This window comes from Streptomyces himalayensis subsp. himalayensis, from assembly GCF_013778455.1.
GTDB lineage: Bacteria > Actinomycetota > Actinomycetes > Streptomycetales > Streptomycetaceae > Streptomyces > Streptomyces himalayensis.
This window is the reverse complement of sequence record NZ_JACEHE010000032.1, coordinates 1-57,671: the sequence shown is the minus strand read 5'-3', so window position 1 is coordinate 57,671 and position 57,671 is coordinate 1. Positions and strand designations below refer to the sequence as shown.

General features: G+C 69.4%; 46 protein-coding genes and 1 riboswitch (1 of these 47 running past the window's edge). Of the genes, 33 read left to right on the top strand and 13 right to left on the bottom strand.

Translation table 11 applies throughout. The annotated features are described in order from the left end of the window. On the top strand, positions 1–1,820 hold the 3' portion of the coding sequence (locus H1D24_RS34500) for an ATP-dependent DNA helicase (protein WP_181661676.1). Its footprint begins 190 nt before the window's first position; the window shows 1,820 of its 2,010 coding nt (coding positions 191–2,010); its start codon lies off the left edge, out of view; it ends in the stop codon at positions 1,818–1,820. Positions 1,821–2,128: 308 nt separating this feature from the next. On the opposite strand, the gene lexA is transcribed toward H1D24_RS34500, so the two are convergent. Next, positions 2,129–2,914, bottom strand: a complete 786-nt coding sequence (gene lexA / locus H1D24_RS34495) for a transcriptional repressor LexA (protein WP_181661675.1) — start codon at positions 2,912–2,914, stop codon at positions 2,129–2,131. 513 nt (positions 2,915–3,427) lie between these two features. Here lexA and nrdR point away from each other — a divergent pair. After that, positions 3,428–3,982, top strand: coding sequence for a transcriptional regulator NrdR (gene nrdR, locus H1D24_RS34490; RefSeq protein ID WP_181661674.1), 555 nt, complete (start codon positions 3,428–3,430; stop codon positions 3,980–3,982). A 160-nt stretch (positions 3,983–4,142) separates the two neighbouring features. Continuing rightward, positions 4,143–7,040 (top strand): vitamin B12-dependent ribonucleotide reductase, encoded by a 2,898-nt coding sequence (locus tag H1D24_RS34485; RefSeq protein ID WP_181661673.1) that lies wholly within the window; start codon positions 4,143–4,145, stop codon positions 7,038–7,040. Between the two features lie 67 nt (positions 7,041–7,107). Here the strand turns inward: H1D24_RS34485 and H1D24_RS34480 are convergent, their stop codons facing one another. Then, the gene (locus H1D24_RS34480) at positions 7,108–7,635 is read right to left on the bottom strand and encodes a TerD family protein (RefSeq protein WP_181661672.1); all 528 of its coding nucleotides are present in this window, start codon (positions 7,633–7,635) and stop codon (positions 7,108–7,110) included. A gap of 180 nt (positions 7,636–7,815) precedes the next feature. On the opposite strand from H1D24_RS34480, the gene H1D24_RS34475 reads away from it, so the two are divergent. The 4 genes from H1D24_RS34475 to H1D24_RS34460 all read left to right on the top strand — a co-directional run bounded on the left by H1D24_RS34475 (position 7,816) and on the right by H1D24_RS34460 (position 12,078). After that, complete coding sequence (locus H1D24_RS34475) at positions 7,816–8,421, top strand: YdbC family protein (protein WP_181661671.1); 606 nt, start codon at positions 7,816–7,818, stop codon at positions 8,419–8,421. A 122-nt stretch (positions 8,422–8,543) separates the two neighbouring features. After that, positions 8,544–9,203 (top strand): histidine phosphatase family protein, encoded by a 660-nt coding sequence (locus tag H1D24_RS34470; RefSeq protein ID WP_181661670.1) that lies wholly within the window; start codon positions 8,544–8,546, stop codon positions 9,201–9,203. Between the two features lie 12 nt (positions 9,204–9,215). Beyond that, complete coding sequence (locus H1D24_RS34465) at positions 9,216–10,124, top strand: ADP-ribosylglycohydrolase family protein (RefSeq protein WP_181661669.1); 909 nt, start codon at positions 9,216–9,218, stop codon at positions 10,122–10,124. A gap of 157 nt (positions 10,125–10,281) precedes the next feature. After that, positions 10,282–12,078 carry a DUF4153 domain-containing protein gene (locus tag H1D24_RS34460; protein WP_181661668.1) on the top strand — a complete coding sequence of 599 codons (1,797 nt, stop codon included), beginning with the start codon at positions 10,282–10,284 and terminating at the stop codon, positions 12,076–12,078. 219 nt (positions 12,079–12,297) lie between these two features. Here H1D24_RS34460 and H1D24_RS34455 read toward each other — a convergent pair whose 3' ends face one another. After that, the gene (locus tag H1D24_RS34455; protein WP_181661667.1) at positions 12,298–13,854 is read right to left on the bottom strand and encodes an MFS transporter; all 1,557 of its coding nucleotides are present in this window, start codon (positions 13,852–13,854) and stop codon (positions 12,298–12,300) included. Between the two features lie 150 nt (positions 13,855–14,004). Between H1D24_RS34455 and H1D24_RS34450 the strand changes: the two genes are divergently transcribed. The 3 genes from H1D24_RS34450 to H1D24_RS34440 all read left to right on the top strand — a co-directional run bounded on the left by H1D24_RS34450 (position 14,005) and on the right by H1D24_RS34440 (position 16,346). After that, positions 14,005–14,640 (top strand): TetR/AcrR family transcriptional regulator, encoded by a 636-nt coding sequence (locus tag H1D24_RS34450; RefSeq protein ID WP_181661666.1) that lies wholly within the window; start codon positions 14,005–14,007, stop codon positions 14,638–14,640. A 276-nt stretch (positions 14,641–14,916) separates the two neighbouring features. Further along, positions 14,917–15,618, top strand: coding sequence for a ribonuclease HII (gene rnhB, locus H1D24_RS34445; RefSeq protein WP_181661665.1), 702 nt, complete (start codon positions 14,917–14,919; stop codon positions 15,616–15,618). A 68-nt stretch (positions 15,619–15,686) separates the two neighbouring features. Next, the gene (locus H1D24_RS34440) at positions 15,687–16,346 is read left to right on the top strand and encodes a hypothetical protein (protein WP_181661664.1); all 660 of its coding nucleotides are present in this window, start codon (positions 15,687–15,689) and stop codon (positions 16,344–16,346) included. A gap of 539 nt (positions 16,347–16,885) precedes the next feature. Here H1D24_RS34440 and H1D24_RS34435 read toward each other — a convergent pair. Then, positions 16,886–17,506 carry a hypothetical protein gene (locus tag H1D24_RS34435; protein ID WP_181661663.1) on the bottom strand — a complete coding sequence of 207 codons (621 nt, stop codon included), beginning with the start codon at positions 17,504–17,506 and terminating at the stop codon, positions 16,886–16,888. 220 nt (positions 17,507–17,726) lie between these two features. Continuing rightward, positions 17,727–19,889, bottom strand: coding sequence for a RecQ family ATP-dependent DNA helicase (locus H1D24_RS34430; RefSeq protein WP_181661662.1), 2,163 nt, complete (start codon positions 19,887–19,889; stop codon positions 17,727–17,729). Positions 19,890–20,021: 132 nt separating this feature from the next. Here H1D24_RS34430 and H1D24_RS34425 point away from each other — a divergent pair, with 132 nt between their 5' ends. From H1D24_RS34425 to H1D24_RS34400, 6 genes are all read left to right on the top strand, one after another. After that, positions 20,022–21,506, top strand: coding sequence for a DUF4192 domain-containing protein (locus tag H1D24_RS34425; protein WP_181661661.1), 1,485 nt, complete (start codon positions 20,022–20,024; stop codon positions 21,504–21,506). Between the two features lie 331 nt (positions 21,507–21,837). Next, on the top strand, positions 21,838–22,596 hold the full coding sequence (locus H1D24_RS34420; RefSeq protein WP_181661660.1) for an NUDIX hydrolase: 759 nt from the start codon (positions 21,838–21,840) through the stop codon (positions 22,594–22,596). A gap of 336 nt (positions 22,597–22,932) precedes the next feature. Beyond that, positions 22,933–24,867, top strand: a complete 1,935-nt coding sequence (locus tag H1D24_RS34415) for an ABC transporter ATP-binding protein (protein WP_181661659.1) — start codon at positions 22,933–22,935, stop codon at positions 24,865–24,867. Between the two features lie 161 nt (positions 24,868–25,028). After that, positions 25,029–25,916 carry a FadR/GntR family transcriptional regulator gene (locus H1D24_RS34410; RefSeq protein WP_181661658.1) on the top strand — a complete coding sequence of 296 codons (888 nt, stop codon included), beginning with the start codon at positions 25,029–25,031 and terminating at the stop codon, positions 25,914–25,916. 390 nt (positions 25,917–26,306) lie between these two features. Next, the gene (locus tag H1D24_RS34405; RefSeq protein ID WP_220137574.1) at positions 26,307–27,848 is read left to right on the top strand and encodes an RNA polymerase sigma factor; all 1,542 of its coding nucleotides are present in this window, start codon (positions 26,307–26,309) and stop codon (positions 27,846–27,848) included. A gap of 151 nt (positions 27,849–27,999) precedes the next feature. Then, complete coding sequence (locus tag H1D24_RS34400; RefSeq protein ID WP_181661656.1) at positions 28,000–28,830, top strand: S1 family peptidase; 831 nt, start codon at positions 28,000–28,002, stop codon at positions 28,828–28,830. Positions 28,831–28,933: 103 nt separating this feature from the next. On the opposite strand, the gene H1D24_RS34395 is transcribed toward H1D24_RS34400, so the two are convergent. Continuing rightward, positions 28,934–29,164: a DUF7455 domain-containing protein gene (locus H1D24_RS34395; RefSeq protein WP_067274679.1), complete on the bottom strand. Its 231-nt coding sequence runs from the start codon at positions 29,162–29,164 to the stop codon at positions 28,934–28,936. 438 nt (positions 29,165–29,602) lie between these two features. Here H1D24_RS34395 and H1D24_RS34390 point away from each other — a divergent pair, with 438 nt between their 5' ends. The 3 genes from H1D24_RS34390 (at position 29,603) to H1D24_RS34380 (ending at position 34,008) form a co-directional block, all read left to right on the top strand. After that, entirely contained in the window at positions 29,603–31,726 is a 2,124-nt protein-coding gene (locus H1D24_RS34390) for a DNA gyrase/topoisomerase IV subunit B (protein WP_181661655.1), read from the top strand. A gap of 210 nt (positions 31,727–31,936) precedes the next feature. Then, on the top strand, positions 31,937–32,419 hold the full coding sequence (locus tag H1D24_RS34385) for a DUF485 domain-containing protein (RefSeq protein WP_309484551.1): 483 nt from the start codon (positions 31,937–31,939) through the stop codon (positions 32,417–32,419). Next, complete coding sequence (locus tag H1D24_RS34380; protein ID WP_181661654.1) at positions 32,416–34,008, top strand: monocarboxylic acid transporter; 1,593 nt, start codon at positions 32,416–32,418, stop codon at positions 34,006–34,008. Before H1D24_RS34385 ends, H1D24_RS34380 begins: the two co-directional genes overlap by 4 nt. A gap of 67 nt (positions 34,009–34,075) precedes the next feature. On the opposite strand, the gene H1D24_RS34375 is transcribed toward H1D24_RS34380, so the two are convergent. The 5 genes from H1D24_RS34375 to H1D24_RS34355 form a co-directional block, all read right to left on the bottom strand. After that, positions 34,076–34,753: a response regulator gene (locus tag H1D24_RS34375; RefSeq protein WP_181661653.1), complete on the bottom strand. Its 678-nt coding sequence runs from the start codon at positions 34,751–34,753 to the stop codon at positions 34,076–34,078. Beyond that, positions 34,750–36,390 (bottom strand): ATP-binding protein, encoded by a 1,641-nt coding sequence (locus tag H1D24_RS34370; protein WP_181661652.1) that lies wholly within the window; start codon positions 36,388–36,390, stop codon positions 34,750–34,752. Before H1D24_RS34370 ends, H1D24_RS34375 begins: the two co-directional genes overlap by 4 nt. Before the next feature lie 133 nt (positions 36,391–36,523). Then, positions 36,524–37,474 carry a ferredoxin family protein gene (locus H1D24_RS34365; protein ID WP_181661651.1) on the bottom strand — a complete coding sequence of 317 codons (951 nt, stop codon included), beginning with the start codon at positions 37,472–37,474 and terminating at the stop codon, positions 36,524–36,526. A 112-nt stretch (positions 37,475–37,586) separates the two neighbouring features. Next, positions 37,587–37,823 carry a hypothetical protein gene (locus H1D24_RS34360; RefSeq protein WP_181661650.1) on the bottom strand — a complete coding sequence of 79 codons (237 nt, stop codon included), beginning with the start codon at positions 37,821–37,823 and terminating at the stop codon, positions 37,587–37,589. Between the two features lie 115 nt (positions 37,824–37,938). Next, positions 37,939–38,433 (bottom strand): DUF6082 family protein, encoded by a 495-nt coding sequence (locus H1D24_RS34355; RefSeq protein WP_181661649.1) that lies wholly within the window; start codon positions 38,431–38,433, stop codon positions 37,939–37,941. 313 nt (positions 38,434–38,746) lie between these two features. Between H1D24_RS34355 and H1D24_RS34350 the strand changes: the two genes are divergently transcribed. Next, entirely contained in the window at positions 38,747–39,829 is a 1,083-nt protein-coding gene (locus H1D24_RS34350) for a CobW family GTP-binding protein (protein ID WP_181661648.1), read from the top strand. 51 nt (positions 39,830–39,880) lie between these two features. Here the strand turns inward: H1D24_RS34350 and H1D24_RS34345 are convergent, their stop codons facing one another. Continuing rightward, positions 39,881–42,334 carry a DNA gyrase/topoisomerase IV subunit A gene (locus tag H1D24_RS34345; RefSeq protein ID WP_181661647.1) on the bottom strand — a complete coding sequence of 818 codons (2,454 nt, stop codon included), beginning with the start codon at positions 42,332–42,334 and terminating at the stop codon, positions 39,881–39,883. A 438-nt stretch (positions 42,335–42,772) separates the two neighbouring features. On the opposite strand from H1D24_RS34345, the gene H1D24_RS34340 reads away from it, so the two are divergent. The 4 genes from H1D24_RS34340 to H1D24_RS34325 all read left to right on the top strand — a co-directional run bounded on the left by H1D24_RS34340 (position 42,773) and on the right by H1D24_RS34325 (position 47,671). Next, positions 42,773–44,146, top strand: a complete 1,374-nt coding sequence (locus H1D24_RS34340; RefSeq protein ID WP_181661646.1) for a M16 family metallopeptidase — start codon at positions 42,773–42,775, stop codon at positions 44,144–44,146. Next, a complete protein-coding gene (locus H1D24_RS34335; protein ID WP_181661645.1) occupies positions 44,143–45,528 on the top strand; it encodes a M16 family metallopeptidase in 1,386 nt (461 codons plus the stop codon). Before H1D24_RS34340 ends, H1D24_RS34335 begins: the two co-directional genes overlap by 4 nt. A 240-nt stretch (positions 45,529–45,768) precedes the next feature. Continuing rightward, a riboswitch (cyclic di-AMP (ydaO/yuaA leader) is annotated at positions 45,769–45,932 on the top strand. A gap of 12 nt (positions 45,933–45,944) precedes the next feature. Further along, the gene (locus H1D24_RS34330; protein ID WP_181661644.1) at positions 45,945–46,721 is read left to right on the top strand and encodes a M23 family metallopeptidase; all 777 of its coding nucleotides are present in this window, start codon (positions 45,945–45,947) and stop codon (positions 46,719–46,721) included. A 263-nt stretch (positions 46,722–46,984) separates the two neighbouring features. Next, positions 46,985–47,671, top strand: coding sequence for a GntR family transcriptional regulator (locus H1D24_RS34325; RefSeq protein WP_181661643.1), 687 nt, complete (start codon positions 46,985–46,987; stop codon positions 47,669–47,671). A 196-nt stretch (positions 47,672–47,867) separates the two neighbouring features. On the opposite strand, the gene H1D24_RS34320 is transcribed toward H1D24_RS34325, so the two are convergent. Then, positions 47,868–48,149: an HPr family phosphocarrier protein gene (locus H1D24_RS34320; RefSeq protein WP_181661642.1), complete on the bottom strand. Its 282-nt coding sequence runs from the start codon at positions 48,147–48,149 to the stop codon at positions 47,868–47,870. Between the two features lie 228 nt (positions 48,150–48,377). Here H1D24_RS34320 and H1D24_RS34315 point away from each other — a divergent pair, with 228 nt between their 5' ends. The 9 genes from H1D24_RS34315 to H1D24_RS34275 all read left to right on the top strand — a co-directional run. Further along, a complete protein-coding gene (locus tag H1D24_RS34315) occupies positions 48,378–51,350 on the top strand; it encodes a bifunctional acetate--CoA ligase family protein/GNAT family N-acetyltransferase (RefSeq protein WP_181661641.1) in 2,973 nt (990 codons plus the stop codon). A 48-nt stretch (positions 51,351–51,398) separates the two neighbouring features. Then, positions 51,399–51,986, top strand: a complete 588-nt coding sequence (locus H1D24_RS34310) for a DUF5998 family protein (RefSeq protein ID WP_181661640.1) — start codon at positions 51,399–51,401, stop codon at positions 51,984–51,986. Next, entirely contained in the window at positions 51,986–53,221 is a 1,236-nt protein-coding gene (locus H1D24_RS34305) for an alkaline phosphatase family protein (protein WP_181661639.1), read from the top strand. Before H1D24_RS34310 ends, H1D24_RS34305 begins: the two co-directional genes overlap by 1 nt. Positions 53,222–53,287: 66 nt before the next feature. After that, positions 53,288–53,926, top strand: a complete 639-nt coding sequence (locus H1D24_RS34300) for a thymidine kinase (protein ID WP_181661638.1) — start codon at positions 53,288–53,290, stop codon at positions 53,924–53,926. Between the two features lie 68 nt (positions 53,927–53,994). Beyond that, on the top strand, positions 53,995–54,150 hold the full coding sequence (locus H1D24_RS34295; protein ID WP_181661637.1) for a hypothetical protein: 156 nt from the start codon (positions 53,995–53,997) through the stop codon (positions 54,148–54,150). A 239-nt stretch (positions 54,151–54,389) separates the two neighbouring features. Continuing rightward, positions 54,390–55,367 (top strand): PstS family phosphate ABC transporter substrate-binding protein, encoded by a 978-nt coding sequence (locus H1D24_RS34290; protein ID WP_309484550.1) that lies wholly within the window; start codon positions 54,390–54,392, stop codon positions 55,365–55,367. After that, positions 55,364–56,314: a phosphate ABC transporter permease subunit PstC gene (gene pstC, locus H1D24_RS34285; protein ID WP_181661636.1), complete on the top strand. Its 951-nt coding sequence runs from the start codon at positions 55,364–55,366 to the stop codon at positions 56,312–56,314. The genes H1D24_RS34290 and pstC overlap by 4 nt, the downstream gene beginning before the upstream one ends. Continuing rightward, positions 56,314–57,225, top strand: a complete 912-nt coding sequence (gene pstA / locus H1D24_RS34280) for a phosphate ABC transporter permease PstA (protein ID WP_181661635.1) — start codon at positions 56,314–56,316, stop codon at positions 57,223–57,225. Before pstC ends, pstA begins: the two co-directional genes overlap by 1 nt. A gap of 80 nt (positions 57,226–57,305) precedes the next feature. After that, positions 57,306–57,671, top strand: a 366-nt coding sequence (locus H1D24_RS34275) for an ATP-binding cassette domain-containing protein (protein WP_181661634.1), incomplete at its 3' end; no start/stop codon positions are given.

The window sequence follows — 57,671 nt, the reverse complement described above, 5'->3', positions numbered from 1 at the left end:
GGGACCGGGTCGTCGTGGCGACGGCCACCCTGGCGCTGCAGCGCCAACTCGTGGAGCGCGACCTTCCGCGTACGGTCGAGGCGCTGCATCCGCTGCTGCGGCGCCGCCCCGAGTTCGCCATGCTCAAGGGCCGCTCGAACTATCTCTGCCTGCACCGCCTCCACGAGGGCATGCCGCAGGATGAGGAGGAGGGCCCCTTCGACCAGTTCGAGGCGGCCGCACCCACCAGCAAGCTCGGCCAGGACCTGCTGAGAATGCGGGACTGGGCGGACGAGACGGAGACCGGCGACCGCGACGACCTCACCCCGGGCGTCTCCGACCGGGCCTGGTCGCAGGTGTCCGTGTCGTCCCGGGAGTGCCTGGGCGCCTCGAAGTGCGCGTATGGCGCCGAGTGCTTCGCCGAGATGGCGCGCGAGCGCGCGAAGCTCGCCGAGGTCGTCGTCACCAATCACGCGCTTCTCGCCATCGACGCGATCGAGGGCGCGCCGGTCCTCCCGCAGCACGAGGTGCTCATCGTCGACGAGGCCCACGAACTGGTCTCCCGGGTGACGGGCGTCGCCACCGGCGAGCTCACTCCCGGCCAGGTCAACCGTGCGGTGCGCCGCGCCGCCAAGCTGGTGAACGAGAAGGCGGCCGATCAGCTGCAGACCGCCGCCGAGGGCTTCGAGCGGCTGATGGAGCTGGCCCTTCCGGGCCGGCTGGAGGAGATCCCCGAGGATCTGGGCTATGCGCTGCTGGCGCTGCGCGATGCCGCCCGCACTGTGATCTCGGCTCTCGGGACCACCCGTGACAAGTCCGTCCAGGACGAGGACGCGGTGCGCAAGCAGGCCCTGGCATCCGTCGAGACAGTGCACGACGTGGCGGAGCGGATCACGAACGGCTCCGAGTGGGACGTCGTCTGGTACGAACGCCATGACCGCTTCGGTGCCTCGCTGCGGGTGGCCCCCATGTCCGTGTCCGGCCTGCTCCGCGAGAAGCTCTTCGCCGACCGCTCAGTGACCCTGACCTCGGCGACGCTGAAGCTGGGCGGCGATTTCAACGGTGTGGGGGCCTCGCTGGGCCTGGCCCCCGAAGGCATCGCAGGAACACCGGGCAATGAGGACGAGGATCTGCCCGTATGGAAGGGCATCGACGTCGGATCGCCGTTCGACTACCGCAAACAGGGCATCCTCTACGTCGCCAAGCATCTGGCCCGTCCCGCGCGGGACGGCGAGCGCGGTGACATGCTCGACGAGCTCACCGAGCTGATCCAGGCGGCGGGCGGCCGCACGCTGGGCCTGTTCTCCTCCATGCGCGGCGCCCAGTCCGCGGCCGAGGCGCTGCGGGCCCGCATCCCCGAGTTCCCGATACTGCTGCAGGGAGAGGAGACCCTCGGCGAGCTGATCAAGAACTTCGCGGCCGATCCGAAGGCCTGCCTGTTCGGCACGCTGTCGCTCTGGCAGGGTGTCGACGTCCCGGGTCCCAGCTGTCAGCTGGTGGTCATGGACAAGATCCCCTTCCCGCGCCCCGACGATCCGCTGATGAGCGCCCGGCAGAAGGCCGTCGAGGACAACGGCGGCAATGGCTTCATGGCCGTCGCGGCAACCCATGCGGCGCTGTTGATGGCCCAGGGGGCCGGGCGTCTCGTACGGGCGTCGGGGGACCGCGGAGTGGTCGCCGTACTGGATTCGAGACTGGCCACGGCCCGGTACGGCAGCTATCTGAAAGCGTCCCTGCCCGATTTCTGGTACACGACGGACCGCAACCAGATCCGCCGCTCACTGGCAGCGATCGATGCGGTCGCCAAGGCCGATGCGGCCGCCGAGGCGGAGGCCCAGTAGGCCCTGGCCCGTTCCGGCGGCGGCCGCGGCTGCACAGGCGGAGGCCCAGTGGGCCCATGGCCGCACAGGCGGTGCGCCACACCGGCCATCACTCAGCCGGTGCACCACCACGCCGCGAGGGCACCGGCCAGGCATTCATCCGCCCACCTACCGCAATCATCAATTGAGGAACCCCAACGGCGAGCAACCAGCTCCGCGAGTGGGGGTCCCCCCGGACGGAGTCTGGGGGAGGCAGAGGTTTAGCCGCAAAAAGGGCAGGGCCCCGGGACCGGCGCAGTTGGTCCCGGGGCCCGGTCAGGGGCGGAGTGTCACACCCGCCGCAGCACCGCCACCACCTTGCCGAGGATCGTCGCCTCGTCACCGGGGATCGGCTGGTACGCGGAGTTGTGCGGGAGCAGCCACACATGGCCGTCCTCGCGCTTGAAGCGCTTGACCGTCGCCTCGCCGTCGAGCATCGCCGCGACGATGTCGCCGTTCTCGGCGACCGGCTGGCGGCGGACCGTCACCCAGTCCCCATCACAGATGGCGGCCTCGATCATGGAGTCACCGACGACCTTCAGGACGAAGAGCTCGCCGTCGCCCACGAGCTGGCGGGGCAGCGGGAACACGTCCTCGACCGACTCCTCGGCGAGGATCGGGCCACCGGCCGCGATACGGCCGACCAGCGGTACGTACGACGCGGCCGGCTTGCCCGCCGTGTCGGTGGGCTGGACCGTCGGCTGGTCGGCGCCTCGGACCTCGTACGCGCGTGGGCGGTGCGGGTCGCGGCGGAGGAAGCCCTTGCGCTCCAGAGCCATCAGCTGGTGAGCCACCGAAGAGGTGCTGGAGAGGCCGACCGCCTGCCCGATCTCGCGCATCGACGGCGGGTAACCCCGCCGCTGCACGGAGTCCCTGATGACCTCGATGACCCGCCGCTGCCGGTCGGTGAGCCCCGAGCTGTCCGCCCGGATGCCTGGAGGTCGGCCCGGCAGGGAGCGGGCGGGCTTTTGCCCCTCCTGGTTTGTGATTGCGTCATTCATGGCATGCACCGGCTCGAGTCGGCCCTGGGAGCGGTCCTGGGCAGTGATGGTGGCACTGTCTGCGGTGGTGGTCACGTCGGTCGGCCCCTCTCGAGATGTTCTCCCTGGCTGGACAACGGTAGTTGCTTTCGAAAGGTTGCGCCAAACACACGTTCGAGTGAAATATCGCGTATTGCCGCACTTGATCATGGGTCCGGGTGTATGGCTGTCGCCCGGCGTGTCAGGCATTTGGGTTCAATCCGCTACGATTCACCGCCGGGATCGAGCGCCCCTTGTGGGGCCTCCAGTCTGCCATCCGGGCTCCGGCCGCCCGGGCATCGACCCGGATTCCGTGCGGCGCGGACGCGACATGCGACCCGACGTGCAGCGATACCTGCGCGAACCTCCTGTCACTTCGCGATGCGACACGCGATAGAGCCGAAAGTGCGCCCAAACCCCAGATCTAGTGGTTGGATTGCAGTCGTAGCCCAGAGGTTGTGGTCCCTGGTCTTTCGGGGCCTCCGGCATCGCCTATGCTTGGGGCTGCTTCGAGGGGCGTGTGACGCCTTTTGGGGCTATTGAGTCTGCTGTGAAGGAGGGTTGGAAGTCATGCACTGCCCCTTCTGCAGGCACCCCGACAGCCGAGTCGTCGACAGTCGTACCACCGACGACGGCACGTCGATCCGCAGGCGCCGCCAGTGCCCCGACTGCTCCCGGCGGTTCACGACCGTGGAGACCTGCTCGCTGATGGTGATCAAGCGCAGCGGGGTGACGGAGCCCTTCAGCCGCACCAAGGTCATCAACGGCGTGCGCAAGGCGTGCCAGGGACGGCCTGTCACCGAGGACGCCCTCGCCCAACTCGGCCAGCGGGTCGAGGAGGCCGTGCGCGCCACCGGCAGTGCCGAGCTGACCACCCATGACGTGGGGCTGGCCATTCTCGGCCCGCTGCAGGAACTCGACCTTGTCGCCTATCTGCGCTTCGCGTCCGTGTACCGGGCGTTCGACTCGCTCGAGGACTTCGAGGCCGCCATCACGGAGCTGAGGGAGAACCCGGCACAGCAGCCCGCCGCGAACGCGCAGTGCGCGGGCGCAGGACGCGAAGCAACCGACCGCGGGTCCGGAGGGACTGCCGAAGTCCCCGTGCCCGCCGCTGCCGCCGACTGACCGGCAGGCCCGGCCGGGCGGACCGGCGGGCCCCCGAGATCGGCGGCGATCAAAGACCTGTTGTGGGCGGCAAGAGCGGCGCCCGCAATACAAGACAGACACCGTGCCACGGGAAGAACGAGGCACTTCAGGGCGTTTTAGCCCGATACAGGGAGGCGGCATGACAGAGACGGCGAGTGGCCCGGCACGAGGTTCCCGAGCGAAGGGTGCCAAGGTGATCAAGGGGCTGCGCATCGAGCGCATCCACACCACCCCCGGCGTGCATCCGTACGACGAGGTGGTCTGGGAGCGCCGTGACGTCGTCATGACCAACTGGCGCGACGGCTCGGTCAACTTCGAGCAGCGTGGCGTCGAGTTCCCCGACTTCTGGTCGGTGAACGCGGTCAACATCGTCACCAGCAAGTACTTCCGCGGTGCCGTCGGCACCCCGCAGCGCGAGGTGAGCCTCAAGCAGCTCATCGACCGCATCGTGAAGACCTACCGGAAGGCCGGTGAGGACTACAAGTACTTCGCCTCGCCCGCCGACGCCGAGATCTTCGAGCACGAGCTGGCGTACGCCCTCCTGCACCAGATCTTCAGCTTCAACAGCCCCGTCTGGTTCAACGTCGGAACCCCGCAGCCGCAGCAGGTCTCCGCGTGCTTCATCCTGTCCGTCGACGACTCCATGGAGTCGATCCTCGACTGGTACAAGGAAGAGGGCATGATCTTCAAGGGCGGCTCCGGTGCCGGCCTGAACCTCTCCCGTATCCGTTCCTCCAAGGAGCTGCTGTCCTCGGGCGGCAACGCCTCCGGCCCGGTGTCCTTCATGCGCGGCGCCGACGCCTCCGCCGGAACGATCAAGTCCGGTGGCGCGACGCGCCGGGCGGCCAAGATGGTCATCCTCGACGTCGACCACCCGGACATCGAGGACTTCATCGAGACCAAGGTGAAGGAAGAGGAGAAGATCCGCGCGCTGCGCGACGCGGGCTTCGACATGGACCTGGGCGGCGAGGACATCACCTCCGTCCAGTACCAGAACGCCAACAACTCGGTCCGTGTGAACGACGAGTTCATGAAGGCCGTCGAGAACGGCGAGAAGTTCGGCCTGCGTGCCCGTATGACCGGCGAGGTCATCGAGGAGGTCGACGCCAAGGAGCTCTTCCGCAAGATGGCCGAGGCCGCGTGGGCGTGCGCCGACCCGGGCATCCAGTACGACGACACCATCAACCACTGGCACACGTGCCCGGAGTCCGGCCGGATCAACGGCTCGAACCCGTGCAGCGAGTACATGCACCTGGACAACACGTCCTGCAACCTCGCCTCGCTGAACCTGATGAAGTTCCTGAAGGACGACGGCAAGGGCAACCAGTCCTTCGACGTCGAGCGCTTCTCGAAGGTCGTCGAGCTCGTCATCACCGCGATGGACATCTCCATCTGCTTCGCGGACTTCCCGACCCAGAAGATCGGCGAGAACACCCGCGCCTTCCGCCAGCTCGGCATCGGCTACGCCAACCTCGGCGCCCTGCTGATGGCGACCGGCCACGCGTACGACTCGAACGGCGGCCGCGCGCTCGCCGGTGCCATCACCTCCCTGATGACCGGCACCTCGTACAAGCGTTCCGCCGAGCTCGCCGCGGTCGTCGGCCCGTACGACGGCTACGCCCGCAACGCGCAGCCGCACCAGCGCGTCATGAAGCAGCACGCCGACGCCAACGCCACGGCCGTCCGCATGGACGACCTGGACACGCCGATCTGGGCCGCCGCCACCGAGGCCTGGCAGGACGTGATCCGCCTCGGCGAGAAGAACGGCTTCCGCAACTCGCAGGCGTCCGTCATCGCCCCGACCGGCACCATCGGTCTCGCGATGTCCTGCGACACCACCGGACTCGAGCCCGACCTCGCGCTGGTCAAGTTCAAGAAGCTCGTCGGCGGCGGCTCGATGCAGATCGTCAACGGCACCGTCCCGCAGGCCCTGCGCCGCCTGGGCTACCAGGAGGAGCAGATCGAGGCGATCGTCGCCCACATCGCCGAGCACGGCAATGTGATCGACGCCCCCGGCCTGAAGACGGAGCACTACGAGGTCTTCGACTGCGCCATGGGCGAGCGCTCCATCTCCGCGATGGGTCACGTCCGCATGATGGCCGCCATCCAGCCGTGGATCTCCGGCGCCCTGTCCAAGACGGTCAACCTCCCCGAGACCGCCACCGTCGAGGACGTCGAAGAGGTCTACTTCGAGGCGTGGAAGATGGGCGTCAAGGCCCTCGCCATCTACCGCGACAACTGCAAGGTCGGCCAGCCCCTCTCCGCCAAGAAGAAGGAGCAGGAGAAAGCCGAGATCACCGAGAAGGCCGAGGAGACGATCCGTACCGCGGTCGAGAAGGTCGTCGAGTACCGCCCGGTCCGCAAGCGCCTCCCCAAGGGCCGTCCCGGCATCACCACCTCCTTCACGGTCGGCGGTGCCGAGGGCTACATGACCGCCAACTCCTACCCGGACGACGGTCTCGGCGAGGTCTTCCTGAAGATGTCCAAGCAGGGCTCCACCCTCGCGGGCATGATGGACGCCTTCTCCATCGCCGTCTCCGTCGGTCTGCAGTACGGCGTGCCCCTGGAGACGTACGTCTCGAAGTTCACCAACATGCGCTTCGAGCCGGCCGGTATGACGGACGACCCGGACGTGCGGATGGCGCAGTCGATCGTCGACTACATCTTCCGCCGCCTGGCGCTGGACTTCCTGCCCTTCGAGACCCGCTCGGCGCTCGGCATCCACTCGGCCGAGGAGCGCCAGCGCCACCTGGAGACCGGTTCGTACGAGCAGTCCATCGACGACGCCGAGATGGACGTCGAGGGCCTGGCCCAGTCCGCGCCGCGGGCACAGGAGCTGAAGGCCGTGGCCGCCGCGCCCAAGGAGGAGGCGGCCAAGCCCGCCCCGAAGCAGGCGCACACCAGCGCCGAGCTGGTGGAGATGCAGCTGGGCATCCAGGCCGACGCCCCGCTGTGCTTCTCCTGCGGCACGAAGATGCAGCGCGCCGGCTCCTGCTACATCTGCGAGGGCTGCGGCTCGACCAGCGGCTGCAGCTGATTGACCCAGAGCCCGTGAGGGGCGGTACGGCCACCGGCCGTGCCGCCCCTCACGGCGTTCCCGTAGATCACGAACGGCTGCCCATGACGGCGGCGAACGACTCCGGATCCCCGTCGAAGCCGCGCAGCGCCTCGCGGAGCTCCCACTCCCCGGAGGCATCGCGGGCGAACTCCGCGACGGTGGCCGCGGTGGAGTCTGCGACCCGTGCGAGGTCGTCCGCAGCCAGCTCCGTATGGCCTTCTGTGATCACCACGCGCGGGTTGGCGATGTCCTGGAAAGTCCGGTCGCCGCTGCGCTGCTGGATGATCACACCGACCACCACGCGCGCGTACCCGGCCGCCAGCCGCTCGAGTTCCAGGACCATCACCTCGTCGAAGCCGAAGCCCTGACCGGTCCGGCTGTCCCGGCTGAGCGTGATGGTGCCGTCGGGCGACCGGCTGCCGAAGTGCACGACGTACGACGGCTTTCCGTACGGTTCTTCCGCCGTGTACGTCGCGGCGATGATGTCGAGGTCGTGTGGCGGACGGCCCAGCGGGCTGGGGTCCCACCGGAGCCGTATTTCGACCTTCTTGAGTCCCTTGTTGAGACTGGCCAAGAGACCTGCCCTCCCGAATTCGGCCTGCGGCCGTACCTGTCCGTCTGTTACGTCTGGTGTCCAGTATGGTTCCTCCGCGCCCTGGGTGCGGTGGTCAACAGCCGTAGACGTCATGGCCGTTGGAAGGATCCTCCGACTGAGAGCGACCGGGGCCGTGCTCCCTGGCCTTACGATGGCGCGGTGCTGGTCAAGTGGATTCGCTGCACCGTGGTGGACCGCCGCGGTTTTGAACGGGGGCAGCGGAAATGGGCGGGGCTTCCGGGGGAGCCGGGTTTCCGTGGGCAGGGCGGGGGTTGGAGCCGCTTGAGGCCCGGGGTGGCCCATGTCTTCGCCTTCTGGGAGAGCCGGACCTTCTACGACTCGTTCATGGCACGCTCCCACGACCGGCTCGCCGCCGCCCAGTCGGGCACCTTCAAGGACGCCCAGGTCAAGCTCTTCGACCACCGGTTCGATGTGAAGACCGGCTTCGAACCCCGGTTCACGGATGCCGACGTGGTGCGCGTCGCTCACTGCCGCGTCCATGCGGACCGCGTCGAACATTTCGCGCTGATGCAGGAGAAGGTGTGGAACCCCGCCATGGCCGGCTCTCCGGGAATGGTGCGGGGCCTGTTCGGTGAGGCGCCCGACCACGAGTTCCTGGTGCTGTCGATGTGGCAGTCGGCCGCCGAACACGGCAAGTACCGCGTCGAACGCGTGGAACGCCTTGCCCTGCGGGCCCAGACGGACGCGGATGTGGCGGCCCTGGCCGGCGACATCGTGGAGCTGGAGCCCTCGTGGAACGTGTGATGTGGATCGGCGATGCGGATGTGTGATGTGGACGGTGTCGTCCCGTGGCATTGAGCTATGACGCGTACGCCGGTTGGTCCGTACATGTGCTCGACCGCCGGACATCGATCTAGGGTTTGAACATGGCACGACCACGGCGCATCGTCCTCGTGCGGCACGGGGAGTCGGTGGGCAACGCCGACGACACCGTGTACGAGCGCGAGCCGGACCACGCACTGGCGCTCACCGAGACGGGCCGGCGCCAGGCGGAGGAGACCGGCGACAGGCTACGGGAACTGTTCGGCCGGGAACGCGTCAGCGTGTACGTGTCGCCGTACCGCCGTACCCATGAGACCCTCAGCGCCTTCAGCCTGGACCCCGAACTGGTACGGATCCGTGAGGAACCGCGGTTGCGCGAGCAGGACTGGGGCAACTGGCAGGACCACGACGACGTACGCCTGCAGAAGGCCTATCGCGACGCCTACGGCCACTTCTTCTACCGCTTCGCGCAGGGCGAGTCGGGCGCCGACGTGTACGACCGGGTGGGGGCGTTCCTGGAGAGCCTGTTCCGCAGCTTCGAGGCGCCGGACCATCCCCCGAACGTGCTGCTCGTCACCCACGGTCTGACCATGCGGCTGTTCTGCATGCGCTGGTTCCACTGGACGGTGGCCGAGTTCGAGTGCCTGTCGAATCCCGGGAACGGCGAGACGCGGATGCTCGTTCTCGGGGAGAACGGCAAGTACACGCTGGACCGGCCGTTCGATCGCTGGCGCGAACCGGAGCCGTACGGGATCACCGGATAAAGTGGCGGCGAGATGACCGCTGACTCCTCTCCCGACGGGCGCCTGGGCCGCGCTCTGGCCAGCCTGCGCGGACTCGCTGTTGGAGACGCGCTGGGCTCGCAGTTCTTCGTGCCTGCGAACTATCCGCTGCTCAAGCGCCGCGAGCTGCCTCCCGCCCCCTGGCAGTGGACGGACGACACCGAGATGGCGTGCTCCATCGTGGCCGTCCTGGCCGCGCATCACCGGATCGACCAGGACGCGCTGGCCCAGTCGTTCGCGGAGCACCACGACTTCGACCGCGGCTACGGGCCCGCGGTGAACCGGTTGCTGCGCCAGATCCGCGAGGGCGGCGACTGGCGCGAGCTGTCCGCCGCGCTGTTCAAAGGGCAGGGTTCCTGGGGCAACGGCGCCGCGATGCGGATCGCGCCCCTCGGCGCCTGGTACGCGGACGACCCCGAGCAGGCCACGCACCAGGCGGAGATCTCGGCCTACCCCACGCATCAGCACCGTGAGGCCGTCGTGGGCGCCATGGCCGTCGCCGCGGCGGCAGCGCTGGCGGCGGATCCCTCGGGCCCTCCCACGCCCGAGTCGCTGCTCGACGGCGTCATCGCCCTGGTGCCGCGCAGCGCCGTCGGGGCCGGGCTTCGACGGGCCCGGGACATGCTCGACTACGGCGACACGGCGACGGTCGCCGCGGTGCTCGGCTGCGGGCGCCGTACGACGGCCCATGACACGGTGCCGTTCGCGCTCTGGTCGGCGGCACGGGGCCTCGGCGACTACGAGAACGCGTTCTGGAACACCGCCCAGGCGGGCGGCGACGTGGACACGACCTGCGCCATCGTGGGCGGCGTGATCGCCGGGTGCAAGGCGGGAGCGCCACCGGCGGAATGGCTGAACCGGACGGAGGACTTGCCGGCCTGGGGGACGGGCGCGGCGCCCTGAGAGCATGGGGCCCGGCGGACCCCGCGCAGCGACCTGATTTGTTCGTCGGCCTGATGCCTTCCGATGGGCCAACTGTCACGGTCATGCCACAGTACGCTCGGCGGGTCTCCTTCCGTCACGTGCGGGGTTAGCCTTTCGGCCACGCCGCCTGTTGATCATGTCGGGCGTGCGCCGAACGAGACACAGGTCGCCGACTGACACCGCCACGCGCGCGTGGGCCTTTCGCGACCGGTCGGGAGGGGGTCCCGTGTCCGACAGACCGTCCAAACCGCAGCCGACGCGTGAAGGGCAGCCGGCTGATGAAGCGGAGCAAGCAGAGGGAGGGGTGCCTCCAGGCAGAGTCGAGCCCGGAGGCGGCGGGAAGCCTGGAGGCCGCGGGGCCCCTGGAGCCACGGGGAAGCTCGGGGGCGAAGGGGAGCAGGAGGATGCCGTCGCCACGCACTACGACTCCGACTGGGGCGCCCCGCTCCCCGACGGCGGCCCCTCTTTCGAGCACCTGCGCGGCGAGCCTCCCGCGCGTATCCGCGTAGCCACGCTCTGGTCGGTGCTCGCCACCGGTGTCCTCAGCATGCTGCTGCTGGGCGACGGTGTGGCCCTCAACCTGCTCATCATCGCGATCCCGGCCGCGCTCGGCGCCTTCTTCGCCGCCCAGGCCGCAGGCCGCCGGCCCCGCCCATGGACGGTGGCGTGGGCCGTCGGCGGGCTCGTCCTGCTGCTCGTGCCCGCCCTGCGCGACGCCGACTTGCCGTCCTTCCTGGCCGTCGTCTCCGCTCTGGCGCTGGGCTCGCTCGCGCTGCACGGCTCGCGCACCTGGCCCGGCGTGCTGCTCGGCCCGTTCGGCGTCTTCACCTCGCTCCTCACGGGCCTGTCCTGGGGCTGGCGCGGTCTGCGCGACCGGACCGGCGGCTCCCGGGGCAATCTCGGCTCCGTGGTGCGCGTCGCCGTGGTGACCGCTGGTCTGCTGCTTGTCTTCGGCGCCCTGTTCGCCTCGGCCGACGCCGCCTTCGCGGACGTGCTGGGTGATCTGATGCCCGACGTATCGGTCGCGGACGGGCCCTGGCGCCTGCTGCTTCTCGCCCTCGGTGTGGTCGGCGCGCTGGCTGCCGCCCACACGGCCGCCGCACCGCTTCACTGGGACCGGATCGAGGTCGCCCCTGGCCGGGCCCGCGGCCGCGTCGAGTGGGCGCTGCCGCTGATCGTGCTCAACGTGCTGTTCGCGGCCTTCAACGCCGTCCAGCTCGCCGTTCTCTTCGGCGGATACGACGCCGTACTGAAGAAGACGGGCCTGACGTATGCGGCGTATGCGCGCCGGGGGTTCTGGCAGTTGCTCATCGCCACCCTCCTCACGCTGCTCGTCATCGTGTTCGCGCTGCGCTGGGCTCCGCGTGGGACACCGGGCGATCGAGGCCTGGTGCGGGGGGTTCTGGGAACTCTCTGTGTTCTCACGCTCGTTGTCGTAGCGTCGGCGGTGCGGCGCATGGACATGTACGTGGAGGCGTATGGACTGACGCGGCTGAGGATCTCGGTGGTGGCCGTGGAGCTCTGGCTCGGCCTCGTCATCCTCCTGATCATGGCCGCCGGAGTGTGGGGCGCCGGCCGGTTGCCGCGCGTCGTCGCTGCGAGCGCCGCGGCGGGTGTGCTCGCCTTCGGGCTGCTGTCTCCCGACGGCCTGATCGCGGAGCGCAACGTCCAGCGCTATGAGGACACCGGCAAGTTCGACCTCGAGTACGCGCGAGGGCTGTCCGCCGACGCCGTACCGGCCCTCGACCAGCTCGAGGAACCGCTGCGCTCCTGCGTGCTACAGAGCATCGCCGAGGACCTCCGGGACGGCGACGGACCCTGGTATGCGACGAGCTGGAGCCAGGCCCGAGCCCGGCGGATACTCGACGATCGGCCGTTGACCGACAACTGGGAGACCTGCAACCAGATACGGCAGGACCTCATGTACCGCTGACGAATGCGCTGGAGCCACTGGGGAGCTCGCTGCTCCGCGGAAGAGTCCGCTGGGCATGGAGCAGTCCGCTGGTGCGCGGAGGAGTCCGCTGTCCGCGGAGGCGTCCGCTGGTGCCGGGCCGGTTGCGCCGTTGTGTACGGCCCGGCACCCACGTCTTACCGCAACGCGTCTCTCGTCCGAGTGGGGGCTGCGTCTCTCGTCCGAGGGGGGCTACCTCTGTCAGCCTCCCGAGGGCCCTGCTGTCCCGGTTGTGCCGGCCAGCGCTTCCAGGTCGCTCTTGCGCACCCGGATCACCAGCGCTGCCGTGACCAGGGCCAGTACGGCCATCGCCACGGCCGGGATGAAGGCGGTCGAGATGCCGTGGGCGAGTACCTCGTGGCTCCACGGCGGGGGCAGCTGACCGGACTTGGCGAACGCCGCCTTCTGTTCCGCCGAGCCGTTCGCCATGAAGTCCTGGAGCTGCGGCTTCGCCTCGTCCCGGCTCGCCGTACCGAACACCGTGGTCAGAATGGACAGACCCAGCGAACCACCCACCTGCTGGGTCGCGTTGAGCAGACCCGATGCCGCACCCGCCTCGTGCTGGCCGACGCCCGAGACAGCGGTGAGGGTGAGTGTGACGAAGTTCAGCCCCATACCGAAGCCGAACAGCAGCATCGGGCCGAGCACACCGCTGAGATACGAGCTGTCGGGGCTGATGAACGTCTGCCAGCCGAGCCCGAGCACGACAAGCGTCGAGCCGCCCAGCATGAACGGCTTGGGGCCGAGCACCGGCAGCAGGCGCTGCGACAGACCCGCGCCCGTGACGATCGCGACCGTCACCGGCAGGAAGGCGAGGCCCGCCTCGATCGGCGTGTACCCCAGCACGTTCTGCACGAAGAGCACGATGAAGAAGAACATGCCGAACATCGCCGCTGCCAGGCTCAGCATGATCACATACGTGCCGGAACGATTGCGGTCCGCGAACATCTTGAGCGGAGTGATCGGTTCCCTGGCCCGGCTCTCTATGAGTCCGAAGGCCAGGAGCAGCACCACCGCCACTCCGAACGACCCCAGCGTGAGGCTGTCGCTCCAGCCCTCCTCGGCGGCCCGGATGAACCCGTACACGAGGGAGGCCATGCCGACTGTCGACGTCAGCGCGCCCGAGATGTCGAACCGTCCCGGATGGCGCTCGGACTCGTTGATGTACATCGGGGTCAGCACGGCTATCAGCACACCGATGGGCACGTTGACGAAGAGCACCCAGCGCCAGTCGAGCCACTCGGTGAGCATGCCGCCCGCCAGCAGGCCGATGGCGCCGCCGCCCGCGGACACCGCCGCGAAGACGCCGAAGGCCCGATTCCGCTCGGGCCCCTCGGGGAACGTAGTGGTGATCAGGGCCAGCGATGTGGGCGAGGCGATGGCGCCACCCACGCCTTGCAGGGCGCGCGCTGCCAGCAGCTGCCAGGGTTCCTGGGCCAGTCCGCCGAGTAGGGAGGCGAGGGTGAAGACGAGGATGCCGGTCAGGAAGACCCGGCGCCGGCCGAGGATGTCGCCCGCACGGCCGCCGAGCAGCAGCAGGCCGCCGAAGGTCAGGGTGTACGCGCTGACGACCCAGGTGAGATCGGTCGTCGAGAACTTGAGCGCATCCTGGATGTGCGGGAGCGCGATGTTCACAATCGTCGCGTCGAGTACCACCATGAGTTGGCAGGCCGCGATGACCGTCAGGGCTATGCCGGGGCGCCCCTCCCGGCGAGCCGCCCCCGGCTTCGGGTCCTGGATTAACTGAGAGGTAGTCATGGATCCCCCACAAGAACGTTAGTGAACGCTGGCGTTCACTGTCGCGCCAACGGTAGTGAGTCCCCCACAGTGAACGCAACCGTTCACTGAAGATGCTGCCCAGGCGCCTGTTTGCGTAGGCTGCTGCACCCGCACATCGGAGAGATGCACATGGTTACTTCGCGCTGGACGGCCGCTCCCGCTCAGGCGGCCTCCCCGGCGACCTCCCTGCGTCGGCGTGGGCCCGTGCTGGAACGGGCGATTCTCGAGGCCGCCCTGGATCAGCTCGGCACGGTCGGCTGGAACGGGCTCACGATGGAGGGCGTCGCCGCGGCCGCGCAGACAGGCAAGGCGGCTGTCTATCGCCGCTGGCCGTCCAAGGAGGATCTGGTCGCGGACGCACTCCAGGCAGGACTGTCGACCTTGGATGCCCCGCCGGACCGCGGAAGTGTCCGTGAGGATCTGCTGGAGCTGTGCCGTGAGGTGCGTGAGGCGATGTACTCACCACCTGGATTCGCTCTTCGCTCGATCATTCACGAATGCGATGGGGCTGCCGCTGAGCGGTTTCATGGCGTGATCCTGGAAGGCGTTGTCGAGCCGACGGTCGGTCTTATCAAGGAGGTGGTGCGCCGCGGGGTGGAGAGGGGAGAGGTCCGTTCCGGAGCGGTCGACGACTATGTGTGCGATGTCATCCCGGCGATGATGATGTACCGCTCCAAGATGTGCGGAAGTGAATGGGGCGAGCGTGACATCGAGGAGATGATCGACCGGGTGATGATGCCGCTGCTGCGTCCGGACGGCGGGTGATGCGGGGCGCGGACGGCGGGTGATGCGGGGCGCGGACGGCGGGTGATGCGGGGCGCGGACTGCCGGTGGCGCGGCGCCCGGACGGCGGGTGATGCGGGGCGTGCACTGCCGGTGTCATGGCGAGCGGACTGCGGTGACGGCGTCGTGGCGGTTGTCTGCGTGCGCCTGTGTGCAGGGGAGCACGGGGGCCTCGCCGGTGTGTCACGTATGCGGGTCGCTCCGTTTCCCTGACCTGGGTGTTGCGCGGGGCTCCGGGCGGCGTACGCTTTGTGCGCCATGCCCTACGAACCACCCACCCACCGTGTCGAGCGCTCCCTGAGAGCCACCACCGGAGCGAAGATCATCGCCGGTGTCGACGAAGTCGGGCGCGGTGCGTGGGCCGGCCCGGTGACCGTCTGCGCGGCGATCACCGGACTGCGTCGCCCACCCGAAGGGCTGACCGACTCCAAGCTGCTCACTCCCAAGCGACGCACCGAGCTCGCCACGGAGTTGGTCTCCTGGGTCACGGCCCACGCCCTCGGTCACGCCTCCCCGGAGGAGATCGACGACCTGGGGATGACAGCAGCGCTGCGGCTGGCGGCAGGACGCGCCCTCGAGGCGCTGCCGGTCCGGCCCGACGCGGTCATTCTCGACGGGAAACACGACTACCTGGGCGCTCCCTGGAGGGTCCGTACGGTGATCAAGGGCGACCAGTCCTGCGTGGCCGTCTCCGCCGCATCCGTGATCGCCAAAGTTCAGCGCGACAAAATGATGGCCGAACTGGGCATCGACCATGCACACTTCGATTTTGCGGCCAACGTCGGCTATCCGTCCCCGGTGCACCGGGCCGCGCTGGAGGAATGGGGCCCCACCCCCCACCACAGGCTTTCGTGGGCGTATCTTGATGCGTTGCCCCGGTGGCGGCACCTCAAGAAGGCGCGTACCTGGGTGGAAGGAAGCGTTCCGGAGATCGAGGGGCAGCTCGGCTTCGATTTCTGACGATTCCCTTCGCACCCATGTGCCACCCGCCGACGCGAGCCGCAACGGCGTTTGATAAACATCAGCCCATGCCTCTCATTCCCGAGGAGCCTCAGATTCACGAGAGTGCCCAGGGTCCCCGCGCCTCTTCGGCAAGCAGCCGTACCGCGCCGACCCCCCGCCCCGTACCCGGCCCGCGCCCCGCGGCTGCACCGCGCCCCGGTCGCCCGGGCCCTGTCCGGCCGATGCCGCCCGCGCAACGCACGTCGCGCGAGTCGTCGGCTGCCAAGCCGGGGACGTCCGCCCCGGCGTCATCGCCGTCTTCTCCTTCCACTCCTGCGCCTTCCCCGACGTCCGCGTCGCCGCAGATTCAGCTGATCCCGGCCTCGGCCGAGGGCGCGCTGGACGCTGCGGAGGAAGCCGTCGACCTGCTCCTCGAGTCAGGGCGCCCGCCCGGGGACATCCTGGTGATCACCACGGGTGAGTCGCACCCGTGGGCGGCCCATGAGCTGTCCTTCGGCGAGGCCGCGTACTGGGCTCAGCACGACGCGGGTGACGACGTCTTCTACGCCGAGGCCTCGGCCGCCGGCCGCGTCGCGTCCCGCCCGGTGGTCGTCGTCGCGGTCAACGGAGGCTCCGACGAGGCCGCGGCCGCTGCACTACCGCTGGCGCATGGCCGGGCCGGCGCCCTGCTTGTTGTCTGCGGTGACCCGCAGCGCATCAACGCGGTGCTGGGCGCCGGGGTCTGACCCGCCCCGCCGTCCGGCTGGAGCCACGGCCGGGATGCTCATGCGGGACGCTCATGTGCGATGCCCATGTGCGATGCCCATGAGGGTGTGTTTGCGCGGAGTGTTCCCGAGGGGTGCCCCGAGGTTGCCCCCCGAGGGATGTCTTTGCACGGGTGGCACCCGAGGCGGCGGCGCTGCTCACTCACCGCCGGATCCTGGTCGCTCACTGTGGGCCGCGCGGGTCGAGATGCGGGACCCAGAGGCGGCTGTCGGTGACCGTGATGACGCCGTTGTCGGCGACCGAGTTCCGCGGTTTCCGTCCGGCTTCGGCGTTGAGCAGCCGTAGCGGCGTCCAATGTCACCGGCTCCCACTGTGATGGTGTGGAGAGTGGGCGACTCGACTCGCGGCAGTGGCCGGTGGGGAATTGGCGGTTTCCCGCGGCCGCCCTCTCCAGCCTTCGCTGCTTCCGGGGCCAGTATGGCCCGGGTGATGACGACGATGATGCTGCCTGCCGGTCAGCACATGGCGGCTGTCACAGTGGCCTCACTGCGGTGCTGCTTCAGCGTGCTGCCGCCCGGCGGAGCACATCGGACGCCGCGCCGCCCATGCGCGGTATCGGCGGCTCCTCGGCGAACGCCGTCGGTGCCGAGGTGGCGTTGGGCCGACGGCCGCCGCGACCCTCGCCCAACACCTGCCAGCCGTCATGCGTCAATGTGATGTATGCGCCGCACCGCAGCCCGTGCAGCGTGCACGCGTCGCGCAGCCCCCACATCCAGGCCCCGTCCTCCTCCGTCCAACGGGCATCGCCCTCGCGGCAGTAGAGCAGCACGGCGGTGCGGACGGGCGTGCGTCGGCGAAGATCATGCGGGATGACGCGGCGCAGCTGTGAGAGCAGCGCATTGCGGAACACCCAGCCGTCCGTCGCGGATGAGCGCCGGTTGAAGGAGGCGCTCGCCGTGAGCCGCTCGTCCGGATCCAGTACGGCCACCACAGCGGTCGCGGGTGTCGGACGGTGCCGGACATGCAGGCCGTTGACGACCTCACGTGGATTGCGCAACAGCGGTATGCCTGCAGATGCCCATTCGGCCGGCTCAAGCATCCGGGCAAGTCGGCTGGCGGAGTCGACGGCCATCGCGGCAGACGCCGCAGCGGAAGTGGACGGAGCGAATCCGAAGGTCACGGTCCTCCCTTCGGCTACGCGCCCACGCGGGGGCGGGGTGGGGATCGGGCTTGGGGGAGCGCACCGCGGAAAGCCCTTTCACAGCGAAGAGGGCCATGCGGGAGCGAGTCCAATTCTTCCCGGCACAGTGCCTTGCGGCAACGAGCAATTGAGACCGCTGATCGAAATGGGACGATTCGCTCCTTATATCCCTGGCCAGGGCTGCGTACCGATGCCCTCGTCATCCCTGTACGGCAAGGACGAGCGGCAAAACGGCTTCTGCCCCGGCCCGCCGTAGGAGTCGTGCGGCTGTCGCCAGCGTCCAACCGGTCTCTGTCGCATCGTCGATGAGCAGAACAGGGCCGCGAGCCTCTGCGAGAGTCGAAGCCAGTTCAGGGGGCACGGTGAGAGCACCGTTCAGAGCCTTGAGCCGCTGCGCGCTGTTGCTGCGCGACGCATGGAGGGCCTCGGCCCCGGGCGAGTACTCCACGGAGCCCAGCAGGGGAAGGCGGCCGATCTCTGCGATCCGTAGGGCAAGAGACTGGATCAACTGCGGTCGCGTGCGAGACGCCATCGTCACGACGCCGACCGGACGAGCCTGGGCGTCGGGTGCACTGGGCGCCCAACCGCCGGGCCCCTTCGCCCAGTCGGCCAGCACGCCCACCACGGCCTTAGCCACATCGTCGGGCACTGGCCCATCCTGAGCCCGTGGAGCGAGCATGGGCCGTAGCCGATTGCCCCAGCCGATGTCCGAGAGCCGCCCCAGAGCCCGGCCGACGGCGGCCTGTTCACTCGCGGGGATACGTCCCTTGAGGCTGATGCCCACCGCTTCAAGACCGGTCGGCCACATCTTTCTGGGCTCCACCTCGACGCCCGCTCGCCCCAGTTCACCGCGCGCCGCGGCCAGCGCTGCCGGAGACACGGCATCGCTGAACCGAGCTCCGGCACAGATGTCGCAACGCCCGCAACGAGCCGCTTCCTCGTCGTCCAGCTGCCTTCTCAGAAACTCCATCCGGCAACCGGTCGTCATGGCGTACTCGCGCATCGCCTGCTGCTCGGCTTCCCGCTGCTTGGCGACCCACGCATAGCGCTCGGCGTCGTACGTCCAGGGCGCGCCCGTGGAGATCCAGCCGCCCTTGACCCGACGCACCGCACCGTCCACATCGAGGACCTTGAGCATCGTTTCGAGCCGGGAGCGGCGCAGCTCCACAAGAGGCTCGAGCGCGGGAAGCGACAACGGCCGGTCCGTCTGGGACAGGGCGTCGAGCGTGCGCCGCACCTGCTCCTCGGGCGGGAACGCGATCGACGCGAAGTACTTCCAGATGGCCTCGTCCTCCTTGCCCGGAAGCAGCAGCACCTCTGCATGCTCGACGCCGCGGCCGGCGCGCCCGACCTGCTGGTAGTAGGCGATGGGGGAGGAGGGCGAACCCAGGTGGACGACGAAGCCGAGGTCGGGTTTGTCGAAGCCCATGCCCAGCGCGGACGTGGCCACCAGTGCCTTCACGCGGTTGGCGAGAAGATCGTCCTCGGCCTGCTGTCGGTCGGCGTTCTCCGTCTTCCCGGTGTACGAAGCGACCGTGTGACCGCACTGGCGCAGGAAGGCCGTGACCTCCTCGGCGGCCGCGACCGTGAGCGTGTAGATGATCCCCGAGCCCGGCAGCTCGCTGAGATGCTCGGCGAGCCAGGCCAGGCGGTGCGCGGCGTCGGGCAGTCCGAGCACGCTCAGGCTGAGGCTCTCCCGGTCGAGCGGTCCGCGAAGCACCAGCGCGTCCGCACTGCCGCCGGTGCCGAGCTGCTCGGCGACATCGGCCGTCACGCGCGCGTTCGCCGTCGCGGTGGTGGCCAGCACGGGGACTCCCGCCGGAAGATCGCTGAGCATGGTGCGCAGCCGTCGGTAGTCGGGCCGGAAGTCGTGGCCCCAGTCGGAGATGCAGTGCGCCTCATCGACCACCAGCAGGCCCGTCGCCGCCGCCAGCTTGGGCAGTACATGATCGCGGAAATCGGGGTTGTTGAGGCGCTCCGGACTCACCAGGAGGACGTCGACTTCGCCCGCGGCCACCTCGGCCTGAATGACGTCCCACTCCTCCGTGTTCGACGAATTGATGGTGCGAGCGCGGATGCCTGCGCGCCCGGCTGCCTCGACCTGGTTGCGCATCAGCGCCAGCAGCGGGGACACGATGACGGTGGGGCCGCTGCCTCGCTCGCGCAGGAGCGCGGTCGCGACGAAGTACACGGCGGACTTGCCCCAGCCCGTGCGCTGCACGACCAGAGCCCTGCGCTTGTCGGCGACGAGCGCCTCGATCGCCCGCCACTGGTCCTCGCGGAGCCGGGCGCCTCCCGTCCGGTCACCGACGAGACGGGCGAGAACGGCATCAGCCGCCGTACGCAGTTCTTCGTTGCTCATGCCCCCATGCAACCCGATGGGTCGGACATCGCGCGAACGGTCCGCTGGACTGTGGACAACTTCTGTCGTGTTCCTGACTGGAGTTATCCACAGGGGAAACCGGAACGTTGAGATCCGCGGGAAAGTCGGCGCATGACGAATCACAACGACTCCACAGGGTCCTCCGGACCTGGCGACCTCACGACTCCTGTCGGACACGGCGAGTCCGCAGATCTGGCCGCCGACCAGCAGATCACGCTGCGCACCGCGTCCGAACTGGCCGATGCGCTGCCTTACTTGCTCGGATACCGGCCGGAGGACAGCATCGTGCTGGTCACGGTGCACGACCGGAACGGGCGCGGACGTTTCGGCGCTCGTGCGCGACTAGGTATCCCTCAGCGCGAGGAGGACTGGCCCGCCGTCGCCGAGCAGTTGGCCCAGTCCCTTGTGACGGGCAGCGAGCGGCGCGGTGCCCGGCCCGAGGGCATGGTCGCCTTCCTCTGTCAGGACCCCGTGGGGGCCGAGTCGGGACAGCAGGTCATGGAACGTCTGCGGCCGCTCGCGCAGTTGCTGCGCACGGCATGCGGTGGTCTCGATGTCCCTGTGGTGGAGGCGCTGTGCATCTCCGGCGGCCGCTCCTGGTCGTACTGCTGCCCCGGAGAGCGCTGCTGTCCCCCGGAAGGCGTCTCGCTCGGTATTCCCGGCACCTCGGTCCTGGCGGCTGCCGCCACCTACGCGGGCATGCAGGTGCGCGGCACCCTTCGCGAGCTGAGGGCCAGGCTCGTTCCCTGGGGGACCCAAGCAACAGCTGAGGAGCAGGAGCGAGCCCTCGATGCAGCTGTCATGGCGCTCGTCCCCCGGATCCTGGACGAAGCGGACGGTCCGAAGGTCGCGGCGGAGACCCTTGATCTAGCCCGCCGGATCATCGGCCGACTCGCCGACACCCCGGCTGTCGGAGGCCCCTACCGAGCCGATCTCAGGGACGACGAACTCATCGCACACGACGAGGCGGCGGCACTGATCCTCGGACTGCAGGAGCGGACGACGCGTGATCAGGCAGCCGAGTGGATGGAGGGCGACGAGGCACTCGCGGCTCTGCGTCTCTGGAGGGCGCTGGCGCGCCGCTGCGTCGGTCCCTACGGCGAGCATGCCGCGGCGCCGCTGACGCTCGCAGGCTGGGTCGCCTGGTCGCTCGGGGACGAGCTGGAAGCCCGAGAGGCGCTGGCCATGGCCCTGGGCGCAGACCCGGGGTATACGTTCGCCGTCCTGCTGCACCGGGCCTGCAACGAAGGCCTGGACCCGGAGTCCATCCGCCGTTGTCTGCGCAGCGAGCGCGCCGAACGGGAGGCGGCGGCCCTGCAACCCGATCAGGACCCGTCCGACTTGCAGGACCCGTCCGACTCGCCCGCCCGCTCGCCGAGGCCGGCGCCCCCTGCGCAGACCTCGGGCCTGAGCCTCCCCGCCCTGCCCTTGGGGCCGAACCATCGGCGCCGTAGGCCAGGACGTGGGGGCAGCCCTGGAGCAAGCGGGGGCAGCCCCCGGGCGAAGGGCAATCGAGCCGGCCAGCCGAGCACCCGGAACACTCGACCCCCTGTCCAGCGGCGCATCGGCCGGCGCACTGCGCGCAGCGACCAATGAATGAGCACGCGACCGAACGGGAACCGCGGTCCCGCCGAGGCCTGGCGCCACCCCGAAGCCCCGCCCGAAACCGTGACGCTATGTGCCTCCCGAGGTGCCCCGTGGGTGAGATCGGGCCGACCGAGGTGGATATCGCGGTCGCGTGCCGTACGCGGCGGCAGGATCGGGCAGGCCATGATCGAGGAGGAAGCCGAGAACCGCAGCCGGAGGTCTGACCCGCCGGACCAGCACGGACAGCAGGCCATGGAACGCCGTCGGAGCGCTGTGGATCAGTCCTGGAAGCACCACCGAAAGGAGTGTTTATCGTCAGGGAGACGACTATGATCGCGGCATGCCCTACGACCCGTCAGCCTTTCCGCCTTTCGCCGTCACTGTCGACCTGGTCGTGCTGACCGTGCGCCGTCACTCGCTGTGCGCACTGGTGGTGCGGCGCGGTGAGCCCCCGTTCCAGGGGCGGTGGGCGCTTCCCGGTGGGTTCGTGAGGGCTGACGAAGATCTCGCGGCAGCGGCGGCTCGGGAGCTCGCCGAGGAGACCGGGCTGTGTGCACATGACCCTGCCGCCCCTGCGCAGGGCAAGGGCGCCCATCTCGAGCAGCTCGCCACCTACGGTGATCCGAAGCGTGATCCGCGGATGCGTGTGGTCAGCGTCGCCCACCTTGTGCTGGCCCCGGACCTGCCCGCCCCCCGGGCCGGTGGGGATGCGTACAGTGCCCGGTGGGCACCCGTCGAGGCGCTGCTCAACCAGGGCGGGTATGCCCGCGAGGGCGAGCAGGCGGCCCCGCTCGCCTTCGATCATGCACAGATCCTGGCGGACGGCGTGGAGCGTGCCCGTTCGAAGATCGAGTACTCGTCCCTGGCCACCGCCTTCTGCCCGCCGGAGTTCACCGTCGGCGAGCTGCGCCGGGTGTACGAGGCGGTGTGGGGAGTCGCCCTCGATCCTCGCAACTTCCATCGCAAAGTGACCGGCACCGTAGGCTTCCTGGTCCCCACCGGCGGTACCACCACCCGCCAGGGAGGCCGCCCAGCGCAGTTGTTCCGCGCGGGTGGAGCGGCGTTGCTGAATCCGCCGATGCTGCGCCCGGAAGTCTGAGGGCACCGCCGGGAATTGCCGGGTCGGTGGGGGTTGCAGCGGGGCGCTTCTCCAAACCTCCTCGGATGTCCTTCCGTGCGGCCAAGCAACCACCTCCAAGCAACCACCTTGGATCCAGCGGGTCATCGGACATTCCGATAAGGGGGTCGCGGCGGACGGTGTTCCGGATTGCCAAGCAGCCACGACTGACACCCGCGTGTATCTCCTGCCCGAAAAGGCGGTAATGTCACGCTATCTTGCTGCGGTATCCACGGTCCCGTCCGTCCTGATCCAACGGACGAGTCCAGGCCGTCGAGCCCCGGCCGCCGAGCGGTCGCACCTCCGATGAGGGAAGCGATGATCCAGGCCATCGGACTGACCAGCAACGCACGAAAGCAGCTGCCGCCTGCCGTCGACGACGTGACCTTCGAGGCGTTCCCCGGCCATGTCACGGCGCTGCTCGGTGGCCCGGCATCGGGAAAGACGACGCTGCTGAGGCTGATGCTCGAACTCCAACCAGGCCGCGGCATCACATATTTCAGAAACCGCCCCCTGCACTGCATTCCCCACCCCTCCCGAGAAGTGGGCGCCCTGCTGGGCGAGGTCCCGGGTCATCCGGCGCGTACGGTGCGAGGTCACCTACGGATGCTGTGCGCAGCCGCCGGGGTGCCCGTGCAACGCGCCGACGAAGTGCTCGAGGTGGTGGGCCTGGTCAGTCTCCGCGGCGAGCGGCTCGACACGCTCTCCCGCGGCATGGATCGCCGCCTCGGCCTGGCCTGTGCTCTGCTGGCGGACCCGCACACCCTGGTCCTGGACGATCCCGCCGATCACCTCTCCGCCCGTGAGAGCCGTTGGCTGCACGGAATTCTGCGCGCGCACGCCACCAAAGGGGGCACCGTCCTGTTCACCACGGACGATCCCAAGGAGGCCGCGCAGACTGCCGACCGTGTGGTGACCCTGGATGAGGGCAGAGTCGTCGCCGACCAAGAGGTCGCGGAGTTCGCCCGTACCCGCCTCCGCCCACGCGTCGCCGTCCGCACGCCGTACGCACCAAGGCTCGCCCTGTTGCTCACCAAGGAGGCCCGGGCCGCGCAGCGTTCCATCGAGGTGGTCAAGGAGGACGGTAACCGGCTTTCCGTGTACGGAAGCACCTGCGCGGACGTCGGTGAGGTCGCCTACCGGCACGGCATTCTCGTCCACCAACTCGCCGACGAGGTGGGCGACATGGGGCCCAAGGCCCCCGCCACCTCGCCGGATCACGCCACCCGCACCGAGCCCGCGCCTCCCGAGCCCGCTCCTCCCTCGGAATCCGAGTCCGACCTCCCCGAATCCCTACCTGCCCCGGCCCCAACCCCACCGCAGGAGACCCCAGCCTCACGGCACGAGGCGCCGGCTCCACGGCAGGAGACCCAGGCCCCACGGCAGGAGACCCCAGCCCCACGACAAGACAACCGTCATCCCGCCACACGCAAAGAACCCGAACCGCTGTCCCAGCTCCCTCCCCCTATCACCGCCCGTCCCGCCCGCGGCCCGCTCCGGCCGCTGCGCTACGAGCTGTACCGAGCGGCCGGAGTCGGCACGGGCTACGTCACGGCAGCCGTCGTACTGGCCGTCTCCGCCCTCGTCTCCCTGCTTCTGGCCCGATCAGGACACACACCCCAACCACGCGTGCTCGCCGCATGGCCCCAGGACTTCCCGCTGCCGCCCGCCGCGCTCGGCGCTGGACTCCTGGGGGCCTTCGCCTTCGGCGACGAGTTCCGCCATCCCGCCCTCGCCGCGGACCGCGGCACCGTCCCCCGGCGCCTGGGACTCCTCTGTGCCAAGCTGGTCGTCGCCGCGGCCACCGCACTGCTGTTGGCGTTCCTGACCGTCGGCTGCGACGCAGCGCTGCTGCAGCTCGTATACGGACCGGAACTGACCAGAGTTCCCGTCGATTGGTTGTCCCTGAGCGCCAGTTGGTTCGGCATGGTCGCAGGATGCGCCTGGGCCGGTGTGCTGGCTGCTGGAATCTTCCGGTCCACGACCGCCGGTCTCGCAGCGGTGGTCTCCGTGCCGATCGTCGTCGTACCGCTCGTTCAGAAAGCCCTCGAGGGGCCCTCCGCGCGCACCGCAGCCGGCTTCCCGGGACGGCTTCGCGATCTCGCCCTGGCCCAGTGGCCCTTCGGGGCGGAGAGATACGTGGCGGCGGGTGTGCGGATGATCGTTCAACCCGTCGGCGGTGCGCTGGCGTTGTCACTCAGCGCCCTGCTCTGCGCTTATGGGCTCACCGCGATGCGCAGCCGGGTCCGTTGACCGGCCTCGGCTCGATCCGTTTCTGTGCTGCCCGCAACTTCCCGTAGAACGCTCGTTTCTGTCCGATAAGGCGTCAATTAGGGCAGGGTAAGCGATCACCCTTTCGTGTGCTTTTCACCAAAGACCTCAAGGGAGTTGGGAACCGCGCCGACAAAAGATCCGTGAGTACCCTTGCGCACACCATGATGACCGCCGCCCGTCCCGCCGACTCCGGCCTCGCCGGCCCGGGCGAACTAGACCGCTACCCCTTCGCCGAGGCCCCCGCCGCCGACCGCGTCGGCGCCCCCGCCTGGGAGGGCGGCGACCCGGACCTGGGCCGCGTGGGCCGACGCGCCGCAGGCAGCCGCGGCCGCGGGCTGCACGGCCAACTCGTCCAGCAGCTCGGTCAGATGATCGTCTCCGGCGACCTGGGCGCAGACCGCCCGCTGGTTCCCGAGGAGATCGGCCAGCGGTTCGAGGTCTCCCGCACCGTCGTCCGCGAGTCGCTGCGCGTACTCGAGGCCAAGGGCCTCGTCAGCGCCCGGCCCAACGTCGGTACGCGCGTACGCCCGGTCAGCGACTGGAACCTCCTGGACCCGGACATCATCGAGTGGCGGGCTTTCGGGCCGCAGCGCGACGACCAGCGGCGTGAGCTGAGCGAACTGCGCTGGACGATCGAGCCGCTCGCCGCCCGCCTCGCCGCCGGGCACGGACGCGAGGACGTCCAGCAGCGCCTGGCCGACATGGTCGAGATCATGGGACACGCCATGGGGCAGGGGGACGCCGTCACGTTCTCCCGCGCCGACGCGGAGTTCCACTCGCTGCTCATCCAGGTCGCCGGCAACCGCATGCTGGAGCACCTGTCCGGCATCGTGTCGGCGGCCCTCCAGGTCTCCGGAGGCCCGGTCACGGGCTGTGACCGCCCGAACGAGGCGTCCCTCGCGCTCCACTCCCGCATCGTCGAGGCACTCCCGTCCGGCGACGGAGCGGCCGCCGAGGTGGCCATGCGCCAACTGCTCATCGTCCATCCAGAGGTCGAGCGCGTGGTGCCGGCCCCTCGCGAGCACTGACGGCGCGAGCACTGGAAGAGGACCGGAGGCCGCACGGCCAGGGCTTGGCCCGGCGACGCGTGGGTGGAGGCGCCGCCGGGCCCGTTTGTGGGCACAAGCGCAGCAAACATGATCGTGCTGAACCCGAGATATGATCACATCTGACCGTATCTAGGTGCTTTTGAGTGCTTACGTGGTGTGACTCGGGCCACGCAGATTGGGCGTAACGCTCCTGGGAACAGCGCGATGACCTAAGAGGTGACAGTCGAGGAGGGAATACAGCTGCCGTTGACGGCGCTGTTCATCTCCCCGGCCCACGCCCGCGCCCGTCGGCCCATCCCCAAGTCGGCGGTCGTCGGCTCCGGTCCACACGGGACGGGGCCGTAAGCCGTTTTCCAACGTTCCGAGAGGTTGTTCGTGTCGGCCAGCACATCCCGTACGCTCCCGCCGGAGATCACCGAGTCCGTCTCTGTCATGGCGCTCATCGAGCGGGGAAAGGCCGATGGGCAGATCGCCGGCGATGACGTGCGTCGGGCCTTCGAAGCTGACCAGATTCCGGCCACTCAGTGGAAGAACGTACTGCGCAGCCTCAACCAGATCCTCGAGGAAGAGGGTGTGACGCTGATGGTCAGTGCCGCCGAGCCCAAGCGCACCCGCAAGAGCGTCGCAGCGAAGAGTCCGGCCAAGCGCACCGCAACAAAGACGGTGGCGGCCAAGACGGCCACGGTCAAGAAGGCCACCGCCGCTGCCCCCGAGGCCCCAGCCGTCGACGCCCCCGACGAAGAGGCTGCGACCGCAACGAAGGCCGCCGCCAAGAAGGCCACGGCCAAGAAGGCGGTTGCCAAGAAGACCGTCGCGAAGAAGGCGACGGCCAAGAAGACCACCAAGAACGACGAGGAGATCCTGGACGACGAGATCGTCGAGGAGACCGCGGTCGCGGGCAAGCCCGGCGCCGAGGAGCCCGCCGAGGACGGCGCACAGGGCTTCGTCCTGTCCGACGATGACGAGGACGACGCTCCCGCGCAGCAGGTCGCCGCGGCCGGCGCCACCGCCGACCCCGTCAAGGACTACCTGAAGCAGATCGGCAAGGTCCCCCTCCTCAACGCCGAGCAGGAGGTGGAGCTCGCCAAGCGCATCGAGGCCGGTCTGTTCGCCGAGGACAAGCTGGCCAACGCCGACAAGCTCGCGCCGAAGCTGAAGCGTGAGCTGGAGATCATTGCCGAGGACGGCCGCCGCGCCAAGAACCACCTGCTGGAGGCCAACCTCCGCCTGGTCGTCTCGCTCGCCAAGCGCTACACGGGCCGCGGCATGCTCTTCCTGGACCTCATCCAGGAGGGCAACCTCGGTCTGATCCGCGCGGTCGAGAAGTTCGACTACACCAAGGGCTACAAGTTCTCCACGTACGCCACCTGGTGGATCCGTCAGGCGATCACCCGCGCCATGGCCGACCAGGCCCGCACCATCCGTATCCCGGTGCACATGGTCGAGGTCATCAACAAGCTCGCGCGCGTGCAGCGCCAGATGCTCCAGGACCTGGGCCGCGAGCCCACCCCGGAGGAGCTGGCCAAGGAGCTCGACATGACCCCCGAGAAGGTCATCGAGGTCCAGAAGTACGGCCGCGAGCCCATCTCCCTGCACACCCCGCTCGGCGAGGACGGCGACAGCGAGTTCGGCGACCTCATCGAGGACTCCGAGGCGGTCGTCCCGGCCGACGCGGTGAGCTTCACGCTCCTCCAGGAGCAGCTGCACTCCGTCCTCGACACGCTCTCCGAGCGTGAGGCGGGCGTCGTCTCCATGCGTTTCGGTCTCACCGACGGTCAGCCGAAGACCCTCGACGAGATCGGCAAGGTCTACGGCGTCACGCGTGAGCGCATCCGTCAGATCGAGTCCAAGACGATGTCGAAGCTGCGCCACCCCTCGCGTTCCCAGGTGCTGCGCGACTACCTCGACTAGTCGCCACGGCAACTGCGACAGGCCCGGACGCCTCTCTGTGAGGCGCCCGGGCCTTTCCGTTGCCCTGTTGAGGGAAGCTTTGCGCGCGTGCGAGCCATGCCGTCCTGGATCACCCTGGGTGTGCCGTTGCAACTCAGAGTAAGGAGCATGTATGCGTTGTTCCCTTGCCAAGGCAGTGACGGGCGGGCTGGCCATGGTGGCCGCGGCGGCTGTGCTTCCGCTGGCTGCGCCGACCCCCGCCGCGGCTGATCGCATAGTCGTCGGAGGCACCCCGGTCGACGTGGCCGACAACCCGTGGGTGGTGGCGCTCTCCAGCCGTGCCCGATTCGGGGGTACGCGGGGAGGGCAGTTCTGCGGGGGAGTGGTCGTCGGGCGGTCGACGGTGCTGACGGCGGCCCACTGTATGAGCGCGGAAGTCCTCGGCGGGCCACCGAGCCGCAGGGACGATCTGAAGGTCGTCGTGGGCCGCAACGATCTCCTCGCCAAGGACGGCAAGGAGATCCCGGTACGCCGCGTGGCGATCAATCCCGGGCACAACAGCGTCACGAACGCCGGCGATGCGGCAGTCCTCACACTGGCCACGCCGCTTCCCCAGCGCAATGTGATCCCCATGGCACGGCAGGGAGACTCGGCATACACGCCCGAAACCAGGGCCACCGTCTACGGCTGGGGCGACACCACAGGCGCCGGCCACTACGCACGCACCCTGCGCGCCGCGCAGGTACGGGTGCTGCCGGACTCGCTCTGCAAGCAGGCGTACCCGGGAACCAGTGAAGGGACCTATCTCGCCGCATCCATGCTGTGCGCGGGGGAGCGTGCGGGAGGCCGTGACGCCTGCCAGGGGGACAGCGGCGGTCCGCTGGTCGCCAGGGGGCGGCTCGTGGGTCTCGTCTCCTGGGGGAGCGGCTGCGGATGGGCGGGGAGCCCAGGGGTCTACACGCGGATCTCAGCCGTGCTCAGGCCGCTGGGACTGGGTCACTGACCGCGTATGTCCACGTACCAGATCGGGCGGCTGCCCTGATTGCAGGGGCAGCCGCCCGGTCACCGGCCTCATGCCGGAACTGGCTCGTCGTGGATGCGAGGTGTCAGCGTTCCTCTTCGGTGGCGGACGCCGGGGCGGTCGTCAGCCGCTCGGTCTCGTCCTGTATCTCAGCGGCGATCTTCTTGAGTTCCGGCTCGAACTTGCGCCCGTGGTGGGCACAGAAGAGCAGCTCACCGCCGCTGAGCAGGACGACGCGCAGGTATGCCTGGGCGCCGCAGCGGTCGCAGCGATCAGCGGCCGTCAGTGGGCTCGCGGGGGTCAGAACAGTAGTCACGTCGCCTCTTCTCTAGCTCGACGAGCTGTCGTACCAGGGTCAACATCCAACCAGCCCCAAAACGTTCCCGCTCGTGGCTTTTCCTCGAAAAATCTTGTGCGAGGCGGCTGTCTGCTGCCGGTTGGCGGCGAATGTGCCGTAGTGCGTCTCTTTGCGTCGTACGGTTTCGCGCTGTCTTTCAGGTCCGCCCTCCCGGCTGGCTTGCCGGTTGTTCATGAGGACGTGCCCCGAGGCTAAATGGTTCATGCCTCGAAGGGAACGTGATGTGCGCTTCACTCCATCGAAGGATCGAACAGGCATACGACTCTGGACTACCCTGAACTCGGTCTAGGGTGGCGTTACAACGGCTCTATCAGGCCTCGGTACCCTCTGACCGGCGACCGAAGCCGCCCCTTGTCCACGAGGGGCTCACCAGAAATTCAGCGAGGAGCGAACCGCGTGACCGCCGAGACGTCCGTGCCGTCCACAGCGCTGCTGACCGGAGCAGACCAGGACGGTTCCAACTACACCGCGCGGCACCTGCTCGTCCTCGAGGGGCTCGAGGCCGTCCGCAAGCGCCCTGGCATGTACATCGGCTCGACCGACAGCCGTGGCCTCATGCATTGCCTCTGGGAGATCATCGACAACTCCGTCGACGAGGCGCTCGGCGGCTACTGCGACCACATCGAGGTCATCCTCCACGACGACGCGTCCGTGGAGGTGCGGGACAACGGCCGGGGCATCCCCGTCGACGTGGAACCCAAGACGGGCCTTTCCGGCGTCGAGGTCGTGATGACCAAGCTCCACGCCGGAGGCAAGTTCGGCGGCGGTTCGTACGCCGCCTCGGGTGGTCTGCACGGTGTGGGCGCATCCGTGGTGAACGCGCTGTCCTCACGGCTGGACGTGGAGGTGGACCGGGCCGGGAGCACGCACGCCATCAGCTTCCGGCGCGGCGTTCCCGGAGCGTTCAAGGGCGAAGGTCCCAACGCGTCCTTCGACTCCGCGGCGCGACTGCGCAAGGTCAAGAAGATCCCGAGGGCCCGGACCGGCACGCGCGTCCGTTACTGGTCCGACCGGCAGATCTTCCTCAAGGACGCCAAGCTCTCCCTGGAGACGCTGCACCAGCGCGCCCGGCAGACCGCGTTCCTCGTCCCGGGCCTGACCATCGTGGTCCGCGACGAGTACGGCCTGGGCGAGGACGGCAGCAAGGGCGAGGAGTCCTTCCGCTTCGATGGCGGAATCAGCGAGTTCTGTGAGTTCCTGGCGCCGGACAGGCCAGTCTGCGACGTCCTCCGGCTCTCCGGGCAAGGCACGTTCAAGGAGACCGTTCCGGTCCTCGACGACCGGGGCCACATGACGCCCACCGAGGTCACGCGCGAGCTCGGCGTGGACGTCGCGATGCGGTGGGGCACCGGGTACGAGACCTCGGTGAAGTCCTTCGTCAACATCATCGCCACCCCGAAGGGCGGCACCCACGTCACCGGCTTCGAACGCTCTGTCACCAAGACCGTGAACGAGGTGCTGCGGTCCCAGAAGCTGCTGCGTGTGGCCGAGGACGACATCGTCAAGGACGACGCCCTCGAAGGACTGACCGCCGTCGTGACCGTGCGCCTCGCGGAACCCCAGTTCGAGGGTCAGACCAAGGAGGTCCTTGGCACCTCGGCCGCCAACCGCATCGTCGCGAACGTCATCGCCAAGGAGCTCAAGGAGTTCCTGACGTCGACCAAGCGGGACGCGAAGGCGCAGGCCCGCGCGGTCCTGGAGAAGGCGGTCGCGGCGGCACGTACGCGTATCGCGGCGCGCCAGCACAAGGAGGCCCAGCGCCGGAAGACGGCACTGGAGTCCTCTTCGCTGCCCGCCAAGCTCGCCGACTGCCGCAGCGACGACGTGGAGCGGAGCGAGCTCTTCATCGTCGAGGGTGACTCCGCGCTCGGCACGGCCAAGCTCGCACGGAACTCCGAGTTCCAGGCCCTGCTGCCGATCCGCGGCAAGATCCTCAACGTCCAGAAGTCGTCCGTCTCCGACATGCTGAAGAACGCCGAGTGCGGCGCGATCATCCAGGTCATAGGAGCGGGCTCGGGCCGGACCTTCGACATCGACGCCGCGCGGTACGGGAAGATCATTCTGCTGGTCGACGCCGATGTCGACGGCGCGCACATCCGCTGTCTGCTGCTGACTCTCTTCCAGCGGTACATGCGGCCGATGGTCGAGTCGGGCCGTGTCTTCGCCGCTGTGCCGCCCCTGCACCGGATCGAGCTGGTCCAGCCCAAGAAGGGCCAGGACAAGTATGTCTACACCTACTCGGACCGGGAACTGCGCGAGACCCTGCTGGAGTTCCAGCGCAAGGGCGTGCGCTACAAGGACTCGATCCAGCGCTACAAGGGCCTTGGCGAGATGGACGCCGACCAGCTGGCGGAGACCACGATGGACCCGCGCCACCGGACCCTGCGCCGCATCAACATCTCCGACCTGGAGGCGTCGGAGCAGGTCTTCGATCTACTGATGGGCAACGAGGTCGCGCCGCGCAAGGAGTTCATCACCGGCTCGGCCGCGACGCTGGACCGCTCGCGCATCGACGCCTAGGACGCTCCTGCCTCTTCGCGGGCTTCGCTGATAGAGGCCTCAAGGGCCGCGCTCAGACCGCCCGGTATGTCTATCGGCACGGTCTAGCGCGGTCACCAGAGCGTTGAATCACCTGATGGGGTGAAGAGGCAGGATTGAAGAGTCCGAGATCTTCCCGTTCTGTCCATCCTTGGCGCGTGGCCGAAGTGGTCCGCTGACAAGGAGAGTTCGGTGGAGAAGTACGACGGTGGCGGCGGGGGGCGGGTCCGGCCCGACGACCCCTGGTACGACGCGCTCGCCTCCGGCTGGGGCGAGTTGGACGGTACGACGGCGCCCGCTGCCGCCGTACCGCACGCGCGCCGGGAGTCGGCGGGGCGGACCGGTACCGCCGCCGAGATCTATCTGGAGGTGCAGCGCAGCCCGGCCTTTCAGGAGGTGCGCAGCCGCTACCGGAGATTCGTTTTCCCCGGGGTCGCCGTCTTCTTCAGCTGGTACCTCGCGTACGTCGTGACAGCGACGACGGCGCCGGACCTGATGGCGCGGCCTGTCGCGGGCGCCGTGAACATCGCGATGCTCGCCGGCCTCGGCCAGTTTCTCTCCACATTCCTGCTCACGTGGGCATACGCCCGGCATGCCCGGCTCCGCAGAGACCGCGCGGCTCTCGAACTCAGGTGGAACACACAGGAGGAGCTGACCAGGGAGAGCGAGCGGTGACGGGGGATCACCAGACTCTGGCACTACTGCTCTTCAGCGCGTTCGTAGCAGTCACCTTGGCGATCACTACCTGGGTGAGCCGCGGTCGGCAGGGCTCGGCTGACGAGTTCTACGCAGGCGGACGTCTGTTCAGCCCCATGGAGAACGGCTTCGCCATCGCGGGCGACTACATGTCGGCGGCCTCGTTCCTCGGAGTCACCGGCCTCATCGCGCTCTTCGGCTACGACGGCCTGCTCTACTCGGTGGGCTTCCTCGTCGCGTGGCTCGTGGTGCTCTTCCTGGTGGCCGAACTGGTCCGCAACTGCGGGAGGTTCACGTTCGCGGACGTCGTCGCGGCACGGATGAGGGAGAAGCCCGTCCGTATCGCGGCGGGAACTTCCTCCGTGACCGTGTGCGTTCTGTATCTGGTGGCGCAGATGGTGGGGGCGGGCAGCCTGGTCGCGCTGCTGCTGGGGGGTACGAACGGGGCGGCGCGGACCTGGACCGTGATCGGCGTCGGCGCGCTCATGGTGGTCTATGTGTCGTTGGGAGGGATGCGAGCCACTACCTGGATCCAGATCGTCAAGGCGGTCCTGCTGCTGAGCGGCGCGATCACGCTGACCGCACTCGTCCTGGCGCGGTTCCACGGCGACATCGACCAGCTGCTGCGCACCGCGGCCGAGCGCAGCGGCCACGGCGATGCGTACCTGGCGCCCGGGCTGAAGTACGGCGCCGACTGGACCGCGCGGTTCGACTTCATCAGTCTCGGGCTTGCGCTCGTGCTCGGGACGGCCGGGCTGCCGCACATCCTGTCCCGCTTCTATACCGTGCCGACCGCGCGGGCCGCACGGCGCTCGGCCATCTGGTCCATCGGCCTCATCGGCAGCTTCTACCTGATGACGATCGTGCTCGGCCTCGGCGCTGCCGCGCTGGTGGGATCCGATGCGGTGCGCGCGTCCCATGCGTCCGGGAACACCGCGGTGCCCCTGCTTGCGCTCGATCTCGGCGGCGGCGCGGGCTCCACGGGCGGAACGGTTCTTTTTGCGGTCGTCGCCGCGGTCGCCTTCGCCACGATCCTCGCCGTCGTCGCCGGTGCAACGCTTGCCTCGTCGGCTTCCGTGGCCCATGACCTCTACGCGTCACTGCGCCGTCCCGGCGCGAGGCAGCGCAGCGAGGTGGCGGTGGCGCGCGTCGCCGCGGTCGGGATCGGCGCGGTCGCGATCGCCCTCAGCCTGCTCGCCAGCGACCTCAATATCGCCTTCCTGGTGGGCCTGGCCTTCGCCGTGGCGGCCTCCGCCAATCTGCCCGTGCTGCTGTACTCGCTGTTCTGGCGGAACTTCACCACGCGCGGGGCGGTGTGGTCCGTCTACGGGGGGCTGGTGCCCGCGCTGGCACTGGTCGTGGTGTCCCCCGTCGTCTCCGGCAGTCCGGACTCCATCTTCCCGGGTGTGGACCTGCAGTACTTCCCCTTGGAGAACCCGGGCCTGGTGTCCATTCCGCTCGGCTTCCTCGCGGGCTGGATCGGTACTGTCACGTCACGCGAAGTGCCGGATGCGGCGAGGCACGCGGAGACGGAGGTCCGGTCGCTCACCGGGGCGGGCGCGGCGTGAAAGGCCTCCCCGCCTGAGCGGAACTGCCGACACTCTGCCTCCACGGCTCATGGCCGTGCCCCAGCGCCTACAGGCTGGCAACCCACTCATAGCGATGTTCCGGGCGGCCCGTCTCGCCGTACTTGAGGCTCAGCCTCACACGCCCAGAGCGCTCCAGGAGTTTCAGATAGCGCTGAGCGGTCTGCCGGCTCAGCTGGGTGCGGTCCGCCAGCTCTTGGGCGGACAATGGGCCGGTGGCGGCCATCAGCGCCCTGCGGACGAGCTCCGCGGTGGTGGGGGAGTGGCCCTTGGGCAGCTCGGGCGCGGCCGTCGCGGACAGCGCGCCGAAGATGCGGTCGACCTCGGACTGCTCGGCCTCGCCGCCGCTGTCCAGCGTGCGCCGCAGCGTCGCGTACGCATCCAGCTTCGCCCGCAGACCGGCGAACGAGAACGGTTTGACCAGGTACTGCAACGCGCCGTGCCGCATCGCTGCCTGGACCGTCGCCACGTCGCGCGCCGCGGTCACCATGATCACGTCGGTCTGGTGTCCGCGCTCCCTGAGCCGCCGTACGACCTCCAGGCCCGTCTCGTCCGGCAGGTAATGATCGAGGAGCACCAGATCGACCGCGAGCTCCTCGACGCGACGCAGGGCCTCCGCGGCGCTGTGTGCTTTCGCGGCCACTCGGAAACCCGGGATCTTGTCGACGTAGGCGGCATTGACCTGCGCGACGCGGACGTCGTCGTCGACGACCAGGACCTCGATCATCGTGGCTCCTCGATGGTGGCCAGCTCGGACTCCGCGAGCGCCTCCGGCAGTACGACGGTGAACTCCGCGCCACCGGCCGGCGCGTCGGCGACCTGGGCGCTTCCGCCGTGCCGCTCGGCCAGCCTGCGGACGAGGGCGAGGCCGATGCCCCGCTTGCCATGGGCCGGCGGTTCCTTCGTGGACCAGCCTTCCATGAAGATCGACTCGCGCTGATCGGGCAGGACGCCCGGCCCTGAATCGCGCACCCGCAGAACCGCCGTTCGCCCTTCGGCGCGCAAAACGACCTCCACGCGCGCGTGCCCCGTTCCCGCCGCCGCGTCCAGTGCGTTGTCGACGAGGTTGCCGACGATGGTGACGAGGCCGCGCGGATCGACCAGCCGGTCGGGCAGTTCGCTGTCTCCGGAGACGGTGAGAGCGACCCCGCGCTCCGTGGCCACGGTGGCTTTGCCGACCAGCAGCGCCGCGAGCAGCGGGTCACGGATGCGCTCGGTGATCTGCTCGGCGGTGACCCGGTGTGTGCCCGCCACCTCGCCGACGTACTCCATGGCCTCCTCGTACATCTCCAGCTCCAGCAGGCCCAGCAGCGTGTGCATGCGGTTGGCGTGCTCGTGGTCCTGGGCGCGCAGGGCGTCGATCAGGCCCCGGGTGGAGTCGAGTTCGCGCCCGAGCTGCTCCAGTTCGGTGCGGTCGCGCAGGGTGGCGACGGCGCCGCCGTCGTCGGTGGGCATGCGGTTGGCGACGAGGACGCGCTGGCCGCGCACCGTCAGCAGATCAGTTCCGGTGACGCGCCCGGCCAGCACATCGGTCGTACGACCGGGGCCGAGCGCCGTGTCCAGGGGCTGCCCGATCGCCTCCGCGTCGAGCCCCAGGAGCCGCTGGGCCTCGTCGTTGAGCAGCCGGATCCGGCCACCGCGATCCAGGGCGACCACGCCCTCGCGGATGCCGTGCAGCATCGCCTCGCGCTCGGCGAGCAGCGCCGAGATATCCGAGAAGGCCAAGTCACGGGTCTGCCGCTGCACCCGTCGGGAGATCATGTACGCGGCGAGCGCACCGACGGCCAGGGCGCCGCCCGCGTATGCGAACAGTCCCGGTATGGCGTTGATCAGCCGGGCCCGGACGCTGTCGTACTCGATGCCGACGGAGACCGCGCCGACGATCCTGCCGTCGTCGCCGCGTAGGGGGACCTTGCCGCGTGCTGACCGGCCCAGCGTGCCGTTGTCGATCTGCATGACCTCCTGGCCTGCGATGGCGGCACTGGGATCGGTCGAGACGAGTTTCCCGATCCGCTCGTGGTCCGGGTGGGACCAGCGGATCCCCTGTGTGTTCATGATCACGACGTATTCCGCGCCGCTGGCCCGCCGTATCCGTTCCGCCTCGGCCTGGACGGGTCCGTCCGGCGTGGGCTGCGACGCCTGCAGATCTTCGGCGATCTGCGGCTGCGCTGCCGTGGTCTGCGCGATGGCGAGAGCGCGCCGCATCGCCTGGTCGTCGAGCTGATCGCTCAGCGGTGCGAGGAAGAGCCCGGTGGCGAGCACGGCGACTCCAGCGGCGATCGCCAGCTGCATGAGCAGCACCTGGGAGAAGACACGCCGGGGCATGCCGAGGCGCAGTCGTCGGAGGGCGGGGGTCGGGCTCATGTGTACGAACGGTACGGGGGTGGGCGGGCTACACCGAAGCCCCTGTGGCCTGGATCTCTCGGCACCGGTGACGAGGACGGGCCTCGTCGCCCAGGTTGCGCCGCCCAGGAGCCGGCTCTCAGCAGATGAGGTCTCAGCCCGCGAGGCGGACGGCCTCGGCTGTCGGGCGGACCTCTCGTACCGCTACGACATCCATTCTCGCCGGTGAGCCGAGGGACGAGCCGCAGCTCTCGGGGCGGGGTGGCAGGGAGGCGCCCTGAGCGACGGTGACCCGCCAGTGGCGCCCGTCGTTGTGGGCGACGGTCACCTCCCAGCGCGGGGCGGCCCCGTCCGTCCGTACGACGGTGAGGGTGCCGGCGCGGTCTTCGCCCGTCGACGTACGCACGGCCAGCTCGGCGGCCTGTCCTGGCCGCTCCCACGCCGAGTTTCCGCGGCACCTTTCGGTGACGACGCGGCCCTCCCGGACCCCTTCGAGGATCTCCTTCACGTGGTGGGCCGCGGCGCGGCCGTACGCGTATCCGAACGGCAGGACCAGAAGGGTCGGCGAGAAGCGGTGGCCGCCGAGGTGGGTGACCTCCCAGACGCCGTCGACTCCGGACGCATCGAGTTCGGCTGCGAGGGGCCGGCCGAGGAGCGCACAGCAGCGGTCGCGCTTGCCGTTGGTGCAGACGAGCGTGAGCGGGGAGCCGGTGTGGGCCTCGCCCTGGAGGACACGGTCGAACGTGTGGTGGTGGCCCATGCCGAGGGCCTGGAAGTCGAGCTTGAGCAACTGCTCAGGGGACTCGGTCGTGGCGCTTCGCAGCCAGGTGTTTCCGGGGGCGGTGTGGGATGCGTACACCTGTCGGCGGGTGGGTGTGTGGCAGTCGGCGTGGCGGCCTGGGCGCCGGATGAGGGCTACGCGCACGCCCGTTCCCTCGGCGGCCGCCTCGAGGGCGCGACCGAGCACGGGGTCCAGATGGCTGGACGTGAGCGCCTTGGCACCCCAGGGCCCTGGCTGCTCCACCAGCAGCCACGTCCTCGCCGTGGCGGCTGTCCCGACGAGGGGTTCGTCGAGGGCGTGGGAGGCGGTCGCGCACGTACTCACGTAGGTGAGCCTAACCTGAATTGGGCGCGTGCGAATCTTGGGGGCACCCGCTGGAACGCCACAGGTCCGGCACCGTGGCTTGTCGGTGCCGGACCCGGGAAGTCTGGGATCGCTAGGCGTCGGGGATGTCGGCCTTGGCACGGACCAGGGTTTCGCGGCTTACGACCACGATGCGCTCGTAGTCGGCGCGAGCGGCGTCCGGAGGCAGTTCCTTCTCGAGCGCTGCGGTGGCCTCTGTCCCGATAACAGCGAAGTTCCCGTCGCTCAATTCAAAGAGGTCAGGGCACGTCTGGCCAGTCGCGCTGCCCCGCTCGCGGGGCGAAGCGCCGATACGGCGCACGATCTTCAAGGGGATCCCGGTCCTTGGAACAGTAGCGAGGGCATAAAGGCCCTGAGCGTTGAGTTTGGGGACAGGTTAGCCTCTTGATGCTCTGGATGTAGTCGGACATGTAGGCCAACTGGCCCTAGTGTTCCGGAGGTTGCCCCACGACCCACCACTCCTCTGTGTCCGCATCCTGCAGATCGCGGACCAAGCTGTCCATCATCCGGCCCAGTGCCGCTTCGTCCGATGAGCTCGGCAAACTCGCACGGTGGTGGCGAGTCGCTTCCCAATAGTCACGGAACACGGCGTTCTGACACATCACTCGAAGGTGTCCATACAGCTCCTCGCGGCTCATCGCCCCGATCCGGTGAGCGTGGATCGCGTTGACGTAAAGAGCGTTGGCGAACAGGTACTGCCGCTGCGTGGCAGGTGGTATCTCGCTGTCGTACGTGTCCAGGACGGCAGCCAGGGCGGGGTCGTCCATGGCTTTGCACAGCAGGTCGAAGTGGAGCCGGTGCTGCCGGGTGAGGGCGTCATATCTGCGCTGCTGTGCAGTCAGCAGCAGTGCCCCCGCACTGAGAGCCAGCCCGGCCGCGGCGGAGCTCAACACTCGTATCCCAAGTTTCTGTGTGGCCATGTCAACCCCCGGTTCAAGCGACCGTCCGCCGGTCGTCGGGTGCGGGTGGACAGGGAATTGACCGGCGAGCGATGGCGTCGCGCTTGCCGTCTCCCGGGGTGCCGAGCGGCTCTGATCGGCGGGGAGGCGGACAGGAGGCGCACGGCAGGAACGTCCGTCATGCTTGCCGGCGCCGTGCTGAGTGTGTGCCCAGCAAGCGGTGCTAACAATCGTTCACTTTGCCGGGGTTCTGGGCGCACATATTCTGGGTCGGTCCTCTGTCGTCGAACAAGAACCGCCGTACAACAGGCGTTGCACAAGAAGGGTCGCCAGTTTGAGTGAGCGGCAGGTCCCAGTCGTCGTACTCGCGGGGTTCCTGGGATCCGGGAAGACCACGCTGCTCAACCACCTCCTGCACAGCAGCAGAGGCAGCCGGATCGGCGCGATCGTCAATGACTTCGGGGCGATCGAGATCGACGCGATGGCTGTGGCGGGAGCGCTCGGCGACTCGACCGTCTCGCTCGGCAACGGCTGCCTGTGCTGCGCCGTGGACGCGAGCGATCTCGACGCGTATCTGGACAAGCTCACCCGGCCGTCCGCCCGCATCGACGTCGTCGTCATCGAGGCAAGTGGCCTCGCCGAGCCGCAGGAACTCGTCCGTATGGTTCTCGCCAGTGAGAATCCGCGCGTCGTGTACGGCGGGCTGGTCGAGGTCGTCGATGCCGCCGAGTTCGACAGCACTCGCGAGCGGCATCCGGAGATCGAGCGGCATCTTGCCATCGCCGACCTCGTCGTGGTCAACAAGGCCGACCGTGTGCCGGAGGAGGACCGGGAGCGGACCATCGGGCTCGTCCGCGGGCTCGCCCGTCGTGCCGCCGTGGTCCCCGCGTCGTACGGGCGGATCGATCCCGAGCTGCTCTTCGACCGCAAGCCCGCCGAGGAGCGGATCGGGCAGCTGTCCTTCGATGACATGCATGAGCATGGCGACGCGGACGATCAGGGTGACCACCTGCACGCCGCCTACGACAGTCTCTCCTTCATCTCCGAAGTGCCGCTGAGCCCGCGCCGGTTGATGGAGTTCCTCGAACGCAGGCCCGAAGGGCTCTACCGCATCAAGGGCCACGTCGACTTCGGCGCCGCGGATGTCCGCAACCGCTACGTCGTGCATGCCGTCGGACCGTTTCTGCGGTTCTATCCGGAGCCCTGGGCGACTGGCGCGGCACGTCTCACCCAGCTCGTCCTCATCGGTTCCGGTATCGACGGTGCGGCCCTGTACAAGGAGCTGGACGGAACCCGGGACGGGTCCCTCCGGAGCCCGGACGCCCCCCATGCCGATGAGCACGGCATGTGGGGCGTCCTCCGCTACGTAGAGGAACCCGAGGACCCAGCGGAACCCGAGCAGGCAGAAGCCGACTGACCCCCGGGTCGCGGGACCGGTCGGCCTCCGCAGGGGTGGAGGCAGGGTCGCTTACGCAGGCGGTCCCGCCACCACCCCCACCGGCTTGCCGAGCGACACGCCGGATCCGTCCCGGCGCGGGTCGATTTCCGGCAGCTCCGTCGGCGAACCGTTCTTCTGGGCCGCGCGGGCAGGCGTCTCGCCGGCCCAGGCGAAGCTCAGGCAGTCCTCGCCCTTCAGGAACCGCTGGCAGCGCACGCCGCCCGTGGCGCGGCCCTTGCGCGGGTACTGGTCGAACGGGGTCAGCTTCGCCGTCGTCTGGACCGAGTCGTCCAAGGTTCCGCGGGAGCCCGCGACCGTGAAGACGACAGCGTCCGCCGAGGGGTCGACGGCCGTGAACGAGATGACCTTCGCGCCCTCCGCCAGCTTGATGCCCGCCATACCGCCGGCCGGGCGGCCCTGTGGGCGGACCACGGAGGCCTGGAAGCGCAGCAACTGGGCGTCGTCCGTGATGAAGACCAGGTCCTCATCGCCCGTACGCAGCTCGACCGCGCCGACGATCCGGTCGCCCTCCTTGAGGGTGATGACCTCCAGCTCGTCCTTGTTCGACGGGTAGTCCGGGAGGACGCGCTTGACGACGCCCTGCTCGGTGCCCAGCGCCAGGCCGGGAGAGGATTCGTCGAGCGTCGTCAGGCACACGACCCGCTCGTCGGCCTCCAGGGGCAGGAACTCCGACAGCGGGGCGCCGCCCGCGAGGTTGGGTGACAGTGTCGACTCCGGAAGCTGCGGGAGATCGATCACCGACAGCCGCAGCAGCCGACCGGACGAGGTGACCGCACCCACCTCGCCGCGCGCTGTCGCCGGCACGGACGACACGACCACGTCGTGCTTTACGCGCCGGCCGTCGGCGTCCTCGAAGGGGTTGCCGTTCGGTGTACGCGCCAGGAGGCCCGTCGACGACAGCATCACCCGGCACGGGTCGTCGGCGACCTGCAGTGGCACCGTGGCTGCCGGCGCGCCCGCCGACTCCAGCAGGACCGTGCGCCGCTCCGTGCCGAACTTCTTCGCCACGGCGGCCAGTTCGTTCGACACGAGCTTGCGCAGCTCAGCGTCCGACTCGAGGACGCGGGTGAGCTCCTCGATCTCCCTGTTCAGCCTGTCCCGCTCCGACTCCAGCTCGATGCGGTCGAACTTGGTGAGACGGCGCAGCGGCGTGTCGAGGATGTACTGCGTCTGGATGTCGCTGAGCCCGAACCGCCCCATCAGGCGCTCCTTGGCCTGCGCGGAGTTGTCGCTGGAGCGGATGAGCTGGATGACCTCGTCGATGTCGATCAGCGCGACCAGCAGGCCGTCGACAAGGTGCAGCCGGTCGCGCTTCTTGCTGCGGCGGAACTCGCTGCGGCGGCGGACGACGTTGAAGCGGTGGTCGAGATAGACCTCAAGGAGCTCCTTCAGGCCCAGCGTGAGCGGCTGGCCGTCGACCAGCGCGACGTTGTTGATGCCGAAGGACTCCTCCATGGGCGTCAGCTTGTACAGCTGTTCAAGGACCGCCTCCGGCACGAAGCCGTTCTTGATCTCGATCACCAGGCGTAGGCCGTGCGCACGGTCCGTGAGGTCCTTGACGTCGGCGATGCCCTGCAGCTTCTTCGAGCCGACCAGGTCCTTGATCTTGGCGATCACCTTCTCCGGGCCGACGGCGAACGGCAACTCGGTCACGACGAGGCCCTTGCGGCGCGCCGTCACGGTCTCCACGGCAACCGTGGCCCGGATCTTGAATGTGCCTCGGCCAGTCTCGTACGCGTCCCTGATCCCGGAGAGGCCGACGATGCGGCCGCCGGTGGGCAGGTCGGGCCCCGGGACGTACCTCATGAGCGTCTCGAGGTCGGCGCCCGGGTGCCTGATCAGATGGCGGGCGGCCGCGATGACCTCGCCCAGGTTGTGCGGCGGCATGTTCGTCGCCATGCCGACGGCGATCCCGGACGCGCCGTTGACCAGCAGGTTCGGATACGCGGCGGGGAGGGCGACCGGCTCCTGCTCCTGGCCGTCGTAGTTCGGCGTGAAGTCGACCGTGTCCTCGTCGATGGACTCCGTCATCAGCGACGTGGCATCGGCCATCCGGCACTCCGTGTACCTCATGGCGGCCGGCGGGTCGTCGTTGCCGAGGGAGCCGAAGTTGCCGTGGCCGTCGACGAGGGGCAGGCGCATCGAGAACGGCTGGGCCATGCGCACCAGCGCGTCGTAGATCGACGCGTCGCCGTGCGGGTGCAACTTACCCATGACCTCGCCGACGACGCGGGCGCACTTCACATAGCCGCGGTCGGGGCGCAGGCCCATCTCGTTCATCTGGTAGACGATGCGGCGGTGCACGGGCTTCATGCCGTCCCGGGCGTCCGGCAGAGCCCGGGAGTAGATCACCGAGTACGCGTACTCGAGGAAGGAGCCCTGCATCTCGTCGACGACGTCGATGTCGAGGATCCTCTCCTCGAAGTCGTCGGGCGGCGGGGTCTTCGTGCTGCGGCGGGCCATCGCTGCTGCGGCTCCTTCACACTGTCTGCCGGGCCATCGGGCTCAGGGCCATGAACGGATCTGATGCGGACCATTGTGGACCGCCTCGCTGACAACTGTGGACCAGGCCACTGACAACGGCGGCCGCGGGCCCTCTGCCGGCCTCGGCCCACGCCTCTGCCGCCCCTGAGCCAGGGCCCACCGGAGGCTGCGCCGAGCCGTACGCGAGGGCAACCGCCGTCGTGGGTTTTGCACACCCTGCCCCATTGCCTCAAGGGCATGGGAGGTGCCCCAGCCCCGCTGAACGATTGCCCCAAGCCCTGCTGAACGATTGCCCACAACGGTGACGGCGAGAGAGGGGCGGGTCACGGGAACTTCGCCAGGTGTCAGCGCGCTTGCATACAGTGGCAGGAGCTGCAGAACCTTTCAGTTTTCGCGATCGAAGGGACGTACATGCCCATGGGTCACACGGCCACAGCTCAGGCCGGTTCCGGCGGCCTGACAGCGACCGAGCACCGGCTGGCCAACGGCCTGCGCGTCGTGCTCTCCGAGGACCACCTGACCCCGGTCGCCGCGGTGTGCCTCTGGTACGACGTCGGCTCACGCCACGAGGTCAAGGGTCGCACCGGCCTTGCCCACCTCTTCGAGCACCTGATGTTCCAGGGCTCGGCCCAGGTGAAGGGCAACGGCCACTTCGAGCTGGTGCAAGGAGCCGGCGGCTCGCTGAACGGCACCACGAGCTTCGAGCGCACCAACTACTTCGAGACGATGCCCGCGCACCAGCTGGAGCTCGCGCTCTGGCTGGAGGCCGACCGTATGGGCTCCCTCCTCGCCGCCCTCGACGACGAGTCCATGGAGAACCAGCGGGACGTCGTCAAGAACGAGCGCCGCCAGCGCTACGACAACGTGCCGTACGGCACGGCCTTCGAGAAGCTGACCGCCCTCTCCTACCCGGAGGGCCACCCCTACCACCACACCCCGATCGGCTCGATGGCCGACCTGGACGCGGCGACGCTGGAGGACGCGCGGGCCTTCTTCCGCACGTACTACGCGCCGAACAACGCCGTCCTGTCGGTCGTCGGCGACATCGACCCGGAGCAGACGCTCGCCTGGATCGAGAAGTACTTCGGCTCCATCCCGTCGCACGACGGCAAGCCCGCCCCGCGCGACGGAAGCCTCCCGGAGATCATCGGCGAGCAGCTGCGCGAGGTGATCGAGGAGGAGGTCCCGGCCCGCGCCCTGATGGCCGCCTACCGGCTGCCGGAGGACGGCACGCGCGCGTGCGACGCGGCCGACCTGGCACTCACGGTGCTCGGCGGCGGCGAGTCGTCGCGGCTCTACAACCGTCTCGTACGCCGTGACCGCACCGCCGTCGCGGCCGGATTCGGCCTGCTCAGGCTGGCCGGAGCCCCGTCGCTCGGGTGGCTGGACGTGAAGACGTCCGGCGATGTGGAGGTCCCGGTCATCGAGGCCGCCGTCGACGAGGAGCTCGCCCGGTTCGCCCAGGAGGGCCCCACGCCGGAGGAGATGGAGCGCGCCCAGGCACAGTTGGAGCGCGAGTGGCTGGACCGGCTCGGCACGGTCGCGGGCCGCGCCGACGAACTGTGCCGGTACGCCGTCCTGTTCGGTGACCCTCAGCTCGCCCTGACCGCCGTCAAGCGGGTCCTGGAGGTCACGCCGGAGGAGGTGCGGGACATCGCCCGGGCCCGCCTGCGGCCCGACAACCGCGCGGTGCTCGTCTACGAGCCCCTCGCGCACCCGGACGCCGCGGACGAGACCGCCGAGAACGCTGAGGACACAGTCGACACCGCAGACGAGGAGGCGGCGAAGTGACCGAGGCCGCGACCATGGAATTCCACCCGCAGCCGCAGGCCGGGCCCGCCAAGCCCTGGGCCTTCCCGGCGCCCGACCGCACCACCCTCGACAACGGCCTCACGGTGCTGCGCTGCCACCGCCCCGGCCAGCAGGTCGTTGCCGTCGAGATCCTCCTCGACAGCCCGCTGGACGCCGAGCCGGCCGGCCTGGACGGCGTCGCCACGATCATGGCCCGTGCCTTCTCCGAGGGCACCGACAAGCACTCCGCCGAGGAGTTCGCCGCCGAGCTGGAGCGCTGCGGCGCCACGCTCGACTCGCACGCCGACCACCCCGGCGTACGGCTCGCGCTCGAAGTCCCCGTCTCCCGGCTGCCGAAGGCCCTCGGCCTGCTCGCCGACGCGCTCAGGGCGCCCGCGTTCGCGGACAGCGAGGTCGAGCGGCTGGTGCGCAACCGGCTCGACGAGATCCCGCACGAGACCGCCAACCCGGCCCGCCGCGCCGCCAAGGAGCTCTCCAAGGAGCTGTTCCCGGCGGAATCGCGCATGTCCCGCCCCCGCCAGGGCACCGAGGAGACGGTCGCGGGCATCGACTCGGCGGCCGTGCGTGCCTTCTACGAGAAGCACGTACGCCCCGCCACGGCCACCGCTGTCGTGGTGGGCGACCTCTCCGGCACCGACCTGGACGCACTCCTCGCGGACTCCCTCGGCACCTGGACCGGCTCGTCCGCCGAGCCCCGCCCCGTGCCCCCGGTGACCGCCGACGACATCGGCCGCGTCGTCGTCGTGGACCGCCCCGGCGCGGTCCAGACGCAGCTGCTCATCGGCCGAATCGGCCCGGACCGCCACGATCGCGTCTGGCCCGCCCAGGTCCTCGGCACCTACTGCCTGGGCGGCACCCTCACCTCGCGCCTGGACCGCGTCCTGCGCGAGGAGAAGGGATACACCTACGGCGTAAGGGCGTTCGGGCAGGTTCTGCGCTCCGCGCCGGACGGCAGCGGCGCCGCGATGCTGGCCATCAGCGGCTCGGTGGACACCCCGAACACGGGCCCGGCGCTGGACGACCTGTGGAAGGTGCTGCGCACGCTCGCCGCCGAGGGCCTGACGGACGCCGAGCACGACGCCGCGGTGCACAACCTGGTGGGTGTCGCGCCGCTCAAGTACGAGACGGCGGCGGCCGTCGCGGGCACGCTGGCCGACCAGGTCGAGCAGCGTCTCCCGGACGACTTCCAGGCGCAGCTGTACCAGCAGCTCGCCGCGACCGGCACCGTCGAGGCCACGGCGGCGGTCGTCAGCGCCTTCCCGGTGGACCGTCTGGTGACCGTTCTCGTGGGTGACGCCTCCCAGATCGAGGAGCCGGTCAGGGCGCTCGGAATCGGTGAAGTGACGGTTGTCACGGGCTAAGCGGCCCGGGGAAGTTCAGGCACGCCCCCACACGGATCCGCACAGGGCCCCACACGGACCCGAAGAGACCCCGGTGGCTGCAGAGCCACCGGGGTTCTCGTTTGTCCGAAATGTAGCGGAGGTTGCCTGTCTGCCCTGTGGGATGCACTACAAATCCCATGCTGCGTTTGTTGATTGAAAGATGTCCCGTTTAGCGTCGGTCCGGCTGTTCGTCAGGCAGTGCGCCGCGCCCGCGGCACCGGACAGTCATCGCCGAGTCCCCGGACGGTGTGAGCCAGGGGAGCCGGGGACCCATCGCAGTCCCCTGGGGTGAATCGGGGTCCTTGACCGTGTCGAGGGACCCGTAGGAGACCTTCCTGCTCCGAACCCGTCAGCTAACCCGGTAGGCGAGAAGGAAGGAAAGGACCAGCCACTACATGGCGTTCACCCGCGCCACCGGGAAACACCGTCGTCCGAGCCGCATCACCCGCAGGACCGCAAGCGCGGCGGGTATCGCGGCCCTCACCACCACCGGCGTCATGGGCACCCTCTCCGCCCCCGCCATGGCAGCCGACACGACCGTCGAGCAGACCGGGCTGACGCAGGCCGTCACCCTCGGCGAGTCCATCGCCGACAAGATCGACGCTCAGGCCGCCGCGCAGCAGCAGGCCGCCGAGGAGGCCGCCGCCAAGAAGAAGGCCGCCGAGGAGAAGCGCAAGGCCGAGGCGAAGGCCAAGAAGGAGCGCGAGGCCAAGGAACGTGCTGCCAAGGAGCGCGCCGCCCGCGAGGCCGAGCGCAAGCGCCTCAACTCCTACGTCAGCCCGATCGCCGGCTCGTATGTCTCCACCGGCTACAAGGCGGGCGGCTCGCTGTGGTCGTCCGGCAGCCACACCGGCGTCGACTTCCACGCAGCGTCCGGTACGGCGGTCCGCGCTGTCGGCTCCGGCACCGTCGTCACCGCAGGCTGGGGCGGCTCGTATGGGTACGAGGTCGTCATCAAGATGAACGACGGCACGTACACCCAGTACGGTCACCTGTCGTCCATCACCGTCTCCGTCGGCCAGACGGTCACGCCGGGCCAGCGGATAGCCCTCTCCGGCGCGACCGGCAACGTGACCGGAGCGCACCTGCACTTCGAGGTCCGGACCGCCGAGGAGTACGGCTCGGACATCGACCCGCTCACCTATCTGCGCTCGCACGGCGTGAAGGTCTGAGGCGAGAGCGGACGCGCGTGAAGGCCTGACCGGAGAACGGACGCGCGTGAAGGCCTGACCGGAGAACGGACCGGGCAGAACGCCCCGCTTCATGGAAGCCCCGGCTCATCGAGCCGGGGCTTTCGTCGTTTCCGAGCGCCGATTTGTCCAAAAAATATCCATGGATTCCAGCCCGCCGTCGGAAATTCCCGCCCGCTGCAATAGAGTCAGTCAACAGGCGTCAATCGACCGCGTTTCGCGGGGATTAAGGCGGAGGTCCGGTCATGCACATTCCCGCGCACTCGGTATGCACGGCCATCCGGGATGACATCGTCGCGGGTGTCTACGAGCGCGGCAGCCGTCTCACCGAGGAACTGCTCGCGCGCCGGTACGGGGTGTCCCGAGTCCCGGTGCGCGAGGCCCTGCGCACGCTGGAGGCGGAAGGATTCGTCGTCACCCGCAGGCACGCGGGCGCCTGTGTCGCCGAGCCCACCGAGCAGGAGGCCGCCGACGTGCTCGAGATCCGTACGCTGCTCGAGCCGCTCGGCGCTGCCCGCGCGGCACAGCGTCGTACCGAGGCGCATCTGAAGGTGCTGCGTGGCCTGGTCCGACTGGGTCAGGAGCGCGCCAGACGGGGCCACAGCGAAGATCTGCGGTCGCTGGGCGGCTGGTTCCACGAGACGCTCGCGCAGGCCTCGGGCAGCCCGGGGCTGACGTCGCTGCTCACCCAGCTCCGGCACAAGATCGCCTGGATGTACACAGTCGAGACGCCTGCCCATCCCGTGGAGGCGTGGGCCGAGCACGGCGCGATCGTCGACGCCGTGGCCCGCGGTGACGCCGAACGGGCGCGGTCGCTGACCACCCTGCACACGGAACGGTTCAGCGCCGCACACCGGCTCCGTTTTCCGGATCGCGGGGACCGTGTGAGGGGTTCGCAACACGCCGTAAACACTGTGAGCCCGCGGCATTAACAGAGGCGCCGTATACAAAGAGGGATATTCGGTGGGGGTTCTTTTTTGCTGCCCATTTTCTCGGGGTGCAGGGAATTCCGGCCGAGCTTCGGAAGGTATGGCGCGCGCTTCGGAGAGCATGGCGTAAAAAGGGCGGAGCCGCGCCGCCTCCGAAAAAAGAGGCCGGCGCGGCTCCGCCGCAATTCACCTGTTGCCGTCAGACGGTCTCGGGAAGCTCCTCGAGACCCTCGGCGACCAGCTTGGCCAGCCGGTCGAGGGCGGCATCCGCCCCGTCGGCGTCGGACGCGAGGACGATCTCCTCGCCGCCCTGGGCGCCCAGGCCCAGCACCGCGAGCATCGACGCCGCGTTGACCGGGGTGCCGTCAGCCTTGGCGATCGTCACGGGGACGCCGGCGGCCGTGGCCGCACGGACGAAGATGGAGGCGGGGCGGGCGTGAAGACCCTCGGCCCAGCCGACGTTGACGCGGCGCTCAGCCATGTGATGCTGCCCTTCAGGATTCTCTCAGGGTTGTCTAGACCAGTGTTCCATACCGGCGGACGTGCCCGGAACGGTCGGGAACGGCCCGGAAGAGGCCCGGAAGCGGTTCGGAACGATCCCTCGTCCCGCACCAGCTGCTCCAGTTCTCCCGGAACGTACCCGTCTGGTCGAACGGAAAGCCTAAGCCCGTTCTGCTCCCGGCGCCGCAGTGCCCCGTACGCTGGCCCCATGCACACCCCGTCGCAGCCGCTGTCGGAGCAGCACGCATACCCCGCGCACTGGGAGGCCGACGTGGTGCTGCGCGACGGCGGCACCGCACGGATCCGGCCCATCACCACCGACGACGCCGACCGCCTGGTCAGCTTCTACGAGCAGGTCTCCGACGAGTCGAAGTACTACCGCTTCTTCGCGCCCTACCCCCGGCTCTCCGCCAAGGACGTCCACCGCTTCACCCACCACGACTACGTGGACCGGGTGGGCCTCGCGGCCACGGTGGGCGGCGAGTTCATCGCGACGGTGCGCTACGACCGGATCAACGCCCACGGCATGCCGGCCTCGGCGCCTGCCGACGAGGCCGAGGTCGCCTTCCTCGTCCAGGACGCCCATCAGGGCCGCGGCGTCGCGTCCGCGCTCCTCGAACACATCGGGGCCGTCGCCCGCGAGCGCGGCATCCGGCGCTTCGCTGCCGAGGTGCTGCCGGCCAACACCAAGATGATCAAGGTGTTCACGGACGCCGGTTACACCCAGAAGCGGAGCTTCGAGGACGGCGTCGTACGCCTCGAGTTCGACCTGGAGCCGACCGACCGCTCGCTCGCCGTGCAGCGCGCCCGCGAACAGCGCGCCGAGGCCCGCTCCGTCCAGCGGCTGCTCAGGCCCGGTTCGGTCGCCGTCATCGGCACCGGGCGCGCGCCCGGCGGCGTGGGCCGCAGCGTGCTGAACAACCTTCTCGACGCCGGGTTCACGGGCCGTCTGTACGCCGTGAACAAGAGCTTCCCGCAGGAGCAGACGGCACTCGACGGCGTGCCTGCCCACCGCTCCGTACGCGACATCGCCGAACCCGTCGACCTCGCCGTCGTCGCCGTACCGGCGGCCCATGTGCCGGAAGCCGTCGCCGAATGCGGCGAGCACGGCGTCCAGGGACTCGTCGTGGTCTCCGCCGGATACGCGGAGAGCGGCGCCGAAGGCCGCGAGCGGCAGCGCGAACTCGTCCGGCAGGCACGCTCGTACGGCATGCGCCTCATCGGCCCCAACGCCTTCGGGGTCATCAACACGGCGCCGGACACGCTGCTCAACGCCTCGCTCGCCCCTGAGGTGCCCCGGCGCGGCCGGATCGGTCTGTTCACGCAGTCCGGCGCGATCGGGATCGCGCTGCTGTCCCGGCTCCACCGGCGCGGCGGCGGGGTGACCGGCGTGACCGGTGTCTCGACGTTCGTCTCCGCCGGCAACCGCTCGGACGTGTCGGGCAACGACATGCTGCAGTACTGGTACGACGACCCGGACACCGACGTCGTGCTGATGTACCTCGAATCGATCGGCAACCCGCGCAAGTTCACGCGGCTCGCCCGGCGTACCGCGGCGGCGAAGCCGCTCGTCGTGGTGCAGGGCGCCCGGCACAGCGGCGTCTCGCCGCTCGGGCACGCGGTGCAGGGCACTCGCCTGCCGCACGCCACCGTCTCCGCGCTGCTGCGGCAGGCGGGCGTCATCCGCGTGGACACGATCACGGAGCTGGTGGACGCGGGGCTGCTGCTCGGCGGGCAACCGCTGCCGACCGGTCCCCGGGTGGCCATCCTCGGCAACTCCGAGTCGCTCGGTCTGCTCACGTACGACGCGTGCCTCTCGGAGGGGCTGCGGCCGTTGCGGCCGCGCGATCTGACGACCGCGGCGACGGCGGAGGACTTTCGGGCGGCGCTGGGCGCTGCGCTCGCTGACGACCGCTGCGACGCGGTGGTCGTCACGGCGATCCCCGCCGTGGGGGAGGACGGGGCCGATGACGTCGCCCTCGCGGGGGCCCTGCACGAGGCGGTGGCTGCGGGGCCTGCGAAGCCGGTGCTTGTGGTGCATGTGGAGCTCGGGGGGCTTGCTGAGGCGTTGTCCGCTGCCCTTAGCACGAAGCCTGGCCCCGGGGCCCGGGTCAGGTACGACGGAAGCGCACCCGCCGTCGTGGGTGGTGCCCACCCTCCCCCAGTGCCTGAGACGGCCTGGGGGGACCCCCATCTCCCCCAGAGCCTGAAGGGCCTGGGGGCACCCCCAGCGGAACGCCTGCCCACCACCCGACCCACCACGGGACCCGCCGAGCCGCCGCCCACTACAGGAACGGCCGCCGAGCTCCCCCGTATCCCCGCCTACCCCGCTGCCGAGCGGGCCGTGCGGGCGCTGGCCGAGGCCGTCAAGTACGGGCAGTGGCGGCGCGACGCCGCTGAGCCCGGGAAGGTTCACGAGTACGAGGACATCGACGAGAGCGGCGCGGCCGAGATGATCGACGGGCTGCTGGCCGGCGGCGACGGCGACCCGCGCGGCATGAGCCTCACGCCGGAGGAGGCCCAGGAGCTGCTCGGCCGGTACGGCATCCACGTACGGCCCGCCCTGCCCGCGCCCGGCCCCGACGAGGGCGCCCGGGCGGCCGAGCGGCTCGGCTACCCCGTGGCGCTCAAGACCACCGCCCCGCATCTGCGGCACCGCCCCGACCTCGGCGGCGTACGGCTCGACCTGGCCGACGAGGAGCAACTACGGCGTGCGTACGCCGAGTTGACCGACGTCCTCGGCAAGCCGGAGGAGCTGCGGCCGGTCGTGCAGGCCATGGCGCCGCGCGGCGTGGACACCGTCGTCCGTGCGGTCATCGACCCGGCCGCCGGAGCCGTCCTTTCCTTCGGGCTCGCCGGAGCCGCGTCGGAGCTGCTCGGCGACACCGCGCACCGGCTGATCCCGGTGACCGACGGGGACGCGCAGTCCGTGGTCCGGTCGATCCGGACCGCGCCCGTCCTCTTCGGCTGGCGCGGCTCGGCGCCCGTCGACACGGCCGCCCTCGAAGAGCTGCTCCAGAGGGTCTCCCGGCTCGTCGACGACCACCCGGAGGTCGCCGCCGTCTCCCTGGAGCCTGTGGTCGTCGCCACACAGGGCCTGTCCGTCCTCGGCGCGTCCGTGCGGCTCGCACCGCCGCCCGCCCGCAGCGACCTCGGCCCACGCACCCTGCCCGCCTACTGAGACGCCGCCCGAGTCGGCACTTCGGCGACAGGGCCTAGGATGGTCCGCATGGCCAAGACCAGTACGACGACCCAGGGGCTGCGCGCGGCGATCGAGCGCAGCGGCTACTACCCGGCCCTCGTGGCCGAGGCGGTGGAGGCCGCTGTCGGCGGCGAGGCCATCGGGTCGTACCTGGTCCACCAGGAGACGACGTTCGACGCGAACGAGGTGCGCCGCCATGTGACGGTCCTCGTTCTGACCGGCACGCGCTTCATCGTCAGCCACACCGACGAGCAGGCCGCCGACAGCACGTCCCCGACGCCGTACGCGACCACGTCCACCGAGTCCGTGAAGATCGGCCGGATCTCGTCGGTCGTCCTCAGTCGCGTCGTGGCCAACCCCGAGAAGTACGTGCCGGGCACCCTGCCCCGCGAGGTCGTCCTCACCATCGGCTGGGGCGCCGTCTCCCGTATCGACCTCGAGCCCGCCGCCTGCGGCGACCCCAACTGCGAGGCGGACCACGGCTACACCGGCAACTCGACCGCGGACGACCTCAGTCTGCGCGTCAGCGAGGCGGGTGACGGCCCGGACGCCGTCCGGCAGACGCTTTCCTTCGCCCAGGCGCTCTCCGAAGCCACCGCGGTGACCACCCGCTGATGTCCCACCCTCCCGCCGCCCACGACGCAGGGCGCTCGGTGCCCGTCTCTCCCGCCACTGCCTGGGACCACCCGGAGCCGCTGCCCGTCTCCTCCGCGCCCGTCCCCGAGTACGGTTCCGGCTCGCTCGCCGACCTGCTGCCGACGCTGGCCGCGGGCCTGGGCGTACCCGCGACCGCCGCCGCGATACCCGAGCTCACCCCCGCCGACCGGAACTGCGTCTTCCTGATCGACGGCCTGGGCTGGGAGCAGCTGAGGGCCCACCCGGACGAGGCCCCGTTCATGACCTCCCTGCTGGACAGCTCCCGGGGCGGCACGGGGCGTCCGATCACCGCGGGCTACCCGGCCACCACAGCCACCTCGCTGGCCTCGGTGGGCACAGGCCTGCCGCCCGGCGCGCACGGGCTTCCCGGCTACACGGCGCGCAACCCGGAGACCGGGGAGCTGATGAACCAGCTCCGCTGGAACCCCTGGACAGAACCTCGCGCCTGGCAGCCGTACCCCACCGTCTTCCAGCTCGCGGACGCGGCGGGCGTGCACACCGCCCAGGTCTCGTCCCCGACGTTCGAGCACACTCCGCTGACCAAGGTCGCGCTGAGCGGCGGTACGTTCCTCGGCCGCCTCTCCGGCGAGGACCGCATGGATCTCGCCGCCGAGCAACTCGCGGCGGGGGACCGGTCTTTGGTCTACACGTACTACGCGGAGGTGGACGGCAAGGGCCACCGCTTCGGCGTCGACTCCGACCCCTGGCGGGGCCAGCTCATGTACGTCGACCGGCTCGTCCAGCGCCTCGCCGAGCAGCTGCCGTCGCGCACCGCGCTGTACATCACCGCCGACCACGGCATGATCGACATCCCCTTCGACGAGCAGCACCGCATCGACTTCGACGAGGACTGGGAGCTGCGTGCCGGAGTCGCCCTCCTGGGCGGCGAGGGGCGAGCCCGTCACGTCTACGCGGTGCCGGGCGCCGAGGCGGACGTCCTGGCCGTCTGGCGCGAGGTGCTCGGCGAGCAGTTCTGGGTGGCCGGCCGGGACGAGGCGATCGCGGCCGGCTGGTTCGGCCCGGCCATCGACGAGCGCGTGTACGCCAGGATCGGCGATGTGGTCGCCGCGGCCCGCGACGACGTCCTGATCATCGCGTCGCAGCGCGAGCCGAAGGAGTCGGCCATGGTCGGCAACCACGGCTCGATGACCGCCGTCGAGCAGCTGGTGCCGCTCCTCGAAGTACGCACCTGACCGCGCTGCCTCCCTCTTCCCCGCTCGTCCTCACGATCCCCCCTGCCGAAAGGTCCCCGAATTCTCATGCCCGAACTGGTCTTCTTCTCGGGCACCATGGACTGCGGAAAGAGCACGCTGGCCTTGCAGATAGGGCACAACAGGTCGGCTCGCGGTCTGGTCGGGATCGTCTTCACCAAGGGCGACCGGGCCGGCGAGGGCCGTCTCTCCTCGCGTCTCGGACTGGTGACGGAGGCGGTCGAGGTCGCGGACGGGATGGATCTGCACGCCTATCTGGCGGACCACCTGGAAGCCGGTAAGCGGGTGGACTACGTCATCGTCGACGAGGCGCAGTTCCTCACCCGCGGCCAGGTGGACCAACTCGCCGACGTAGTGGACGAGTTGGGCAGGGACGTCTACGCCTTCGGCATCACGACGGACTTCCGCACCGCCCTGTTCCCCGGCTCCCAGCGCCTGGTCGAACTGGCCGACCGCGTCGAGACATTGCAGGTCGAGGCGCTGTGCTGGTGTGGCGCCCGTGCCACGCACAACGCCCGCACCGTCGACGGCGTCATGGTGGTCGAGGGCGAACAGGTCCTGATCGGTGACGTGGACCGCTCCGCGGGCGAGGCGGGCTACGAGGTCCTGTGCCGTCGGCATCACCGCCGCCGGATGACGGCCACGACGGCTGAGACACGCTCCGCTGTGCTGTCCGAGCTCACGTGACGGATGACGGATGACGGATGACGGGTGACGGGCGACGGGTGCGCTCGGCGCGGGCGTACAGAGTCCGGATGATGTTCGCTGCGACCGACGAGTGCCGTCCGGCCGATCCCGGCAAGCTGCTGGAGAAGATCTACGCCGACGCCGAGGGCCAGGGCCGGCCCGTGAGTCGGCGGTGCTGGAGCCGGCGGACGGACGTGTCGGCGGCGCTGGAGCCGGCGCACTGACGTGTCGGCGGCCCGGCCGCGTGCAGACCTGGGGAGATCTTCTGCGGCTCCGAGCGCGCACCCGTGACATCTTGGGTCAAAATCGACCTATATGGATGAACAGTGGTAATTCGCGCATGAGGGGAGATTTCGTACACCCTCCGTTCATATAGTCAGGCTTCGATTTAAAGGGTCCGAACGGAGCGTCCAGCGCGCCGATCCACCGCCGGAGCACCCGGCAGACGCGAGGATCGAGAGCCGTGAACACTTCCCCTTCATTGCGCCGGGCCAAGGTCTCCCTGGCCCTGTCGGCGGCCGCCATACTGGCCGCGAGCGCCTGCGGCGGTACCGACGCGGGATCCGGCCAGAGTGACGGCTCCACGCTGTCAGGCTCCATCAGGGTCGACGGTTCCAGCACAGTGGCTCCCCTCTCGACCGCGGCGGCTCAGCTCTTCCAGCAGCAGAACCCCGGGGTCAACGTCACTGTCGGCACGTCCGGTACCGGCGGCGGCTTCGAGAAGTTCTGCAACGGCGAGACCGACATCTCGGACGCCTCCCGTCCGATCAAGGACGAGGAGAAGGCAGCCTGCGAGAAGAAGGGCATCACGTACGAGGAGTTCCAGATCGCCAACGACGGTCTGTCCGTCGTGGTGAACAAGGACAACGACTTCGCCGAGTGCCTGACCGTGGAGCAGCTGAAGAAGATCTGGGAGCCCGGCTCCAAGGTCAACAACTGGAACCAGGTCGACCCTGAGTTCCCGGACCAGAGGCTGGAGCTGTTCGGCGCCGGCACCGATTCGGGCACCTTCGACTACTTCACCGAGGCCGTCAACGGTGAAGAGGGCGCATCCCGCACCGACTACAGCCCCAGCGAGGACGACAACGTCACCGTCCAGGGCGTCTCCGGTTCCAAGGGCGGCCTGGGCTACTTCGGTCTGTCGTACTACGAGGAGAACCAGGACAAGCTCAAGGTCCTGAAGATCGACGACGGCGACGGCTGCGTCGAGCCCACGAAGCAGACCGTCCAGGACGGGACGTACAAGCCGCTGTCCCGTCCGCTGTTCATCTACCCGAAGGCCTCCTCGCTGGAGAAACCGGAGGTCGAGGCGTTCGTCGAGTTCTACGTCGAGAACAATGCCGAGATCGCGGAGAAGTCCCTCTTCGTACCGCTCAACGCCGAGCAGGAGGCGGAGCTGAAGAAGGACCTCGAGAGGCTGCGGGAGCAGCACACGTCATGAGGTCATCCGGGAGCGGGCGGCGGGCCGCCGCGGGGAGCCCGGGCTTCCTGCGGCGGTCCCAGCCGCGCTATGGCGAGAAGGCCATCAAGGTCCTGCTGGTTGCCGCATCCCTGGTCTCGCTGCTGACGACGGCCGGCATCGTCATCGCCCTGATCCCGCCGGCCGTGGAATTCTTCGGCAAGGTGGACTTCGGCGAGTTCATCACGGGCACCGACTGGTCCCCGTTGTTCAAACCGCCGCACTTCGGCGTCCTGCCCCTGGTGACGGCGACGCTGCTGGTCACGCTGATCGCGCTGCTCGTGGCGGTGCCGCTGGGCCTCGGTGCGGCGGTCTATCTGAGCGAGTACGCCGATCCGCGCGTGCGGAAGTTCTTCAAGCCGGTGCTGGAGGTGCTCGCGGGCATCCCCACCGTCGTCTACGGCTTCTTCGCGCTGAAGGCGATCACGCCGCTGCTGCAGAACATCTGGCCGACCGGTGACGGCCCTCAGGTCTTCAACGCCCTGTCGGCGGGCTTCGTCATGGGCATCATGATCATCCCGACGATCGCCTCGCTCGCCGAGGACGCCATGAGCGCCGTGCCACGCGCCCTGCGCGACGGTGCCTTCGCGCTCGGTTCGTCCCGTATGCAGGTCTCCACGCGAGTGGTCTTCCCCGCCGCGCTGTCGGGCATCGTCGCCGCCATCGTGCTGGGCATCTCGCGGGCGCTGGGCGAGACGATGATCGTCGCGATCGCCGCGGGCGGCCGTCCGAACCTGACCTTCAACCCCCTTGAGGGCATGCAGACGATGACGGCGTTCATCGCGGCGGCCGGCATCGGCGATCTGCCGACCGGTTCCACCGGCTATCAGACGATCTTCGCGGTGGGCTCGCTGCTGTTCGCCATGACACTGGTGATGAACCTGGTCAGCATTCGCCTGGTGCGCAAGTACCGGGAGGTGTACGAGTGATGAGCAACGTCGTCGACGGCGACCTCACCGTGGCGGAAGGCCCCGGAGTGCCCCGCCTCAAGGGCCGCGGCACCCCCTGGCGAGAGCGGTTCTTCGAGTTCAGCCTTCTGGCCTCGCTGGCTGTCGGCGTCATCTTCCTCGGAGGACTGCTGACGTATGTGGCCGTGGAAGGCTGGCCCCGCCTCGACTCACGGCTGTGGACGAACTTCCCCGACCTGATCAACCCGGCCAACGCCGGCGCCCAGTCGGCGATCACGGGCACGATCTGGGTCATCGGCTTCACGGCGCTGTACTGCCTGCCGACCGGCGTCCTCACCGCGATCTACCTGGAGGAGTACGCCAACCCGAACCGCTGGTGGAACCGTGCGATCGAGATCAACATCCAGAATCTGGCGGCGGTTCCGTCGATCGTCTACGGCATCCTCGGGCTAGGCATCATCTCCCGCGGCCTCGGCTTCGGCCAGACCGTACTGACCGCCTCGCTCACGCTCTCGCTGCTGGTCCTGCCGGTCGTGATCATCGCCGCCAGGGAGGCGATCCGCGCCGTACCGCAGTCGATCCGCCAGGCGTCGCTCGCGCTGGGTGCCACCCAGTGGCAGACCATCTGGCGCCAGGTCCTCCCGGCGGCCGTACCCGGCATGGCGACCGGCTCGATCCTCGCCCTCTCCCGGGCCATCGGCGAGGCCGCGCCGCTGCTCCTGCTCGGCGGACTGACGTTCATCACCTTCAACCCGACCGGTGTGCACAGCCAGTTCACCGTTCTGCCGATCCAGATCTTCAACTGGATCAGCCAGTCGCGCGCCGAGTTCACCGCCCTCGCCTCCGCCGCGATCGTGATCCTTCTGGTGATCCTCCTGGCGATGAACTCCCTCGCGATCTGGCTCCGCAACCACTACTCCCGCCGCTGGTGACCGCCATGCCGCCCACTGCCGACCAGCCCGACCAGCCCGACCAGTCCGATCAGCCCGCCGACCCTCCACAGGAGACAGAGATGACGCCTCCCTCCGACTCCCACGGCGGCACCCGGAGCCCGCGGGCCTCCCATCGTGAAGCCCCGTCCCTGGCCAGCCCGGTCTTCGAGATCGGCAGCTTGTCCGTCTTCTACGGGGACCACGAGGCCGTACGCGATGTGAACATGAACATCGGGGACCGCCAGATCACCGCGATGATCGGCCCCTCCGGCTGCGGCAAGTCGACCGTGCTGCGCTGCTTCAACCGCATGAACGACCTGCTGCCCACGGCTCGGGTGGTGGGGAAGGTCCGGTACCACAACGAGGACCTCTACGGCCGCGAGGTCGACCCCATCGAGGTCCGCCGCCGTATCGGCATGGTCTTCCAGGCGCCGAACCCGTTCCCC

Coding starts and splice junctions, on each gene's coding strand:
- H1D24_RS34485 (WP_181661673.1), top strand. CDS start 4,143: ATGACAGAGACGGCGAGTGGCCCGGCACGAGGTTCCCGAGCGAAGGGT.
- nrdR (WP_181661674.1), top strand. CDS start 3,428: ATGCACTGCCCCTTCTGCAGGCACCCCGACAGCCGAGTCGTCGACAGT.
- H1D24_RS34315 (WP_181661641.1), top strand. CDS start 48,378: ATGCACACCCCGTCGCAGCCGCTGTCGGAGCAGCACGCATACCCCGCG.
- pstA (WP_181661635.1), top strand. CDS start 56,314: ATGAGCAACGTCGTCGACGGCGACCTCACCGTGGCGGAAGGCCCCGGA.
- H1D24_RS34355 (WP_181661649.1), bottom strand. CDS start 38,433: ATGGCCACACAGAAACTTGGGATACGAGTGTTGAGCTCCGCCGCGGCC.
- H1D24_RS34375 (WP_181661653.1), bottom strand. CDS start 34,753: ATGATCGAGGTCCTGGTCGTCGACGACGACGTCCGCGTCGCGCAGGTC.
- H1D24_RS34325 (WP_181661643.1), top strand. CDS start 46,985: ATGCACATTCCCGCGCACTCGGTATGCACGGCCATCCGGGATGACATC.
- H1D24_RS34455 (WP_181661667.1), bottom strand. CDS start 13,854: ATGACTACCTCTCAGTTAATCCAGGACCCGAAGCCGGGGGCGGCTCGC.
- H1D24_RS34420 (WP_181661660.1), top strand. CDS start 21,838: ATGCCCTACGACCCGTCAGCCTTTCCGCCTTTCGCCGTCACTGTCGAC.
- H1D24_RS34370 (WP_181661652.1), bottom strand. CDS start 36,390: ATGAGCCCGACCCCCGCCCTCCGACGACTGCGCCTCGGCATGCCCCGG.
- rnhB (WP_181661665.1), top strand. CDS start 14,917: ATGCCCTACGAACCACCCACCCACCGTGTCGAGCGCTCCCTGAGAGCC.
- H1D24_RS34465 (WP_181661669.1), top strand. CDS start 9,216: ATGACCGCTGACTCCTCTCCCGACGGGCGCCTGGGCCGCGCTCTGGCC.
- H1D24_RS34340 (WP_181661646.1), top strand. CDS start 42,773: ATGGGTCACACGGCCACAGCTCAGGCCGGTTCCGGCGGCCTGACAGCG.
- H1D24_RS34320 (WP_181661642.1), bottom strand. CDS start 48,149: ATGGCTGAGCGCCGCGTCAACGTCGGCTGGGCCGAGGGTCTTCACGCC.
- H1D24_RS34330 (WP_181661644.1), top strand. CDS start 45,945: ATGGCGTTCACCCGCGCCACCGGGAAACACCGTCGTCCGAGCCGCATC.
- H1D24_RS34425 (WP_181661661.1), top strand. CDS start 20,022: ATGACGAATCACAACGACTCCACAGGGTCCTCCGGACCTGGCGACCTC.
- H1D24_RS34295 (WP_181661637.1), top strand. CDS start 53,995: ATGATGTTCGCTGCGACCGACGAGTGCCGTCCGGCCGATCCCGGCAAG.
- H1D24_RS34460 (WP_181661668.1), top strand. CDS start 10,282: ATGTCGGGCGTGCGCCGAACGAGACACAGGTCGCCGACTGACACCGCC.
- pstC (WP_181661636.1), top strand. CDS start 55,364: ATGAGGTCATCCGGGAGCGGGCGGCGGGCCGCCGCGGGGAGCCCGGGC.
- H1D24_RS34300 (WP_181661638.1), top strand. CDS start 53,288: ATGCCCGAACTGGTCTTCTTCTCGGGCACCATGGACTGCGGAAAGAGC.
- H1D24_RS34440 (WP_181661664.1), top strand. CDS start 15,687: ATGCCTCTCATTCCCGAGGAGCCTCAGATTCACGAGAGTGCCCAGGGT.
- H1D24_RS34450 (WP_181661666.1), top strand. CDS start 14,005: ATGGTTACTTCGCGCTGGACGGCCGCTCCCGCTCAGGCGGCCTCCCCG.
- H1D24_RS34345 (WP_181661647.1), bottom strand. CDS start 42,334: ATGGCCCGCCGCAGCACGAAGACCCCGCCGCCCGACGACTTCGAGGAG.
- H1D24_RS34305 (WP_181661639.1), top strand. CDS start 51,986: ATGTCCCACCCTCCCGCCGCCCACGACGCAGGGCGCTCGGTGCCCGTC.
- H1D24_RS34430 (WP_181661662.1), bottom strand. CDS start 19,889: ATGAGCAACGAAGAACTGCGTACGGCGGCTGATGCCGTTCTCGCCCGT.
- H1D24_RS34415 (WP_181661659.1), top strand. CDS start 22,933: ATGATCCAGGCCATCGGACTGACCAGCAACGCACGAAAGCAGCTGCCG.
- H1D24_RS34310 (WP_181661640.1), top strand. CDS start 51,399: ATGGCCAAGACCAGTACGACGACCCAGGGGCTGCGCGCGGCGATCGAG.
- H1D24_RS34400 (WP_181661656.1), top strand. CDS start 28,000: ATGCGTTGTTCCCTTGCCAAGGCAGTGACGGGCGGGCTGGCCATGGTG.
- H1D24_RS34470 (WP_181661670.1), top strand. CDS start 8,544: ATGGCACGACCACGGCGCATCGTCCTCGTGCGGCACGGGGAGTCGGTG.